The 57,671-nt window shown below is 44.9% G+C and carries 56 protein-coding genes and 1 riboswitch (1 of these 57 running past the window's edge); of the genes, 21 read left to right on the plus strand and 35 right to left on the minus strand.

The window, feature by feature from the left end; genetic code table 11:
* Positions 1-412: 412 nt before the first annotated feature.
* A complete protein-coding gene (locus M3191_RS12435) occupies positions 413-1,285 on the minus strand; it encodes a nucleotidyltransferase-like protein (RefSeq protein ID WP_251700707.1) in 873 nt (290 codons plus the stop codon).
* Between the two features lie 169 nt (positions 1,286-1,454).
* Here M3191_RS12435 and M3191_RS12440 point away from each other — a divergent pair, with 169 nt between their 5' ends.
* Complete coding sequence (locus M3191_RS12440) at positions 1,455-1,826, plus strand: YgzB family protein (RefSeq protein ID WP_251696382.1); 372 nt, start codon at positions 1,455-1,457, stop codon at positions 1,824-1,826.
* A gap of 41 nt (positions 1,827-1,867) precedes the next feature.
* On the opposite strand, the gene perR is transcribed toward M3191_RS12440, so the two are convergent.
* From perR to bcp, 3 genes are all read right to left on the minus strand, one after another.
* Complete coding sequence (perR, locus tag M3191_RS12445) at positions 1,868-2,311, minus strand: peroxide-responsive transcriptional repressor PerR (RefSeq protein WP_251629479.1); 444 nt, start codon at positions 2,309-2,311, stop codon at positions 1,868-1,870.
* Between the two features lie 113 nt (positions 2,312-2,424).
* Complete coding sequence (locus M3191_RS12450) at positions 2,425-3,369, minus strand: D-2-hydroxyacid dehydrogenase (RefSeq protein ID WP_251700708.1); 945 nt, start codon at positions 3,367-3,369, stop codon at positions 2,425-2,427.
* A gap of 12 nt (positions 3,370-3,381) precedes the next feature.
* Complete coding sequence (gene bcp, locus M3191_RS12455; protein ID WP_251629483.1) at positions 3,382-3,861, minus strand: thioredoxin-dependent thiol peroxidase; 480 nt, start codon at positions 3,859-3,861, stop codon at positions 3,382-3,384.
* A 126-nt stretch (positions 3,862-3,987) separates the two neighbouring features.
* Between bcp and M3191_RS12460 the strand changes: the two genes are divergently transcribed.
* On the plus strand, positions 3,988-5,292 hold the full coding sequence (locus tag M3191_RS12460) for a glutamate-1-semialdehyde 2,1-aminomutase (protein ID WP_285853351.1): 1,305 nt from the start codon (positions 3,988-3,990) through the stop codon (positions 5,290-5,292).
* A 45-nt stretch (positions 5,293-5,337) separates the two neighbouring features.
* Positions 5,338-6,420, plus strand: coding sequence for an FUSC family protein (locus M3191_RS12465; protein ID WP_251700709.1), 1,083 nt, complete (start codon positions 5,338-5,340; stop codon positions 6,418-6,420).
* A gap of 37 nt (positions 6,421-6,457) precedes the next feature.
* On the opposite strand, the gene nikC is transcribed toward M3191_RS12465, so the two are convergent.
* The 9 genes from nikC to mutY form a co-directional block, all read right to left on the minus strand.
* Positions 6,458-7,354, minus strand: a complete 897-nt coding sequence (nikC, locus tag M3191_RS12470) for a nickel transporter permease (protein ID WP_251700710.1) — start codon at positions 7,352-7,354, stop codon at positions 6,458-6,460.
* A 17-nt stretch (positions 7,355-7,371) separates the two neighbouring features.
* Entirely contained in the window at positions 7,372-8,376 is a 1,005-nt protein-coding gene (locus M3191_RS12475; protein WP_251700818.1) for an ABC transporter permease, read from the minus strand.
* Positions 8,377-8,502: 126 nt separating this feature from the next.
* Complete coding sequence (locus tag M3191_RS12480) at positions 8,503-10,086, minus strand: ABC transporter substrate-binding protein (protein WP_251700711.1); 1,584 nt, start codon at positions 10,084-10,086, stop codon at positions 8,503-8,505.
* Positions 10,083-11,096, minus strand: coding sequence for an ABC transporter ATP-binding protein (locus M3191_RS12485; RefSeq protein ID WP_251700712.1), 1,014 nt, complete (start codon positions 11,094-11,096; stop codon positions 10,083-10,085). The genes M3191_RS12480 and M3191_RS12485 overlap by 4 nt, the downstream gene beginning before the upstream one ends.
* The gene (locus M3191_RS12490) at positions 11,068-12,090 is read right to left on the minus strand and encodes an ABC transporter ATP-binding protein (protein ID WP_251700713.1); all 1,023 of its coding nucleotides are present in this window, start codon (positions 12,088-12,090) and stop codon (positions 11,068-11,070) included. The genes M3191_RS12485 and M3191_RS12490 overlap by 29 nt, the downstream gene beginning before the upstream one ends.
* Before the next feature lie 148 nt (positions 12,091-12,238).
* On the minus strand, positions 12,239-13,984 hold the full coding sequence (locus M3191_RS12495) for an ABC transporter ATP-binding protein (protein ID WP_251700714.1): 1,746 nt from the start codon (positions 13,982-13,984) through the stop codon (positions 12,239-12,241).
* Between the two features lie 53 nt (positions 13,985-14,037).
* The gene (ntdP, locus tag M3191_RS12500) at positions 14,038-14,586 is read right to left on the minus strand and encodes a nucleoside tri-diphosphate phosphatase (RefSeq protein WP_251700715.1); all 549 of its coding nucleotides are present in this window, start codon (positions 14,584-14,586) and stop codon (positions 14,038-14,040) included.
* A 141-nt stretch (positions 14,587-14,727) separates the two neighbouring features.
* Positions 14,728-14,937, minus strand: a complete 210-nt coding sequence (locus tag M3191_RS12505; protein ID WP_251700716.1) for a gamma-type small acid-soluble spore protein — start codon at positions 14,935-14,937, stop codon at positions 14,728-14,730.
* A gap of 61 nt (positions 14,938-14,998) precedes the next feature.
* Positions 14,999-16,060: an A/G-specific adenine glycosylase gene (gene mutY / locus M3191_RS12510; protein WP_251700717.1), complete on the minus strand. Its 1,062-nt coding sequence runs from the start codon at positions 16,058-16,060 to the stop codon at positions 14,999-15,001.
* Positions 16,061-16,183: 123 nt separating this feature from the next.
* Here mutY and M3191_RS12515 point away from each other — a divergent pair, with 123 nt between their 5' ends.
* Positions 16,184-17,167, plus strand: coding sequence for a metal-dependent hydrolase (locus M3191_RS12515; RefSeq protein ID WP_251700718.1), 984 nt, complete (start codon positions 16,184-16,186; stop codon positions 17,165-17,167).
* Positions 17,168-17,333: 166 nt separating this feature from the next.
* On the opposite strand, the gene M3191_RS12520 is transcribed toward M3191_RS12515, so the two are convergent.
* Both M3191_RS12520 and recX read right to left on the minus strand, forming a co-directional pair.
* Positions 17,334-17,663, minus strand: a complete 330-nt coding sequence (locus M3191_RS12520; protein ID WP_251696408.1) for a YfhH family protein — start codon at positions 17,661-17,663, stop codon at positions 17,334-17,336.
* A complete protein-coding gene (recX, locus tag M3191_RS12525; protein ID WP_251700719.1) occupies positions 17,653-18,465 on the minus strand; it encodes a recombination regulator RecX in 813 nt (270 codons plus the stop codon). The genes M3191_RS12520 and recX overlap by 11 nt, the downstream gene beginning before the upstream one ends.
* Positions 18,466-18,563: 98 nt before the next feature.
* Here recX and M3191_RS12530 point away from each other — a divergent pair, with 98 nt between their 5' ends.
* Both M3191_RS12530 and M3191_RS12535 read left to right on the plus strand, forming a co-directional pair.
* Positions 18,564-19,460, plus strand: coding sequence for a TIGR01777 family oxidoreductase (locus tag M3191_RS12530; protein ID WP_251700720.1), 897 nt, complete (start codon positions 18,564-18,566; stop codon positions 19,458-19,460).
* A 56-nt stretch (positions 19,461-19,516) separates the two neighbouring features.
* Positions 19,517-20,320, plus strand: a complete 804-nt coding sequence (locus M3191_RS12535; RefSeq protein WP_251700721.1) for a polysaccharide deacetylase family protein — start codon at positions 19,517-19,519, stop codon at positions 20,318-20,320.
* Between the two features lie 99 nt (positions 20,321-20,419).
* Here the strand turns inward: M3191_RS12535 and M3191_RS12540 are convergent, their stop codons facing one another.
* Together M3191_RS12540 and M3191_RS12545 are read right to left on the minus strand one after the other, a co-directional pair.
* A complete protein-coding gene (locus tag M3191_RS12540) occupies positions 20,420-21,397 on the minus strand; it encodes a M23 family metallopeptidase (RefSeq protein WP_251700722.1) in 978 nt (325 codons plus the stop codon).
* 113 nt (positions 21,398-21,510) lie between these two features.
* Positions 21,511-22,686 carry an MFS transporter gene (locus M3191_RS12545; protein WP_251700723.1) on the minus strand — a complete coding sequence of 392 codons (1,176 nt, stop codon included), beginning with the start codon at positions 22,684-22,686 and terminating at the stop codon, positions 21,511-21,513.
* A gap of 74 nt (positions 22,687-22,760) precedes the next feature.
* Here M3191_RS12545 and M3191_RS12550 point away from each other — a divergent pair, with 74 nt between their 5' ends.
* The 4 genes from M3191_RS12550 (at position 22,761) to M3191_RS12565 (ending at position 27,340) form a co-directional block, all read left to right on the plus strand.
* Positions 22,761-23,144, plus strand: a complete 384-nt coding sequence (locus M3191_RS12550) for an OsmC family protein (protein WP_251700724.1) — start codon at positions 22,761-22,763, stop codon at positions 23,142-23,144.
* 333 nt (positions 23,145-23,477) lie between these two features.
* Positions 23,478-23,654, plus strand: coding sequence for an SE1561 family protein (locus M3191_RS12555; RefSeq protein ID WP_251700725.1), 177 nt, complete (start codon positions 23,478-23,480; stop codon positions 23,652-23,654).
* A 20-nt stretch (positions 23,655-23,674) separates the two neighbouring features.
* Positions 23,675-25,213 carry a fumarate hydratase gene (locus M3191_RS12560; protein ID WP_285853352.1) on the plus strand — a complete coding sequence of 513 codons (1,539 nt, stop codon included), beginning with the start codon at positions 23,675-23,677 and terminating at the stop codon, positions 25,211-25,213.
* 222 nt (positions 25,214-25,435) lie between these two features.
* Positions 25,436-27,340 carry a heavy metal translocating P-type ATPase gene (locus tag M3191_RS12565; protein ID WP_251700726.1) on the plus strand — a complete coding sequence of 635 codons (1,905 nt, stop codon included), beginning with the start codon at positions 25,436-25,438 and terminating at the stop codon, positions 27,338-27,340.
* Between the two features lie 21 nt (positions 27,341-27,361).
* Here M3191_RS12565 and M3191_RS12570 read toward each other — a convergent pair whose 3' ends face one another.
* Both M3191_RS12570 and M3191_RS12575 read right to left on the minus strand, forming a co-directional pair.
* Positions 27,362-28,348 (minus strand): YihY/virulence factor BrkB family protein, encoded by a 987-nt coding sequence (locus M3191_RS12570; RefSeq protein WP_353056528.1) that lies wholly within the window; start codon positions 28,346-28,348, stop codon positions 27,362-27,364.
* Positions 28,349-28,371: 23 nt separating this feature from the next.
* Complete coding sequence (locus tag M3191_RS12575) at positions 28,372-28,749, minus strand: YtxH domain-containing protein (RefSeq protein ID WP_251700727.1); 378 nt, start codon at positions 28,747-28,749, stop codon at positions 28,372-28,374.
* A gap of 259 nt (positions 28,750-29,008) precedes the next feature.
* Here M3191_RS12575 and M3191_RS12580 point away from each other — a divergent pair, with 259 nt between their 5' ends.
* Both M3191_RS12580 and M3191_RS12585 read left to right on the plus strand, forming a co-directional pair.
* Positions 29,009-30,391, plus strand: coding sequence for an alanine/glycine:cation symporter family protein (locus M3191_RS12580; protein ID WP_251700728.1), 1,383 nt, complete (start codon positions 29,009-29,011; stop codon positions 30,389-30,391).
* Positions 30,392-30,439: 48 nt separating this feature from the next.
* Positions 30,440-30,661, plus strand: coding sequence for a DUF1128 domain-containing protein (locus M3191_RS12585; protein WP_251700729.1), 222 nt, complete (start codon positions 30,440-30,442; stop codon positions 30,659-30,661).
* A gap of 91 nt (positions 30,662-30,752) precedes the next feature.
* Here M3191_RS12585 and motB read toward each other — a convergent pair whose 3' ends face one another.
* Positions 30,753-31,514, minus strand: coding sequence for a flagellar motor protein MotB (gene motB, locus M3191_RS12590; protein WP_251700730.1), 762 nt, complete (start codon positions 31,512-31,514; stop codon positions 30,753-30,755).
* Positions 31,498-32,313: a flagellar motor stator protein MotA gene (motA, locus tag M3191_RS12595; RefSeq protein WP_251700731.1), complete on the minus strand. Its 816-nt coding sequence runs from the start codon at positions 32,311-32,313 to the stop codon at positions 31,498-31,500. Before motA ends, motB begins: the two co-directional genes overlap by 17 nt.
* A 221-nt stretch (positions 32,314-32,534) precedes the next feature.
* Between motA and M3191_RS12600 the strand changes: the two genes are divergently transcribed.
* From M3191_RS12600 to M3191_RS12610, 3 genes are all read left to right on the plus strand, one after another.
* Entirely contained in the window at positions 32,535-33,767 is a 1,233-nt protein-coding gene (locus M3191_RS12600; protein ID WP_251700732.1) for an aminopeptidase, read from the plus strand.
* Between the two features lie 104 nt (positions 33,768-33,871).
* Positions 33,872-34,009, plus strand: a complete 138-nt coding sequence (locus M3191_RS12605; RefSeq protein ID WP_251696437.1) for a hypothetical protein — start codon at positions 33,872-33,874, stop codon at positions 34,007-34,009.
* A gap of 129 nt (positions 34,010-34,138) precedes the next feature.
* Positions 34,139-34,714, plus strand: a complete 576-nt coding sequence (locus M3191_RS12610; RefSeq protein WP_251700733.1) for a beta-class carbonic anhydrase — start codon at positions 34,139-34,141, stop codon at positions 34,712-34,714.
* Positions 34,715-34,820: 106 nt separating this feature from the next.
* On the opposite strand, the gene M3191_RS12615 is transcribed toward M3191_RS12610, so the two are convergent.
* Together M3191_RS12615 and M3191_RS12620 are read right to left on the minus strand one after the other, a co-directional pair.
* Complete coding sequence (locus tag M3191_RS12615; RefSeq protein ID WP_251700734.1) at positions 34,821-35,366, minus strand: GNAT family N-acetyltransferase; 546 nt, start codon at positions 35,364-35,366, stop codon at positions 34,821-34,823.
* A 7-nt stretch (positions 35,367-35,373) separates the two neighbouring features.
* A complete protein-coding gene (locus tag M3191_RS12620) occupies positions 35,374-37,179 on the minus strand; it encodes a M3 family oligoendopeptidase (protein WP_251700735.1) in 1,806 nt (601 codons plus the stop codon).
* Positions 37,180-37,339: 160 nt separating this feature from the next.
* Here M3191_RS12620 and M3191_RS12625 point away from each other — a divergent pair, with 160 nt between their 5' ends.
* Positions 37,340-38,068 (plus strand): tryptophan-rich sensory protein, encoded by a 729-nt coding sequence (locus M3191_RS12625; RefSeq protein WP_251700736.1) that lies wholly within the window; start codon positions 37,340-37,342, stop codon positions 38,066-38,068.
* A gap of 39 nt (positions 38,069-38,107) precedes the next feature.
* Here the strand turns inward: M3191_RS12625 and thiT are convergent, their stop codons facing one another.
* A complete protein-coding gene (thiT, locus tag M3191_RS12630; protein WP_251700737.1) occupies positions 38,108-38,665 on the minus strand; it encodes an energy-coupled thiamine transporter ThiT in 558 nt (185 codons plus the stop codon).
* 188 nt (positions 38,666-38,853) lie between these two features.
* Positions 38,854-38,953: riboswitch (TPP riboswitch) on the minus strand.
* A 92-nt stretch (positions 38,954-39,045) separates the two neighbouring features.
* Here thiT and M3191_RS12635 point away from each other — a divergent pair.
* Positions 39,046-39,387 carry a DUF4870 domain-containing protein gene (locus M3191_RS12635; protein WP_251700738.1) on the plus strand — a complete coding sequence of 114 codons (342 nt, stop codon included), beginning with the start codon at positions 39,046-39,048 and terminating at the stop codon, positions 39,385-39,387.
* A 359-nt stretch (positions 39,388-39,746) separates the two neighbouring features.
* Here M3191_RS12635 and M3191_RS12640 read toward each other — a convergent pair whose 3' ends face one another.
* Entirely contained in the window at positions 39,747-40,073 is a 327-nt protein-coding gene (locus M3191_RS12640; RefSeq protein ID WP_251700739.1) for an ASCH domain-containing protein, read from the minus strand.
* Positions 40,074-40,836: 763 nt separating this feature from the next.
* Between M3191_RS12640 and map the strand changes: the two genes are divergently transcribed.
* A complete protein-coding gene (gene map, locus M3191_RS12645; RefSeq protein ID WP_251700740.1) occupies positions 40,837-41,583 on the plus strand; it encodes a type I methionyl aminopeptidase in 747 nt (248 codons plus the stop codon).
* A 222-nt stretch (positions 41,584-41,805) separates the two neighbouring features.
* Here map and M3191_RS12650 read toward each other — a convergent pair whose 3' ends face one another.
* The 6 genes from M3191_RS12650 to M3191_RS12675 form a co-directional block, all read right to left on the minus strand.
* On the minus strand, positions 41,806-42,966 hold the full coding sequence (locus tag M3191_RS12650) for a DEAD/DEAH box helicase (RefSeq protein ID WP_251700741.1): 1,161 nt from the start codon (positions 42,964-42,966) through the stop codon (positions 41,806-41,808).
* A gap of 61 nt (positions 42,967-43,027) precedes the next feature.
* Positions 43,028-44,470, minus strand: a complete 1,443-nt coding sequence (locus M3191_RS12655) for an amidase family protein (protein ID WP_353056529.1) — start codon at positions 44,468-44,470, stop codon at positions 43,028-43,030.
* A 27-nt stretch (positions 44,471-44,497) separates the two neighbouring features.
* Positions 44,498-44,650, minus strand: a complete 153-nt coding sequence (locus M3191_RS12660) for a Fur-regulated basic protein FbpA (RefSeq protein WP_251700742.1) — start codon at positions 44,648-44,650, stop codon at positions 44,498-44,500.
* Positions 44,651-44,762: 112 nt separating this feature from the next.
* On the minus strand, positions 44,763-45,980 hold the full coding sequence (locus M3191_RS12665; protein WP_251700743.1) for a carboxylate--amine ligase: 1,218 nt from the start codon (positions 45,978-45,980) through the stop codon (positions 44,763-44,765).
* An 80-nt stretch (positions 45,981-46,060) separates the two neighbouring features.
* A complete protein-coding gene (locus M3191_RS12670; RefSeq protein ID WP_251700744.1) occupies positions 46,061-46,756 on the minus strand; it encodes an RluA family pseudouridine synthase in 696 nt (231 codons plus the stop codon).
* A gap of 369 nt (positions 46,757-47,125) precedes the next feature.
* Positions 47,126-47,959: a glycerophosphodiester phosphodiesterase gene (locus M3191_RS12675; protein ID WP_251700745.1), complete on the minus strand. Its 834-nt coding sequence runs from the start codon at positions 47,957-47,959 to the stop codon at positions 47,126-47,128.
* Between the two features lie 279 nt (positions 47,960-48,238).
* Between M3191_RS12675 and M3191_RS12680 the strand changes: the two genes are divergently transcribed.
* Positions 48,239-48,994, plus strand: a complete 756-nt coding sequence (locus M3191_RS12680; protein WP_251700746.1) for an arylamine N-acetyltransferase family protein — start codon at positions 48,239-48,241, stop codon at positions 48,992-48,994.
* Between the two features lie 62 nt (positions 48,995-49,056).
* Here M3191_RS12680 and M3191_RS12685 read toward each other — a convergent pair whose 3' ends face one another.
* Together M3191_RS12685 and M3191_RS12690 are read right to left on the minus strand one after the other, a co-directional pair.
* Positions 49,057-49,908, minus strand: a complete 852-nt coding sequence (locus M3191_RS12685) for an STAS domain-containing protein (RefSeq protein ID WP_251700747.1) — start codon at positions 49,906-49,908, stop codon at positions 49,057-49,059.
* Between the two features lie 99 nt (positions 49,909-50,007).
* Entirely contained in the window at positions 50,008-50,778 is a 771-nt protein-coding gene (locus tag M3191_RS12690; RefSeq protein WP_251700822.1) for a 3D domain-containing protein, read from the minus strand.
* A gap of 425 nt (positions 50,779-51,203) precedes the next feature.
* On the opposite strand from M3191_RS12690, the gene M3191_RS12695 reads away from it, so the two are divergent.
* Positions 51,204-51,410, plus strand: coding sequence for a hypothetical protein (locus tag M3191_RS12695; protein WP_251700748.1), 207 nt, complete (start codon positions 51,204-51,206; stop codon positions 51,408-51,410).
* A gap of 515 nt (positions 51,411-51,925) precedes the next feature.
* Complete coding sequence (locus M3191_RS12700) at positions 51,926-56,395, plus strand: S8 family peptidase (protein WP_251700749.1); 4,470 nt, start codon at positions 51,926-51,928, stop codon at positions 56,393-56,395.
* A gap of 102 nt (positions 56,396-56,497) precedes the next feature.
* On the opposite strand, the gene M3191_RS12705 is transcribed toward M3191_RS12700, so the two are convergent.
* Both M3191_RS12705 and rsgA read right to left on the minus strand, forming a co-directional pair.
* The gene (locus M3191_RS12705; protein WP_251700750.1) at positions 56,498-57,283 is read right to left on the minus strand and encodes a TerC family protein; all 786 of its coding nucleotides are present in this window, start codon (positions 57,281-57,283) and stop codon (positions 56,498-56,500) included.
* A gap of 131 nt (positions 57,284-57,414) precedes the next feature.
* Positions 57,415-57,671 carry the final stretch of a ribosome small subunit-dependent GTPase A gene (gene rsgA / locus M3191_RS12710; protein WP_251700823.1) on the minus strand. 823 nt of this gene lie beyond the right edge of the window, so the window shows 257 of its 1,080 coding nt (coding positions 824-1,080); its start codon lies beyond the right edge, outside the window; the stop codon is at positions 57,415-57,417.

Here is a 57,671-nt window from a genome sequence, read left to right on the forward strand (position 1 = left end):
GTTTCTTGCTGGCATCAATTAAGATGTCAATTTGAATCCGAAGATTCGTTTGTTCTTTTCACCGACGAGGTCGGCTCCAGAACTTTATTTGTTGACGTTTTGCTGTTCAGTTTTCAAGGTTCATTGTTAGTGCCTCTCTCAGAAGCAACTTCTCTAATATACCATCGCTAACTCTCTGAGTCAAGCACTTTTTAAAATTAGTTTGAAACGTTTTTGTTCGAAGCTAAGTAACTAACTCCCTTAGCGACGTTTACTATATTAGCATGGGCTACTTTCATATGTCAACACCAAAAGCAAAAAAACTATATAAAACACTAAATTGGTGAAATGGACTTGTTTTATTGACTTGGAAGTTCCGTTGATTGAAGCGAACGCCGTTACGAAGAACGGCGTTTGCGAGCAGTTTTATCTATCAGTATTCATTACCAACTCGGTAGTCTCTATGGAAGACATATTCATTTTTCGATTCACTTTCCACAATTTGAATGAAACCTTTCTCAATTAAAAACTCAACGAGAACTTCCAGGTTAATTGAATACATGCGTAACTCCTCATCTTCATGAAGCTCCTGGATTGTCCATGTCTCTTTCGTCGACATGACGTCCATGATATGCCTCGCCCCGTCCAACGTGCGGTTATGAATGAAGAATTCACTTGCCAGGAATAAAAGCTCCAGCCTTTTCTCTATCGGTTCTTCGCTCATGATCAGCTCTTCATATAGTTTATAGATTGCAGGGTCGATCTTTTTGACTTGCGACCATACAGTCACTTCGGGGGATGATCCCTTTTCAATAACGGTGAGCCTTGCAAGATGATGAAGGGATTGAATCGCATGATGATACGCATCCATATAGTTTTGCTGCTCGAAAAACATTTTTCCTTCCATATACACTCTCACTAATCTGGACAGCTCAAGTCCCATCTTTATCTTTCGACCATAGAATGGGTATTCCTTCAACTCGTTTTTCAAGCTCTCAACAAATTCGTTGCGATCAAAGAAGATCTTCCCATAGAACAACCAGTCGACAACTTTCCTTCGTGTCCCGAGCAAAAGCCATTTCCTTAACTGTTTTTCGCTGATAACGTGCATTGCCGCTTTTCCGGTTCCATCCGTGTAATGTTTTGTATATATTGGCGTTTCCTCATTAGATGTTATGATGAGCATGATTTCGTCAAACGTGTCTGTTATCGGATCGCCTGCACCTCTTTTTTCAACAAGTATGACTCCTAACGTTTCAGGCGAGCTTGCACGTTCTTGATAAATCGGTCTAAGAACCTGTTCCATTATGACACCTCCACTTTATATTTCTTTCGACGCGTCTTTTGATAAACCCTTCATTCAAAATTCGTAAAATATGATGCAAATGAAATTTGTGCTATATTGATTGAGGAACATTCAAATCGTTTCTATAGATGTTCCTCATTCATTACAGTCATTCTAAGGAGGATTATGGATGAAACCTTATAAAAATAAAATAAATCGGATCCGGTCATTTGCATTATCCCTGATTTTCATCGGGGTCGTCATTATGTATCTCGGGATATTCTTCAGGAAGAATGAAATCATCATGTTGATATTCATGGTACTAGGACTCCTAGCGATTCTTGGCAGCACGGTCGTTTATGCTTGGATCGGGACCTTGTCGACGAGGGCTGTACAGATCGTCTGTCCGAATTGCGGCAAAGCGACTAAAATGCTTGGACGTGTTGATATGTGCGGACATTGCAGAGAGCCGCTCACGTTGGATCCTTCATTAGAAGGAAAGGAATTCGATGTGGCGTATAACCGTCCGGAAAGTAAAAAGGAAGCTTCAGAAAAAAAATAACAAAAAACCGGTTCCGTCTTTCAACCTCGGAACCGGTTTTCTTATTTTGCTTTATTGGCGCCTGCTGCACATTCAGGACATGTTCCATATACTTCAAGTCGGTGGGAATTCACTTCGAATCCCGTTACATGGGAAGCGAGATGCTCAACTTCCTCTAGTCCGGGATGGTGGAAGTCGACGATTTTTCCACAATGATCACAAATGATATGATAATGATCATGTGTAACAAAATCGAACCGGCTCGATGAATCTCCATAAGTGAGTTCCTTTACAAGCCCTGCATTCCGGAAAACACGCAGATTATTATATACGGTCGCAACACTCATATTTGGAAAATCGGCTTCTAACGCTTTATATATTTCATCAGCAGTAGGATGTGTCTCGGAAGAAATGAGAAACTCTAATATAGCATGCCTTTGCGGTGTAATACGCACACCACTTTCCTTCAATGTGACAAGCGCGTCTTTCAAAAACACTTCAGACATCGCCAACACTCCAATCCATAAAGATTACTTCTTTATAATCATTATAATTAGTTTACTGAGAATAGGCATGTTTGTCAACTAAAGTGCTGTTCCATTGGAAAAAAGATATCTGGTCAATACCCTTTTTCAGTATCGATCAAATTGATCAAGTTCCTATCCCCTTTTTGCCACTTCTCCAGATTTTCCGTAAAAAACTCAAGCGCCCTCTCAATATATTTCCCGGAATGGCTGGAAACATGCGGAGAAATGGTTACATTCGATAAAGACCATAGCTCGCTTTCTATTGGCAACGGTTCCTTTTCAAATACATCTAGGACCGCGTGCCCGATTTCTCCGTTTTTCAAAGCATCAACGAGAATCGATTCCTTTACGAGGTCGCCTCTGCCAAAATTCATGAATATTGCTGACTCCTTCATCGCTTGGAAATGGCTTTCCTCGAGCAATTCCTTCGTTTTAGGTGTACTAGGCAATACGGATACGACAATATCAGCTTCTGGAAGTTTGTTTACAATACCTTCGAATTGGATGGTCTCGTCCATGAACTGAGCTGGATCCCCTGAGTGATTGCAACCGATGGTCCGGACTCCGAACGCTTGAAGCAAACGTCCGATTTCAGATCCAATTGCCCCAGGACCTAAAATGAGCGCAGTCGAGCCGCGCAATTCCGATTGGCGTACTTTTGTATTCCACTCTTTCCGCTTCTGCTGCTCCGCTAATGCAGGCAGTGCCCGCCCGAGCGACAGAATATGCGCGAGTGCCGTTTCCGCCATCGGTGTTTTATGGATTCCACGTACATTGCTGACGACGATCCCTTTTTCTGCAATTGCTGCAAGCGGCATCTTTTCCACCCCTGCGGAAGCGACCATCAGCCACTTAAGGGATGTCGCCCTATCCAACACCTCTGTACTGATATCTTCGCCATACGTGACGATGATTTCGTATTCACCAAGAGAAACTTCACCGATCTTTCTATGGAAGCTAAATTCAATTCCAGGAAAATCCGACTTCAATCTCTCCATCTGTTCGTCCTTGATCTTGAACGTGAATAAAACATTCATCCCATTTCCCCCTTACGCCTTCTTCGTCAATTGCTCCAATGTCGCAAGCGCTTCTTCGATATGCCCCTTCACTTTAACTTTCCGCCATTCCTTCACGACAGTCCCAGTTGGGTCGATCAGAAATGTGGATCGCTCGATGCCCATATATTCCTTGCCGAACATTTTCTTTAATTTCCACACGCCGTACGCTTCAGCTGCTTCATGGTTTGCATCCACCAACAATGAAAACGGCAGTCCTTGCTTTTCAATGAACCGTTGATGTGATGCTTCGTTATCAGGACTGACCCCAAGAATGACAGCATTCAGATCACTGAAGCTTTGATGCGCATCCCTAAAGTCACATGCCTGCGTTGTGCAGCCGGGAGTGGCGTCTTTCGGATAAAAGTAGAGGATTACATACTTCTCCCCTTCAAAATCACTTAACGAAACGATTTCACCGTTTTCGTTCGGCAATGAAAATTGCGGCGCCTGCATACCTTCCAACTTTTCCATATCGATCCCTCCAACATTTTCTTTATACAATCGTACCGGACAACCGGCATAGTTTCAATTTCTTTGGCGTAACGGCCGAAGTTTGTATAAAATGGAGTATGTACCGATTTGAACGGAGGAATTGAAATGAACAGAACTAATTCAGAACAGATCTATCAAGAAGCATGTGAACATATCGTCGGAGGCGTCAACAGCCCTTCACGCGGTTATAAAGCGGTCGGCGGTGGAGCGCCCACTGTGATGGAGCGTGCGGAAGGCGCTTATTTCTGGGATGTTGACGGGAATAAATATATCGATTACTTAGGTGCATATGGCCCAATCATCACAGGCCATGCTCATCCACATATTACAGAAGCGATTACAAAGGCGGCAACTACCGGGGTTTTATACGGGACTCCTACGAGGCATGAAGTCAAATTCGCTAAGATGCTGAAAGAAGCGATCCCTTCCATGGACAAGGTCAGATTCGTCAATTCAGGAACTGAAGCTGTCATGACGACAATCCGTGTAGCCCGCGCCTTCACCGGAAGAACGAAAGTGATGAAATTCGCAGGCTGCTACCATGGCCATTCGGATCTCGTACTTGTTGCCGCAGGATCCGGTCCGGCAACGTTAGGAACACCCGATTCAGCGGGAGTCCCGGCTTCTATCGCGCAAGAAGTGATCACAATCCCATTCAATGATCCGGATGCATATAAGGAAGCAATGGAAAAATGGGGAGACCAGCTGGCATGTGTGCTAGTCGAACCGATTGTCGGGAATTTCGGCATCGTTGAACCGAATGAAGGATTCCTTCCACTCGTCCACGAACTTGCAAAAGAGAAAGGCGCACTCATCGTTTATGATGAAGTGATCACTGCCTTCCGATTCCATTATGGCAGCGCTCAAACTCTGCTTGGAACGACTCCCGATTTAATTGCTTTCGGTAAAATCATTGGCGGCGGTTTGCCGATCGGTGCATATGGCGGCAAAAAAGAGATCATGGAAACTGTGGCACCCCTCGGCCCTGCCTACCAAGCCGGGACGATGGCTGGAAATCCCGCTTCCATGCTATCCGGCATCGCTTGCCTAGAAGTATTGCAGCAACCCGGCGTATACGAAGAGATGGACAGGCTGGGAGGAATGCTTGAAGAAGGCATCCTTCAATTGGCGGAAAAGCACGGCATCACACTAACAATCAATCGTCTTGGCGGAGCGCTGACTTTATTCTTCACTGATGTTATAGTAGAGAACTATGAGCAGGCTGAACAGACAGATGGAGAAATTTTCGCTAAGTTCTTTAAACTGATGCTCGAAAACGGTGTCAACCTCGCCCCTTCTAAATATGAAGCTTGGTTCCTGACAATTGCTCATAAAGAGGAGGACATCACTCATACACTAGAGGCGGTGGACCGTTCATTCAAAGAACTTTCCCTCCAAATGAACAAGTAAGAAACCGCACACAACATAAATACCTTTAGTAGAAAGGATAATCATATGAAACTTGGCGCCCGCATCTTTAAAACGGGTATAGCAATCGTTGCCGCATTGTTTCTGGCGGAGATGCTCAGCTTGCCGAATCCTGTCTTTGCAGGAATTGCGGCCATCTTTGCGATTCAACCATCCATTTACCGATCTTATTTAACTATAATTGAGCAGATCCAAGGTAATCTGATCGGCGCCATTACAGCCATCACCTTCGTACTGGTGTTTGGACATCAAATTGTAACTGTCGGATTTGCGGCGGTCATCATCATCTTGATCATGTTGAAGTTGGGGCTTGAGAAATCCATTTCCTTAGCTTTAGTGACGATGATTGCCATCATGGAGATCAAAGGTGATGCATTCCTATCCTTCGCTCTGCTCCGATTCGTCACCATGGTAATCGGGGTCTTATCCGCTTTTGTCGTCAATTTGCTGTTCATGCCGCCGAAGTATGAAACGAAGCTATTCCAGGCGATCCACCAAGCGCAGGACGAAATCATCCGGTGGATACGGCTTGCGGGCAGACAGGCATCCGAACATATTGCAACAAAAAAGTCGCTGGTGAAAATAAAGGAACGTCTCGCAAACGTCGATCAACTCTATTCGCTTTACAAAGAGGAACGGAGCTATTTCAAGAAAAACTCCCGCTCTAAGGCGCGAAAGCTTGTCATCTACAGACAGATGATTGCAACATCAAAAAGCAGTCATGAAGTGTTGGCACGGCTTCATAACTACGAAAATGAACTGATCAACCTGCCGGAACATTTCCGGATGATGATTCAGGAACGTCTCGACGCATTGCTCACGTATCATGAACAGATCCATCTGAAATTTGTAGGCAAGTTGAAGGCGGACCGGATGATGGATACGTTGAATGAGGAATTCATCCAACGTCAGGAAGTGATGGATATTTTCGCGAAGGAAATTGCCATCACAAAGGAAGAGGAAGAATTCACCGCATACCACCTCCTCCATGTCCTATCTTCTCTATTGAATTACGAAGAACAGTTGGAGTATCTGGACCGGCTGATCGTTTCCAATCAACGTAGGCACGGACACGAAGTCAGCAATGAAATGGAAAATGAAATCTATTAAAGAAACCATCCTTGGCACTTTGGCCAAGGATGGTTTTTCAGTTTTTCATTTTCGGGTCGAGCGCATCCCTTAAGCCGTCGCCCATCAAGTTGAAACCTAACACCGTCAGCATGATGGAAAGTCCAGGGAAGATCATCGTCCATGGAGCTGACTGCAAATACGACTTCGAATCGGCGAGCATTTTCCCCCATTCGGGCTGCGGCGCCTGCGCTCCGAGTCCTAGAAAGCCGAGTGCCGCAGCTTCCAGGATGGCAGTTGCAACAGCCAGTGTCCCTTGCACGATGACGGGTGCCATCGAATTCGGCAGGATATGTGAGAATAAAATACGGGCATCCTTCATTCCGATCGCCTTTGCCGCCATAATATATTCATCTTCCTTGATGCTCAGCACTTTTGATCGTATCAAACGCCCGAAATTCGGAACATTGATGATCGCAATGGCAATCAATGCATTTTCAAGCCCTGGCCCCAACACGGAAACGATGGCGATAGCGAGCAGGATTGAAGGGAATGCAAGCATAATATCAAAAATCCTTGATATGATCGTATCCGTCCACCGGCCGTAATATCCGGCAACGATACCTAGAAAACTACCAACGACGACCGATGCGATGACCGATAGGAATCCGACGGAAAGCGATATCCGCGCTCCATGGATAATGCGTGACAGGATATCCCTGCCGAAATCATCCGTTCCGAGCCAATATTCCGCTGAAGGCGGTTGAAGCCGATCCGCAGGCATTTGCTGATTGATCCCTTCTTTTGCAATGAAAGGACCGAAAATGGCAAGAAGCACGAAAAAGAGGATGATGACCATTCCGGCAACCGCCACCTTGCTTTTTCTGAAGTTTCGCCAAGCCTCACGCCACGGGCCGGTCGTCCTCTCAATTTCAGCTTCCACAATTCCATCCATCTTAGGTGTAAATTCAGACATTCCGCATTCCCCCTTCCTCAGTCATATTTAATCCTTGAATCGATCAGACTATAAAGTAAGTCGACAATCAGGTTGATCATGACGAAGATGAAGGCGACAATGAGAATTGCGGATTGGATGACGGGATAATCCCGGAAGTTGATGGCGTCGTAAATATACCGCCCGATGCCCGGCCACGCAAAGATCGTTTCAGTCAAAATGGCGCCCCCGAGCAGCATTCCCATTTGCAGACCGATAACCGTCAATACGGGAATGACTGCATTCTTGAACGCATGCTTGTAAACGACCCAAAACATTTTCTGTCCCTTCGCCCGGGCGGTCCGGATGTAATCGGAACGCATCACTTCAAGCATGCTTGAGCGCGTCATTCGCGCGATGATCGCCATCGGAATCGTCGCCAATGCAATACCTGGCAATATGAGATGGCGAAGCACTTGAAATAATTGATCGAACCGGCCTTGGATAATCGTGTCGATGATGTACAGATGGGTGATCGCATGAACGGGATCCCTTACTTGTTCCCTCCCTGCCGTAGGGAGCCAGCTGAATTCGATGGCAAATGCCCATTGTCCTAAAAGTCCCAACCAAAAGATCGGCATGGAAACACCAACGAGCGCCAAAATCATCGCTATGTAGTCAAACCATGAATTTTGGAACCACGCCGAGACGATGCCTGCGTTTACTCCTACGATAATTGCGATTATCATTGCAAAAAAAGCGAGCTCCATCGTTGCGGCCAGATGCGGCCAGATTTCTTCGGCCACTGGAAGCCGGGTGCGCATCGACTCCCCAAGATCCCCCTGTAAAATCCCACCTAAATACTTGAAGAATTGAATAAACCACGGTTGGTCAAGCCCAAGTCTCGCGTTCATCGCTGCGATTGCCTCTGGCGACGCCTGCTGCCCTAAAATGACTTGGGCCGGGTTGCCGGGGATTGCCCTGACCATCATGAAAACGATAAAAACCATACCTAGAAGAACTGGAATTAGTTGTAATAACCTTCTGCCGACGTAGCTGAGCATTTCATTCACCTCACCAAAATCATTCAAATTCCTACAGATTTTTTTCTATCCCGATGCATCAATAGGAAAAAGGGGAAATCAAACGACTCCCCCTTACTGGTCAACGCAACATTCAAAGCGGATTTATTATTTGAATTCTACGTTTGATAATAGATCTGATCCTGTAGGATGCGGAACGAATCCAGTTAAATCCTTAGTTGCTGCGAGAAGTGGTGTAGAGTGCGCGAGTGGTACCCACGGCGCCTCTTCATGGATGATCTCCTGTGCTTTCTTATATAGCTCGATTCGTTTATCCTCATCCACTTCCGTTTGTGCATCGATGAAAAGATTATGCATTTCATCGTTTTTGAAGTACGTATAGTTGTTGCTGCCGATATTGTCTTCATCTAATAGAACATATAGGAAGTTGTCGGCATCACCGTTATCTCCTGTCCAACCAAGCATGAAAGCGTCCGCTTCCCCTTTGCTCGCCTTATCGAGATACGTTGGCCATTCAAAAGATACGATTTTCGCCTTGACGCCAATTTCCGCTAAATTGCTTTGAATGACTTCAGCGACTTTTGCTCCATCCGGCATGTATGGACGCGGAACAGGCATTGCCCATAGTTCCATTTCGAAGCCGTCCGGATAGCCTGCTTTCGCTAAAAGTTCTTTCGCTTTTTCCGGGTTGTATTCATACTCTTCAATGTCATCGTTATAGCCTGAAATGGAAGGTGGCATCGGGTTTTTTGCGCTATTCGCCCTTCCTTCGAAGAATGATTCAATGATTGTCTTCTTATCGATTGCATAGTTCATCGCCTGACGCACTTCTTTCTTGTCGAAAGGAGGGCGAGTCACCGTCAACCCAAGATATCCGACGTTCATCGACGGACGTTCAATCAATTGCAAATCGGCATTTCCTTCGATTTTTTCACCGTCAGCAGGATTGATGCCGTCCGCAAGATCGATTTCCCCGGCAATAAGCGCATTCAAACGTGCGGAGTTGTCCGGGTAGGATCGGAAAATGACTTTATCCAATTTCGGCAATCCTTTTTGCCAATACTCATCGAATTTTTCAATTGTGATCGAATCATTCGCTTTCCACTCGACAAACTTGAATGGACCTGTTCCGACAGGATTCCTTTCAAATTGGTCATCGCCTTTTTCGAATGCTGTCGGGCTTGCAATTGCGAACATGCTCATTGCAATGTTTTTCAAGAACGGAGCCTGTGGACGTTTCAGCTTGATGATGACCGTGTGATCCCCGTCAGCTGTGACCGACTCGATCACGTGCTCTTCATCGTCTTTAAATCCGCCGAACATGGATTTGTAATACGGGAATTTATCTGCGTCGCCGTTTGCCCAGCGCTCAAAGTTCTTCACGACAGCTTCGGAATTGAAATCCGTGCCATCGTGGAATTTGACGCCTTCCTGCAATTTGAATGTATACGTCAAACCATCATCCGTATTCCATTCTTTCGCAAGGCCCGGCTGGATTGTCGTATCTTGCTCACCGAAATTCAACAGTGTCTCATAGAGATTGACTGTTACTTTGAATGTTTCGCCTTCCGTGACCCTCGACGGATCAAGCGAAGTGGAGTCGCCGCCGCGGCCGAAGACTAATGTATCCTTCGTGCTTCCACTGCTCCCATTGCCGCCACAGGCAGCGAGCACAGTAGACAGAACTAGCAATAATAATAACGCAGCTGACCACATTCTCTTTTTATTCATAGAGACCCCTCCAATTGTTTTATATCATCGTCGACCTGGCTTACGTAAAGATGGCAGGCGACAGAATGACCGGTAGTGTGTTCCGTAAGTTGCGGTGTAACTTTAGTGCAAATGTCCATCTTGAATGGACAACGTGTATGGAATGTGCACCCGGTTGGCGGGTCTGCCGGATTGGGGATGTCTCCTTCTATGATGATCTGTTCTTTCTGATAATCCGGGTCGGGAACGGGCACAGCAGATAATAACGCTTGTGTATATGGATGCAGCGGCTTTTCGTAAAGCTGTTCACTATCCGCAACCTCCACCATCTTCCCTAAATACATGACAGCGACACGATCGCTAATATGCCGGACGACGCCGAGATCATGCGCGATGAAAATATACGTGAGGTTGAACTCTTTTTGAAGATCTTGCATCAGGTTCAATACTTGCGCCTGGATAGATACATCCAACGCCGAAACGGGCTCATCCGCGATGATCAGCTTCGGATTTGTCATCAAGGCGCGTGCAATTCCGATCCGCTGCCGTTGCCCCCCGCTGAATTGATGCGGGTAACGCTTCGCATGATAGGCATTCAATCCGACGATTTCCAGAAACTCGCGGACCTTCTTCTTCCTTTCCTTCGCGTCCGAAACGCCATGGACGATAAGTGGTTCCTCCAAAATCTTGCCAATCGTATGGCGTGGATTTAATGAAGCATAAGGATCCTGAAAAACCATCTGAATATCGCGGCGTGTTTTTCTCATCTCTTCCTGACTCAATGACGCAAGGTCTTTCCTGTCAAACTCGATTTGTCCGTCTGTAGGTTCCAGCAAGCGCATGAGCACACGCCCCGTCGTCGATTTCCCGCAACCGCTTTCACCGACGATACCAAGCGTTTCTCCTTCATTAACAAAAAACGAGACGTCGTCGACAGCCTTCACATAACCGACCGTTTTTCCGAACATTCCTTTTTTCACGGGAAAGTACTTTTTCAAGTTTTTAACTTTCAATAAAGGCGTTGTGGACATCCGACTTCACCCTTCCTTCGTCGTATAGGAAACATCTCGTCTGATGGACATCCGCTGTTTCATAAAGCTCCGGGTTTTCCTGAAAGCATCGGTCAAATGCAAAATCGCATCGCGCCGCAAACCTGCAGCCGCTCGTTATGGAACCGGGCTTCGGAACATTCCCTGGAATGGAATGAAGACGTTCCTTTTTAACGCGCATATCCGGTACTGACTGGATCAGACCTTTCGTATACGGATGCTGGGGATCTTCAAATATGAGCTTGGTAGGTGCCTCTTCAATGATTTGCCCTGCATACATGACGATGACCCGCTCGCAAGTTTCCGCAACAACTCCAAGATCATGGGTAATTAATAATATGGCGGTCCCTAATCGGACATTCAGATCTTTCATCAACTTCAATATTTGCGCTTGGATCGTCACATCGAGAGCTGTCGTCGGTTCATCCGCAATCAATATTTTCGGATTGCAGACAAGCGCCATTGCAATCATCACCCTTTGCCGCATACCGCCCGATAATTGGTGCGGGTAGTCTTTCAGCAAGGCATCGGCACGAGGCAAGCCGACCAATTTCAACATCTCAACGGCCCTTTCCTGTGCCTGCTTTTTAGACCAGCCTTTTTCGTGGATCAAGATTGCTTCGACCATTTGGTTGCCAATCGTGAATAAAGGATTCAAAGACGTCATCGGCTCCTGAAAAATCATCGCAATGTCATTGCCGCGGATCTGCCTCATCTCTTTTTCCGATAAGCCGATTAAATTGCGTCCGTTGTACACAATTTCTCCGCCTGTAATCTTCCCGGGCGGACTAGGCACGAGCCCCATTATGGATAGGGAGGTTACACTTTTTCCGCATCCTGATTCCCCTACGATTCCTAAAATCTCGCCATCCCGGAGATGAAAATCGATATGATCAACCGCCGGGACTTTTCCGGAGTCTGTGAAAAAGGTAGTCTGCAAGTCTTTTACATCAAGAATTTTGTTCCTATCATTCATCAGATCACCTTTTCGCTTTATGCGTTTTCTGAAACATTCAATTATACCCATTATACTTTCTATTAGGAAAAAGGCAATATGGAATTTTCATAGAGTCAAGTTGATCCCACGACAAAAAAAAGCTGCCGGATGTCCGGCAGCTACACGATTATAACGATTGAACTTGAAACAGATTGTAGTAGATCCCTTGTTTCGCCATGAGTTCTTCATGGCTCCCGATTTCCTTCAACTCTCCGTGATCAATGACAAATATCTTGTCGGCATGGGTTATGGTCGATAGCCGATGTGCGACAATCAAGGTTGTCCTGTCACTGGCAAGCCGTTCGAGGGACTCCTGGATGAGCGCTTCACTTTCAAGATCTAAAGCGGAGGTGGCTTCATCCAAAATGAGCAATGGCGGATTTTTCAAAAACACACGTGCAATCGCTATCCGCTGTTTTTGACCGCCGGATAATTTCACGCCTCGTTCACCGACGGTCGTGTCGTACCCTTCCGCCAATGATTCGATGAAGTCATGCGCATTTGCGGCTTTGGCTGCGGCAATCACTTCCTCGTCCGATGCGTCAGGGTTCCCCATCAGGATATTGCTCTTCACCGAATCGCTGAAGAGGATGCTGTCTTGAAGGACGAGCCCTATTTGGTCACGCAATGATTTCAATTGGATATCACGCAAATCATGGCCGTCGATACGGATCGATCCCTCTGTCACATCGTAAAACCGCGGTATCAGACTGACGATTGTCGACTTCCCTCCGCCGCTCATGCCGACGAGCGCGACCGTCTCACCCGGCTTGACCGTAAAGTTGACGTCACGCAGCACCGGCTCTTCATCTTCTCCATACGAAAAATTGACATGGTCGAATTGGATTTCCCCTTCGATTTGCGGCAATGCTTTTGCACCGCTCTTATCTTTAATATCATAGGGTTCTTCCATCAATTCAAAAACCCGGTCCATCGAAGCGAATGATTGCGTCAGTGATGTTGAAGCATTGACTAATCTTCTTAACGGATTGTACAGACGATCTATATACGCAATGAAGGCAACCATTACGCCGACGGATAGAGAACCGTTGATCACCTGATAGCCCGCATAGGAAATGACAAGCAATGGAGCGACATCCGTAATCGTATTCACGACCGCAAACGCTTTTGCATTCCATTTCGTATGATCGATTGCCTTATCGAGGAAATTGCCGTTCGTCCGGTCAAAACGCTCCTGTTCTTTATCCTCAAGCGCAAAGCTTTTAATAACGCTTATCCCCGTCACACGTTCGTGTAAATAACTTTGCACATCGGCAAGCGCTTGCGACCGTTTTCTCGTCAAATCCCGAAGCTTACCGAAGAAGTGCTTCACACTGTATGCATAAAAAGGGAATGCAAGCAATGTTACGATTGTCAACGGTACATCCATTGCAAGCATGATACATGTCGCAATGATGATCGTCGCTAAGTCGAGCCACACATTCATCAAGCCGATCGTGACGAAGTTCTTCGTCTGCTCGACATCATTGATGACGCGTGAAATGACCTCGCCCGCCCGCGTATTCGAGTAGTAACGCAGCCCGAGCCTTTGCAAATGTCCATATAGGTTTTCCCGGATATCGTATAAGATTTTATTGCTGACGTATTGCGCGAAGTATTGGCGATAGTATTCAACAGGCGGCCGGATGATGAAAAACAGTAATACGGTTCCTCCCATCCATAAGAAAAGCTGCTTCGTCTTTTCTGCATCGCTCAACGTATCCGCCATGATGATATCGTCGATGACGATTTTAATAAGGTAAGGAATGAATAAAGGAATTGCAAATTTCACGATGCCGATTAAAATTGTCAAGACGATCTGCCAATTGTACGGCTTAACAAATTTCATATATCTTTTTATACTGTCTCCCATTTTCATCCTCCTAAAACAATAAAAAGCCTAACTGCATGAACGCAGACAGGCTCTCATTGGTCATTTTTCTTTACCTGTTTATAGAACTGATACCTGGAAGTCCATACTTCTATGAAATCCGGTGCAAATGGCCCTTTGCGCTGTTTGATCCACATGAGAAGTTTATCCAGATTACGCTTCAGTATTTGGTCAATCACACCTGGATATTTCATCTTCTCTTTATGGTCATCATATTCATCTTCATCCAGGATCAAATAACTCATATCCGGGAACACTTTCACATCAAGGTCATAATCGATGTATTTCAGTGCTTGGTGGTCATATACGAAGGGTGAACTCATATTCACATAATAATAGACCCCATCTTCGCGAAGCATGCAAATGATATTGAACCAATGTTCGGCATGGAAATAACAGATCGAAGGCTCCCTCGTCAGCCATGTCCTGCCGTCCGCTTCCGTGACAAGCGTCCGTTCATTCGCCCCGATCACAATATTCCGCGTCCCCTTCAAAACGGTTGTCTCTTGCCACACACGGTGGATATTGCCATCATGCTTATAACTATGTACCTGTATCGTTTCGCCTTCTTTCGGTATTGTCATCAGTAAAACCACCTTTAACTGTCGGAAACCCTAATATTCGTACATTATACCAATTGGACGATCAAAATTGAAACGTTTACCCTTCGATACACATATATAAAAAACCGGCAGCTTTAGCTGCCGGCCGGTGATGTCCATCCATTATTTTGACTGTTTACCGAAACTTCCTGCTCCGCCGGAAACGTTTGTTTTGTTCATTTCCGATTGTTGGTTTTGTTGGCGTACTTCGTTTACATCTGTTTCAGATCCAAACTCTTCAGACATGATTTCTTGTTTGACTTTGTTTGGTTTTGTGAACGAAGCTTGCGTTGTTTGTTGTTGGTTAAAGTTGTTTCGATTTTTGTTTGTCATGGATTTTCACCTCCGTAACCACTATGATGTTCAAAGCCCGTTTTTTTATTCCGGGATTTTTTTAGGTAATCATTGGATTTTTCACTTCATCCCAAATTTTCATCACGGGAACCGCCTTTGGCAATGCTTCCACTTCTTCCTCCGAAAAGAACTCGAAACCTTCGGGAGCCCGACCCTCCGTCACCGCCAAAAAACTTTTCACTTCCCAAGTAAGATGGGAGAAGACATGTCTGAAATCAGTCAATGGTGTAATCGAGCGAACATCTAGTCCAAGTTCGGCTTTCACAATTTCTTCGATAGCTCCAGATGTATTTTCCACCATCGGAAACTCCCACATATTCGCTAAGAGCCCTTTCGATGGCCGTTGCCTCATCAGCCATTTCCCATCGATACTCCGGATAGCGATTGAAAGAACAGGGACTGTCTTCATCTTCACTTTTTTCGATTTTACGGGAAGTTCCTCCTGCTTTCCTTCGTGGAACGCTGTACAAAAATCACGGACCGGGCACAGAAGGCATTTCGGTCTTGGTGTACATATCGTCGCCCCAAGCTCCATCAGACCTTGATTGAACGATGAAGGATCTTCCTTGTCAATTAACGCCATGACGACTTCCTCGAATATCTTTCGTGTTTTAGGAATCGCTATATCCTCTTCGATTAATAAGATTCGTGATAATACTCTCATGACATTCCCATCTACAGCATGCTCTGGAACGCCGAATGCGATGCTGAGCACGGCGCCGGCAGTATATGGTCCGACACCTTTCAACTTGGAAATGTCTTTCCGATTTTCGGGAATCCGGCTTCCATATTCCTCTACAACTTCTTGCACGCCAGATTGCAAATTCCGGGCGCGGGAATAATATCCGAGTCCTTCCCACATCTTCAAAACATCTTCTTCCTTCGCAGCAGCCAAGTCGGCCAGCGTCGGAAACTTTCCGATAAATCGTTCATAATAAGGGATGACCGTTTCTACACGTGTCTGTTGGAGCATCACTTCAGATACCCATATATGATAGGGATTCGACGTCCTTCTCCATGGCAGATCCCTTTTTTCTTCCAAATACCATGTGATGAGTGCCTTCCTGAATTCACTTTCAAGTTTCCGTTCAAAGAGTTGCATGATTACCTCCGTTTTGCATATGCTTTTCGTTACTGAAAAATAGGGTATATACTAATAAAAGAATAATGATTGCGTGTGTTACGCTTCAATGCCAATTCAGTGGCGATGTAAAGGAGTGATTTTTTGGATACGGGAACACATATTGTCATGGGTGCCGCCATTTGCGGTTTGACATTGGCAGATCCAGTCGTTGCCTCGGATTCCGCCACAATGACGGCTGTATTTATTGGCGTCGTATCGGGCTCCCTTATACCCGATGTCGATACTGTCCTTAAATTGAGGAATAATGCGGTTTATATACGGAACCATCGCGGAATTACTCATTCCGTGCCCGCAGTCCTGCTTTGGCCTCTCATCATATCGGTTTTGCTGTCGTTCATTTTCCCTGAGGCGGCATTCTTTCATCTTTGGGCGTGGACTTTCTTAGCGGTTTTTCTACATGTCTTTGTAGATATCTTCAACGCCTACGGCACACAGGCGTTACGGCCATTCTCCAATCAATGGGTCGCCATCGGGGTCATCAACACATTTGATCCGATAATTTTCGCATTGCATATTATCGCAATCATTGCATGGATGTTCGGTGCTGAACCTGTTCTGACCTTCTCGCTAATGTATATAGTCGTTTTCTTCTATTATCTATTGCGTTTCGCCGTCAAAGCGGCGGTGAAACAAGCTGTCCGCAATACAATTCCGGATGCTGATGATATTTTCATCGCGCCGACGATGCATTTTTTCCAATGGAGAGTTGCCGCATCCAATAAGAATTGTCACTACGTTGGACGGGCATACGGGCGTTCCGTCAACATATACGACAGATTCGAACGCGAGCCGATGCCGAAAACACCTTATATCGATGCGGCGATGGAGGATAAGAATATACAGGCATTCGTATCTTTCTCACCTATCTACAGATGGTCCGTTTCACATGTCGGGCATTTGTATGAAGTCCGTCTCATCGATTTGCGTTATCGGAGCAAGAGCTATTATCCGTTCGTCGCTGTTGCGCATATTAATGAAGATATGGAAGTGATCAATTCGTATACAGGCTGGATCTTCTCGGAGGACAAGCTCCGTAAAAAATTGAATTTCATTCCGAATTCCTAAACAAAAGCATAGGGCTCCTGCTTAGAAGCGACAAGGAGTGGCGCTCTTTGCCACGCAGTATATTTGACTTATGACCCCGAGCTTCTGGCGCCCGGACGTAGAAAAGAACATGCAAAAGCTTGCCATTCCCGCTAAACGCGTTACCGGCAAGCTTTTTGCATATCTTTTATTTACCTGTTTTAACGGATTGCAGCATTGCGATCGGCAACGCTTCTTCTGCACGTTCGCCGCCTAAACGGTATCCCCAAGCGAAACGGCCTTTCAAATAGTCAACATGGAAAAAGACGCCCTCGTCGCCTTCGATCCTGTAGATTTCACCAGGAACGATTGTTGACGGATCGATCATATAGGATTTCGCCATGAGCGCCTTGCGCTGATAGACGGCGAACTCATTGATCATACCCAATTGCTCCGCCTTGCGCGCTTTTTCCATCAGACTGCCGATTTCCGACCGCAGCTCGTGTTCATTCATTTCACTATATTTTTTAGTCTCCATCTTCTTCGTTCTCCTTTTTTTCGATGAAACTGTCTATTCGTTCGAATGGTATTCCCTTTTGGTACATCGCCTGTTTTATCCGTCTTCTTAATTCATATCCGGAAAACTTCGACTGATAACGGCGCCACGCCTTCTCACCGACAGAGCTGATGATCGAATCCCACTCGTCTTCATCCCTGCCGAAATCTATTTCTTCCAAAACACTTCTAATCAATTCAAAGGAGTACCCTTTTCGGGCAAGCGCATTTTGGATTCTTTGCTTCAATTGTGCTGGAGCGATTGAACTGTTCGTCCTAGCCGCCTTTTCAGCTAATTTCTTTGCGACTGCAAATTGTTCTTCTTCTGAGTAGCTATCAAGCACTTGTTGCTGCAACTCCTTCCCGACCCCTTTTTTTTGCAGTTCTTGTTGGATCGCTTTTGGACCTTTATTCGATGCATTTTTTTGTGTTCGCATTAATGCTTCGGAAAATGCTTCGTCGTCTAGGAATCCGAGCCTTCTTAATTTCACGATTGCTTCGAGGATGACCGCTTCCCCGTAATCCAAGTCTTTCAGTTTCTTTTTCACTTCAAACTCGCTTCGCATCCGGAAGGATAGGTAGTGGAGTGCGCGGTTGAATGCTTTTTCGATTTGGTCTTCGTATGTGATTTCGTCCATCGACCATTCGTCAAGTTGCATACCTTTTGTGAGTCCGAATTTGACTAGGACGGATTCATGGACGCTGAAGGCGTATGTTTCGTCAAGGAATATATTATAACGTTCGCTATCACGTTTTTGTTGTGTTATTTTCGTAATAACAGGCAAATCTGTTCGACCTCCCTCGCTATCTATCAGTATACATGTTCTGGTGGAGGAGGTCATCTTAACAGGATTTCCGCTTCAGGCGGTAAGGGGGAATATAGATGAAAGTTGTTATTGCTGGTGGTTCGGGTTTTATTGGACGGCATATTACAGACTTGCTTTTGAAAAATGGTCATGAAATCATTGTTCTTTCAAGGGAGAAGACAGACGATGGCGAGAAAGTGAAGTATGTGCTCTGGCTGCAAGATGGTGCTAGTCCGGAGAATGAGATCGGCTCAGTGGATGTATTTATTAATCTTGCGGGCGTTTCCATTAACGATGGGCGTTGGTCGGAGGCTCACCAGAAACGGATTTATGATAGCAGGATGGAAGCGACGAATGAATTGACCCGGATCATTAGCGAGCTGGATGAAAAACCGTCTCTCTTTATCAATGCGAGTGCAATCGGAATCTATCCTGCTTCCGAAACAGCCATATATACGGAGGAATCTGCTGAAGTTGCTACGGACTTTCTCGGTAAGACAGTGAGCGATTGGGAGAAAAAGGCGGCTTCGTTAAATGATCTTGGGATAAGGACTGTATTTACTCGATTCGGACTCGTCCTTTGGAAAGATGAAGGTGCTCTGCCGCTTATGGTCCTGCCATATAAAATGTACGTTGGCGGTAAAGTAGGAACCGGACAGCAATGGGTTTCTTGGGTGCATGTGCGAGATGTTGCAAGAGCGGTTCTGCACATTATGTATAACAGCCAATTGGAAGGCGCTGTCAATGTCACCGCTCCGTTCCCTCTCCGGATGGATGATTTCGGGAAGATGATCGGAGCCACTTTACATCGGCCGCATTGGTTCCCCGCTCCTTCTCCGATCATGAAGCTGGCTCTCGGGAATAAGAGTTCTCTCGTATTGGAAGGTCAATATGTGACGCCTGAGAAGCTTTTGGCGGACGGCTTTGAATTCAATTTTCCTGTGTTGTCCTTGGCACTGGACAATCTGTTGTAGAAGCGTATAGTTCCTTTATTTCCGCACATCCTACTCAAAAAGGAGATGTGCAATCTATGGTTGAAGAACATGGACCTGGAATACTTATGGCTGCCTTCATAATCGTTGTCGGTATTTTATTCAATCCGTTCGCAGCAAAAGCGGAAGAATTCCATTGGGGTTTCAAAAAGGCGACGAATGGCGTCCCTCCGAATGCAGGACCCGCTTTGGAATCAATGCTTGATAAGCATGGCGCTATATATAAAGGCAATCCTGACGAAAAAATCGCCTATTTGACCTTCGATAATGGCTATGAAAATGGCTATACGGAAAAGATTTTGGATGCATTGAAAAATGAGGACGTCCCAGCGACATTTTTTCTGACGGGACATTATTTGAAAAGCGCCGCCCCCCTCGTTCAACGAATGGTGAAGGATGGGCATATCATCGGAAATCATTCTTATGGGCATCCGAATATGGCGAATCTGTCCGAAGCTAGAATGGAAGAGGAATGGAAAAAATTCGATGAGTTGCTTTATCAAACGACAGGGGTAAAGCGGACGGTGTATGCAAGGCCGCCTGAAGGGATTTTCAATGATGCTGTATTAAGCAAAGGGAATGAGCTGGGCTACCGTCACATGTTCTGGTCGGTCGCTTTCATCGATTGGCATGCCAATAAACCGCGCGGCCGCGACTATGCCTATAATGAGCTGATGAATCAGCTTCATCCTGGAGCAGTCATTCTTATGCATACCGTATCGCCCGATAACGCGCAAGCACTGCCGGATTTCATTCGCGACGCAAAGAAAGCGGGATATGAATTCCGTTCATTGGACGATCTTGTCATGGAATATGAAAATGTGAATTCGATTTTGCGGTGATCTGAAAGCATCCCTTTCGATGAATAGGAAACGCAGTATAACTCACAATAGAGACCGCCAATTCGAATATGGAATAGGCGGTCTTTTTATGGATTTTGCTTATTCTACAAAATCCCCTTGGATAAATTTATCCTCCCTGTCAAATCTAATATTGATGCTTTTTGAATTCGTCGGATCCGGAGAATCAGCCACATGAAAATGGATATGCGGTTCACTGGAATTCCCTGAGTTACCAACTAGTCCAAGCAGGTCACCCTTCCTGACCTTATCCCCCTCCTCTACTACTACCGATTGGTACTTAAAGTGAACGAGATAACTGAATTCCTCATTACCATGATCAAGGATTACATAATTCCCGAAAGGTTGCTCCCGATTCATTTTACCAACTGGGTTATTATCTTCTACACCATTTTCTACTTTCACAACTATTCCATCAGCCGGAGCCAAATATTCCTTGCCGAATGCAAAATAGCTTTCATTTAAGGTAGGATCCCCTTCATAGGTGCTGTCGTCATTCCTTATCAAAAAGTCGTAAGCATAGCGCTGGTTTTCAAATTCATAATGGTAGTTAACCAGACTGTTCATACCTCCCCACAACACAAACCACTGATCCTGAAAAGGAAAATCAAATACTGCTTCCGTATATATGTTGTCAGTTTCCGGATACGCATCGAGTGGCTTCATCTGCAATATGTGGAAATTATTATCCTCCCCAACGATTGCCATCATTCCTTTAGAACCGCTTTCATCTATCCAACTATATTGCTTGGCACCATTACCATAAGGATTTTCAGATTGTAATATATATTTTGTAACGCCTTTATTAAATTTTTTACCTGACTTACGGAATTGCTTCAAGGTAACTTGCTCCTGAAACGTTTTGCTCGTCTGACTGTACAACTTCTCATAGTCCCCGTTTAAAAAAGTATCGGGTAATTCCTTTGGCTTCAACAGTTTGCCGCCTCGCTCAATATTCTTTTCCTTCCTTTCTTCTCCCCCCTCCTCTCCAGGATTACAAGCGGTTATAAATACCGTTGAAATAGCAACCAGGATTATTAAAAGCTTCAAATACCTCAAGATACCCCTCCTCATTCAATTTTGACCTTTATAAAGTACTACAGCTAATTGAATGAAAAAGTTTCAAAAGATTTAGCCCGGAAAGGAATTGCCACAGTTTATCTCAGCTGTCTTTAAATAAAAATGTTTTTTCTTCTCGTACCGTAAAGCGATATTATAAACAACACCCCGAACAGGACGGAGATGATGAGCAAATAGCTGACATTTTCGATGAATTCAAGAAAGAGCCCGCCTGCAAACGGACCAGTCAGACTCCCTATGCTGAAAAAGATGCCGCAAAGCAAATTACCGGTCGGCAATAAATTCTTCGGAGTCAGGTCGGACATGTAGGAAATGCCGAGCGAAAAGATGGACCCGACAAATAGGCCGGCGATGAAGACAGTCACCATGACGAAAGGGACTGAATTCCCCATCATGCTTGCAGCCCAGAACGCGACTGCCCCGCCCCCATATGTCATCGGGAGGATCGTGCTTCTTCCGAACTTGTCCGAAAGCATACCGAGCGGCAACTGTGAAACAATGCCTCCCACTGAAAAAATTGCAAGGATCATGGAAACGGATGTGAACTCCATTCCACTACGCAACGCATATACCGGGTACATCGCATTTAATGAAGATTCCAGGAACCCATATCCGAATGGGCCTAAAAAAGCGACCCATGCAATGGCAATTGTGCTTTTTGACCGTTTCACGAAACTTCCAGCTTCCACATTCCCTCTCAATACTTCCGGAAAATCATTTTTCAATTTGAAAACAAGCAACCATGCAGACATGCATAATAAGCCTGAGACGATGAATGGCAGTCCTTCATGGATATTGACGAGCGGCGCAAAAAGCGGACCTACGGCAAACCCCAAGCTGAATGACAAGCCGTATATTGCGATATTCCTTCCTAATCTATGCTGCTCCGATGTACTTGTGATCCACGTCTGTGTTGAAAAATGAAGGGCATGATCTCCAATCCCGATGAACAATCGTAAGATGAACCAAAAAACGACATGTTTCCATAACGGGAATAGGAGCAATGATGTAAATACGAGAATACCGCCCAATATGATGATGGGTTTGTAGCCATATTTACGTAACGGCGCTTCCATGAATGGAGACACGAGAAGCGTACCTATGTATAAACCTGTTGCATTGAGTCCATTCAAAGCACTTGAAATCCCATCACGCTCGAAAATGGCCGAGATGAGCGGCAATAACATACCTTGTGAAAATCCCGAGATTGAAACGATGATAACAAGTATCCAAAACCGCCGCTGTTGGGCGGATAATGTAGTAAGCATAAGCAATACGCTCCTTAATTATGAGAAATTACTATACAATAGTAGCATAAGTGGAATAAGGAGGATTGGTTTGAATGAAATTCGAAATGACTGAGAACGGTTTTGAAACGGAAACATCTTTCGGCAAACTGCAAATTTCCGCCAATGACGAATATGGATTCCGTCCCTACCAGCTTTTAGTTTCATCCATTGCAGTATGCAGCGGAGGCGTTCTACGTAAAATCCTTGAAAGAAAAAGAATGCCAGCAAAAAATATCAGTATTGAGGTAAAAGAAGTTGTCCGGAATGAGGAGTTCGCAAACCGTGTGGAGAAGATTCATCTTCATTTCCTCATTGAAAGGGAAACGATTAAAGACGAACAGATGGAGAAGATCATGCAATTGACAGCGAAGAACTGTTCAATGCTCCAATCGATCATCGATTCAATCGAAGTTGTCGAGACATATGAATTCTTGTAATAAATGAATAAGGCCCAGTCCATATCTGATATCAGAATACGGCTGGGCCTTTACGTATGAAATGAACCTTCACTTTCATTTTGCATATAATTCGTAGGCGTTTATCGGCTAGGGCCGTCAAACGTTCACGGATCCCCTCCTTTTCGTAAGGATTCGATTCGTCTCTACACTACGGCCTCCTTTTCCAATTGATTACTTGTAGTATAGCATGTTAATTTTCTATTGTAAAGATTTTGTTTAGCAGAATTATCATTTTATATCCACAGCCTTCTGCTTCATTGAAAAAAACCTGTAATTCGTATACGATTACAATGACGAAAAGAGGTGTACTTCTTGGACAACAAGCAAAGCAGCAGTCATGTAAACGAGTTGAAAAATCGTCTCCATCAATTTTTGGAGAAGCTTGAATCGATTGAACCCGAAACAACAGACCTCGATGATATCGATCAGCTTATCGGTTTGGTCGATGAACTGGAAAACCAGATGAATAAACTAAAAAAAGATCAATGATGCTCTAGGGGGAAATGGGAATGTACATAGAACAGCTTGAGAAAAGTATGTATGACCTTATTTGCGAAACGTCCACAAATCTGCCGAAGGATGTCCGTCGTGCAGTAAAAGCGGCCAGAGAACAAGAAGACGCAGGCACTCGGGCTGCAATGAGCCTCGATACAATAGCGAAGAATATCAATATGGCAGATGATAAACTCTCTCCAATTTGCCAAGACACAGGATTGCCGACATTCAAAATCAAAACCCCAATTGGAGTCAATCAATTGGAGATTACGGCAGCCATCAAAAAAGCGCTCGTTCAAGCAACGACAGATGGCAAGCTCAGACCGAATGCCGTTGATTCTTTAACTGGTGAGAACAGTGGCGATAATCTCGGCGACGGCCTTCCAGTCATTAAATTCGAGCAATGGGAAAATGATCATATTGAAGTGAAATTGATTCTTAAAGGCGGCGGCTGTGAGAATAAAAATATCCAATATAGCCTGCCGACGGAATTGGTTGGTTTAGGCCGTGCGGGCCGAGATCTTGACGGGATCCGCAAATGCATCCTCCACTCCGTTTATCAAGCGCAAGGTCAAGGCTGTTCCGCAGGCTTCATCGGCGTCGGCATCGGTGGCGACCGGACATCGGGTTATGAGCTTGCGAAAGATCAGCTATTCCGTGCGGTGGATGATGTGAATCCTAACGCAGAGCTCGCCAAATTGGAAGCTTATATACTGGAGTCTGCAAATAAACTCGGCATCGGCACAATGGGCTTCGGCGGCGAGGCGACATTACTAGGATGTAAAATCGGTGTCATGCACCGCATCCCGGCTAGCTTCTATGTTTCCGTTGCATACAATTGCTGGGCTTACCGCCGGATGGCTGTAGATCTCGACCCGGCAACAGGCTCCGTTACAAATTGGCATTATAATGAAGGTGAAAAGCTTTCATTCGAACAAGAGGAAGGACAAACCGAAGTGAAGCAGTCGTCCCGTGTTGTCGAACTGACTGCCCCAATTAGCGAAGAGCAGATCCGTGACCTGAAAGTCGGTGACGTCGTTAAAATCAGCGGCCGCATGTATACGGGACGTGATGCAATCCATAAGCATCTATCGGAGAATGACGCACCAGTAGACCTAGATGGCCAGGTCATCTACCATTGCGGTCCGGTCGTGTTGAAAAATGAGGATGGCGGATACGAAATCGTAGCGGCGGGACCGACGACATCGATTCGCGAAGAGCCATACCAAGGCGACATCATGAAGAAATTCGGAATCCGCGCCGTAATTGGAAAAGGCGGAATGGGACCAAAAACACTTGCCGCTCTGGAGGAACATGGCGGTGTGTATTTGAACGCAATCGGCGGAGCTGCACAATATTATGCAGACTGCATTAAAGCGGTCGAAGGCGTTGATCTTCTCCAATTCGGCATTCCAGAAGCGATGTGGCATTTGCGTGTTGAGGACTTTACAGCCGTCGTCACGATGGATTCACACGGAAACAGCCTGCACGCAGACGTAGATCAATCATCGCTTGAAAAACTATCCCAATTCAAAGAAAAGGTTTTCAGCTAATTCGCTTTCAAGCGGCACATCGATACTGGTGTGCCGTTTTTTTGTGTGGAGTTATAAGTTTCACATTTCCTCTGAACATGCTATACTACTAATTATAATTATTACAATGTCATAATGATTATCAATTCATTTAAAGAAACTGATATTGCTCTGCCAATACTAAACTTTTAACTTAAAGCAAATTAATGAAGATGAAACTCATTCTCAATGGGAGGTTAGTAAATGACAACACAAGCGAATGACTCAATGCGAAGCCCGGCTCATTGGACCGCTCATTTGGAGCTCGTTGCAGCAATTATTTCAGGAGTTTTGATTTTGGCTGCTTGGCTGATTGGAAAAGACGGATCACCCACGCTTTCCATATCCTTATATATTATTGCCTTCCTGATTGGCGGCTTCGCAAAAGCGAAAGAAGGTATTGAGGAAACGATTGCAGATAAGCAATTGAATGTAGAGATGCTGATGGTATTCGCAGCAATCGGCTCCGCCGTTATCGGTTATTGGGCTGAAGGAGCCATCCTGATTTTTATCTTTGCAATTAGCGGAGCCTTAGAGACGTATACGTTAAATAAAAGCCATAAGGAAATCTCGGCTTTAATGGAACTGCAGCCTGAAGTAGCGTTGCTCATCCAGGATGACGGATCAACAGTAAGTGTGGCTACCGCTTCCCTTTCTGTCGGCTCACGTATCCTTGTAAAACCGGGAGAGCGGATTCCGGTCGATGGCGTTATCATCCACGGTACGACTTCCGTCGATATGTCCGCCATCAATGGCGAATCGGTACCTGTCACAAAAGCAAAGGATGACGAATTATTCGCAGGCACTGTCAATATAAGCGGAGCCATTCAAGTCGAAATGACGAAGCCAAGTTCGGAAACGTTGTTCCAAAAAATCATCACGCTTGTCCAAAACGCACAAAGTGAAAAGTCGCCATCCCAGCAATTCATCGAAAAATTTGAAGGCACATACGTGAAAGTCGTCATTTTCACGGTTATCGTAATGATGTTTTTACCGCATTATCTATTCGACTGGGATTGGACGACGACATTTTACCGCGCCATTGTCCTGTTGGTCGTCGCCTCCCCTTGCGCGCTCGTTGCATCAATCATGCCTGCAACGTTGGCTGCCGTTTCAAACGGTGCAAAGAGAGGTGTCCTGTTTAAAGGAGGCATCCATTTGGAGCATCTTGGGTCATTAAAAGCAATCGCCTTCGACAAAACCGGTACATTGACTGCCGGGAAGCCGGTCGTGACCGATTTCATCATTCGTGAAAACGCGGATTCCGACAATGCTCTCGCCCTTCTTTCAAGCATAGAGGCACAATCGAATCACCCACTCGCAGTCGCGATCGTAAAATATGCCGAGGAGCGAGGAATTACCTGGAGGGAAAGCCCACAGATCGAGGACGTTCCTGGATATGGAATACGTGCATTCAGTAATTCCGGTGAAATTCTCGTCGGCAATCCGAAATTTGTCGGGACAAATTTGATTGATGAATTTCATGACGGAATCGTCCATAACCTTTCAAATGAAGGCAAGACAGTCGTTTCCATGAAAGATGCGGAAGGGATCCTCGCTGTCATCGCACTGAAAGATACGCTGCGACCTGAAGCATTCGGTGCGATCAAGGATTTGAAACAACTAGGAATCCAGTCGATCATGTTGACAGGTGACAACGAAAAGACTGCGAGAACGATTGCCAATGAAGCAGGATTGGACCGATACGTGGCGGAATGCCTGCCCGAAACGAAAGTGGAGGAACTGAAGAGGCTTCTGAAGGAACACGGAGAAGTCGGAATGGTAGGAGACGGCATCAATGACGCTCCCGCATTAGCGACAGCCACGTCAGGCATAGCGATGGGTGAAGGCACCGACGTTGCATTGGAAACGGCAGATGTTGTCCTCATGCAAAACGATCTGGCACGCATTTCCTACGCGGTGAAGGTTTCTAAAAAGTTGAACCGGATCGTGAAACAGAATGTTTTCTTTTCCGTCGCAGTCATCGCTATTTTGATCGTCTCCAATTTCATGCAAGTCGTAGATCTGCCGTTAGGCGTCATCGGCCATGAAGGAAGCACGATTCTCGTCATTTTGAATGGATTGCGGATGTTGAATAGAGTTGAATAATGACGAAAAAAGCAATGCATGTCAGCCGACTGCATTGCTTTTTTCTTTCGCTATTTTTGCCTGCTTCCGTTCCGTCATGACCGCGTTCAATTGTCCACCAAGCATTAAGATGATTGCGGAAAAATAGAGCCACATCATGAGGACGATAATTCCTCCGATACTTCCATACGTCTTTGAGTAATTTGCGAAGTTCCCAACGTAAAAGGAAAATGCCAGAGAAGTCAATATCCAACCCGCTGTTGCAAAAAACGCGCCAGGCATCGCACTTTTCAATCGGATTTTCAAATTCGGAACGACCCAGTAAAGTGCAGAAAATACAAGGAAGATCAGAATTGGAGGTATGACCCATCGCAAGCTACCCCAAAATCTCAGGAAGCCTTCCTCATTTCCAAAATAGGAGAATGCCAGAGTTCCGATCTGTTGACCGAATACCGATAACAATAGGGCTACAATCAATACGGCGATTAAAGCGACCGTGAATACGACGGACATTGCTCTTGCAACAAAGAACGATCTTGTTTCTTCAACATGATAAGACCGGTTCATTGCCTTAGTGAGAGCATTCATTCCTTTGGATGCCGACCATATCGTTGCCAAGGCCCCGATTGATAAGAGTCCCCCATTCCGGTTTTTCAGTATCTCCTCGAGCGTATTATGGATTAGTGTATAAACACTATCAGGCGCATAGTCCTTTATGAACAGGTACACCTGTGATTCATCGATGCTCAAGAATGGCAATAGTGTGATCAAGAAGATTAATAGAGGAAAAAGGGACAACAGGAAAAAGAAGGCCAACTGAGAACCTAATCCGGTGATATCCACCAGCTTGATTCTCACGAGGAGCTCCTTCCAAAATCCCTTCGACGTCGTAACATCGAATTTTTCCAAATCTCCATCCTTCACGTCATCCAGGAATTTCATGACACTGGAATTCGCCATGAATCCGCTCTTGTCCTCTTCGGATGGGTATGTTACTTTTTTCGGAGGTAACCGGTCTGTATGCTTCACATGCGACTCACTCCTTCCGGGGCTTATATCTTTTTTGCTTCCATACCTTCTTTCGACTCGTTCACAATCTCTTTGTATTCCTCTTTGGAATCAACAAAGGCGTCTTTCGTGCCGACAACCAGATCTTTCACTTGCGGGGTCAGCGTTTTTAGCTCTTCGACTTGATTTTTAATATATGCAGCATCACCTGAAAATTGTTCGTATATTGATAAGTACTTTTCTTTCTGTTGTTGCAGCTTATCTTTCAGTACATCCGGATTCTTTGAATAATATCCTACTTGCTCGATCATCGCACTTGATTTTCTCTTCACTTGGTAACGGGTGCTTCTATCGAACAAGCTTACAGCTCCGCCTACTAAGGCGCCCAACAAGATAAATCTTCCAAATTTGCTGTTTCCCACGTAATACCCTCCAATATCATTCTAATTTGCATATATCATTATACCCTTGGGACGAAAAAACAAACAATCTCTCCGAATCCACAAAAAAGTCTTGACTAATGGGAAGCAGTTAAGGCATATTAACCATAACACTACCAATATTCTTAATAGTCTAATGCATTAGGTAGTGATTACGGGAGGGAGTCGATAGACGAGGTGAATGTTTTCGTTTGAATAGTAATTCAGAGTCAAAAAGACAAACAAAACAGGGGGTAGTATGATGGAAGCAATCACAGGCTTTCTGGATAAGGCGAGTGGATTTATTTGGGGACCGCCGCTGCTTGTCCTACTTGTGGGAACGGGTATCTTTTTAACTGTAAGACTCGGATTTATCCAAGTTCGTTTATTGCCATATTCACTGAAACAAGTATTTTCCCGCAAACATGATAAAAAAGCTGAGGGTGATATTTCCCAGTTCCAGGCGTTGATGACTGCGATGGCCGCCACAGTCGGTGTAGGTAACATCGTCGGTGTCGCGACAGCGGTATACATGGGCGGTCCGGGAGCCGTCTTCTGGATGTGGCTCGCAGGTTTCTTCGGAATGGCTACAAAATACGGGGAAGCCATCCTTGCGGTCAAATACCGGGTAAAGGATTCCAAAGGTGAAATGGCCGGCGGACCGATGTACTATTTGGAACACGGTCTGAAGAAAAAATGGCTCGGTGTCGCATTCGCAATCTTTGGAGCGCTAGCTGCTTTCGGTATTGGGAATGGTACACAATCGAAAGCAGTTGCGGATGTCATGAATAGCACTTTCAATGTTCCGCATTTGGTTACTGGGATTGCCCTATTAATCTTCGGGGGCCTCGTCATCCTTGGAGGAATCAAATCAATCGGACGAGTTACTGCATTCTTCGTCCCGATAATGGCACTTTTCTACTTCATCGCTGGTGCGATTATTATGGTCATGAATATTAATCTAGTTCCTGAAGCATTTGCTACGATTTTCAAGTATGCATTTACAGGAGAGGCTGCTGCAGGCGGCGCAATTGGGGCTGCTATCCGTTTCGGGGTTGCCCGCGGACTCTTCTCGAATGAAGCTGGGCTCGGTTCAGCACCGATTGCGGCTGCTGCTGCAAGAACGGATATGCCTGGACGCCAAGCACTCATTTCCATGACACAAGTTTTCTTTGATACACTAGTCATCTGTTCAATTACTGGGGTCACAATCGTCATGTCGGGTCAATGGCAAGACAAATCGATTGACGCCGGTGCCTTGACTGCCCAGGCATTCGGAACATTCCTTGGGGATGCTGGTCCGATCATCGTCGCAATCGGCATCGTCTTCTTTGCAACGTCCACTATACTTGGATGGGGCTACTATGGAGAAAAATGCTTCCAATACCTTTTCCCTACAAACGGAGCAGTATTGGGCTACCGTATTGCCTTTGTAGCGTTCATCATTGTCGGATCTCTTGTATCCCTTGACATCGTTTGGCTTCTTGCAGACGTATTGAACGGTTTAATGGCGATTCCTAACTTGATCGGTCTTCTTGGATTGTCTGGCATCATCATCATGGAGACAAAACGATTCAAAGCGAAGATCATTGAAGAGAAAGAAGCTGAAAAAATGGGGAAACCAGCATCGGTTGACAGCAAGTAAGATTAATGTAATGATTAAATCCGATGCTAATGAAGGGCGGACTACATTATGGATCTATCTCAACCAACAGCTGAAAACGTAACGTATATGATTGAAAAGATCAAAGAGAAACTTCGTATGGTCAATGTGGATGCAATGAAAGCTGAAAACTTCAGCACTTCCCAGTATGAGGACTTGGTTTACATGTACGAGATGGTCATGAAAAGGGACACGATCACTCCGAATGAAATGCAAGCCATTGCAGCCGAACTTGGCTCATTACGCAAATGATGAAAAGCCGGTATGACAGGGGAAACCTGGCATACCGGCTTTTTCATTTAAAAAACAGGCGAAAGATATCTTTCACCCGTATATGCATTAATTATTCAACTGATGTCCCATCTTTTAAAACTAGAGGTTGGATAAGAACTTCAACCCGTCTGTTCTTGCTTCTTCCTTCGACAGTGTCATTTGAAGCGACGGGTTTATTTTCACCATACCCCTTCACGCTGAATAGCTGCGGATCCAATTTGTCATTGTTGACAATCGTCTTCAGGAAATTGATCGCCCGCATCATGCTAAGCTCCCAGTTCGAAGGGAATTCCGCGCTGTTGATTGGAATATCATCTGTGTGCCCTGTAATGACAATTTGACGGGGCTTATCAAATACCAGCAGATTGGCGATATCTTTTGATAAAGTTGCATATTGTGGCTTTATCGTCGCTTTTCCTGACTCGAACAGGATGCTGTCCCTGATCGTGATCAGCAGCCCTTCTTCCGTCAATTTCGTTTGGAATTGGTTTTCAAGCTCTTGAACCGCAATATACTCATCAAGTTTATCTTGGATTTCCTCGAGAGATTGCTGGTCCTCCAAGTAGGAAGAGTTTTCATTCTTCTCCCCTATACTGTCTTTCGGGATCGAAACCGGGGTCGGAGCACTACTATCCATTACACCCGTTCCCCCGTCAAAAATCTGGTTGAACACGGATGATAGCTGACTGAATTTGGCTTCATCCAATGAACTCGAAGCGAACAGGACGATAAACAATGCTAATAGCAACGTGAGAAGGTCCGCATAAGGCAAAAGCCAAGATTCATCCATATGCCCTTCGTCCTTGTTCTTCCTCTTACGTCTCCTCGACAACCTGTTCCGCCCCCTTGTCACTCGTATTTTTAGCTGCGAGCTTCCGACGTTCTTCCATTGACAAGTAAGACGCCAGTTTCTGTTCAATCACCCGTGGAGCTTCACCCTCGAGGACTGACAGAATGCCCTCGATCATCATCATCTTCTGGCGCACTTCCTCTTTCGATTTCCGTTGCAATTTATTGGCGAAAGGATGCCAAAGTACATAACCTGTGAAAATCCCGAGCAACGTCGCGATGAATGCCGCGGAAATGGCATGTCCGAGTGCATCGATGTCATTCATGTTCTTCAATGCGGCTATTAATCCGACAACAGCTCCCAACACACCAAGTGTCGGCGCATAAGTACCTGCTTGTGAAAAAATGAGTGCACCTGCCGAATGCCGATCCTCCATGGCTTCCACCTCTTCAGTAAGTACATCACGGATGTAATCGGCATTTTGTCCATCGATTGCCAATCCAAGCCCATTTTTCAGAAATGGGTCAATAATTTCATCTGACTTGGCTTCCAAAGATAATAAGCCTTCACGCCTTGCGACATCCGCCCAACCCGAAAACATCTTGATTAAATCCGAATCCGCCGTCAACTGCTGTTCTTTAAAAATAATGCCGAACAGCTTAGGAACCCGTTTGATCTCCTTCATCGGGAATGCGATGACTACTGCTGCCGCAGTCCCTACAATAATTATGAGGATTGCGGCTATATTTAACAGACTATCCGGTGTAACGCCTTTCATCGCCATACCGACAAAAAGCGCCACTACTCCGAGGATAAGTCCAACAATCGTTGATAAATCCATATCAGTACCTCCATGTCCTATCAGTCTACTTCTTCTTATTTCGACATATTCCCTTCTTTCTTTAGTAATCTTGAATAATAAATATGGCCTCAAATTGAATTGTCACCTATAGTACACATATTCCGGCAGTATAGATTACTATGGATTTTCGAATTTTTCCCTTTGCCTGTTTTCTGACACTAGAGTACTATGAATACATACGGACCAAGGAGGTTGTTTAGTTGTCGACATTTGAAAAGAAGTTGGAGAATTATGCAAAACTGATTGTGGAAGTCGGGGCGAATATCCAAAAGGACCAGACGCTCTTCATCAGCGCTTCCATTGAAACTGCCCCACTTGTCAGAATGGTGGTTGACAAGGCTTATACAGCCGGCGCAAGACACGTCATCGTCGATTGGGCCGATGAGGAACTGATTAAAATTCGCTATAACAAGGCGCCTGCCGAATCATTCTCGGATTTCCCGGAATGGAAAGTGATGGAGCGCGAAAAACTGGCGGAAGGCGGTGCAGCTTTCGTAAGCATCGTGTCTCAAAGTCCTGACTTGCTAAAAGGAGTGGACCCTTCCCGCATAGCAGACGTCCAAAAAGCAAGCGGAAAAGCGCTCAGCAATTACCGGAAAATGATGATGGCCGATCGCTTCAGCTGGTCAGTCGTCGCGGCTCCTTCAAAGGCATGGGCTGCAAAAGTCTTTCCGGAGCTGGATGAATCCGAACAAGTCCCCGCACTCTGGGAAGCCATCTTCAAAGCGGTTCGGGCAGATCAGGAAGATCCAGTAGGCGCTTGGAAGGAACTTGATCGTACTCTGATAGAAAAAGCCGATTATCTGACTGAAAAAGCATATGCCAAACTTCATTACAAGGCACCTGGCACTGAATTAACGATTGAATTGCCAAAAGGGCATCTCTGGATTGGCGGCGGTAGTGTGAATGTCGATGGTAATGCATTCATGGCCAATATGCCAACTGAGGAAGTATTTACAGTCCCACATAAGACAGGCGTGAACGGATACGTCAAAAACACGAAGCCGCTCAGCTACGGCGGCAATATCATCGATGATTTTACAATCACTTTCAAGGACGGACGGATTACAGAAGTGAGCGCGGTTCAAGGTGAGGAAGTCCTCCAACATCTGATCGATACAGATGAAGGGGCCAAGCATCTCGGAGAAGTCGCACTTGTTCCGCATGCGTCGCCAATTTCCGAGTCCGGACTTCTCTTCTACAATACATTGTTCGATGAAAATGCATCGAATCATCTTGCAATCGGCAGTGCCTATTCCTTCTGTCTGGAAGGCGGTAAAACGATGTCGACGGAAGAGTTGGAAGAACATGGATTGAACCAAAGCATCACACATGTCGACTTCATGATCGGCTCGGAGGAAATGGATATTGATGGAGAGTTGGCGGACGGAACAATCGAACCTATCTTCCGCAGTGGAAACTGGGCATTCTGACTTCGGACACAATTTAGTAATAGAATTGAATCTGCTCTTTAATTATTCCAGGAATGTAGTATAATGAATGTACACTAACATTTATTGTAGGGAGGGGTCTCATCATGGGCTTGATGTTTACTACAGTTATCGGTTACACAATTGTACTTGGTATAGCAGCATTTTTCACAATGCATTTTCTCGGGAAGGCTCTCAATTCTGCCGATGCAGAAATAATTGATCCAAAACCGGAAGTAAAATAAATAAATCAAAGAGTTGCCACTTGGCAGCTCTTTTCTTTTTCTGTACACTACTTACTATAGTTTGAATGTATCTTAAAAAGAGATGTTTCAGCTCTTTAAATCCCAATTGAAAAATGGAGGGGCCTCATCATGACACTATTGTCTGAAATCATTGCGTACAATAAAGAATTTGTAAACGAAAAGAAATATGAAGAGTACGCCACTACAAAATTCCCCGATAAGAAAATTGTCATCTTGACTTGTATGGACACAAGGCTGACAGAACTTCTCCCAAAAGCGATGAACCTACGGAACGGCGATGCGAAGATCATCAAAAGCGCCGGCGCTATCGTCACTCATCCTTTTGGCGGGATCATGAGGAGCATCATAATCGCCTTATATGAATTGCAGGCCGATGAAGTTTATATTATCGGGCATCACGACTGTGGAATGAGCTCAATCGACACCAAACAGATCATCGGCAAGATGGTTGATCGTGGAGTAGACAAAAATCTGTTTAAAACGTTACAATACTCAGGCATCAATATGAAAGAATGGCTGCGCGGCTTCAATGATGTCACTGAAAGCGTAAAAAGAAGTGTGGACCAAGTGCGGAATCACCCACTTATGGACCGCAAAGTGGCTGTGCACGGCCTCGTCGCCCACCCCGACACAGGTCTATTGGATATCATCGTCGACGGATACGATGCAATCGACGAAAACTGACACGTGGAATTACTTATTACCCGGGAAATAGACAAAAACCGATTCTTCAAGGGAAGAATCGGCTTTTTAATTGTGCTCTTAGTTTCCGCCAGGCGGCCTTACCCTTTCAATAGTCGTCCGCCAAGCAGGCATACATATAATGATCTTCCCAACAACCGTTAATGTACAAAAGTTTTCTCAGCAATCCTTCACGGATAAAACCGGCATTCTCCAGCACTCTGACGGAACCGGCATTACGGGGAGAGACAAATGCCTCCACCCGATGCAGTGAAACTGTTTCGAATGCGAATTCTGTAACGATTCTCACCGCTTCTGTCGCAAGACCTCTCCCCGTTTCCCGTTCGTCGATTGAATAACCAACGAAGCCACTTGAAAACGGCAGCCTTTTAATACTGTATAACGATATATGACCGATCAACCTGCTTGTTTCGGCGTCAAATATTCCAAAGTTATATTCGCGCCGATCTCTCATTTGATAAATGGATTCCCTTATCTTATCCCGCTGGACAGAAACCGTATAGTAGCTCGATTCATGACGAGGCTCAAAGACCGTCCAATAGTCCCGATTCGCTTTGAGCAGCTGGGTGAATATAGCAGCATCGTCTTCTGTCAATATACGTAAATAACAAGTTCGCCCTTCAAGCAGAATCAATGCGTCTTCACCTTTCTTCGGCAGCTATTTTTAAAAATTCTTCTACGTCTTTCACACATAACGCCACACCTTTTGCCCAGAATTCCTCTTTTGTTATATCTTCCCCGAGATGCTTCATCGCAAGATCCTCGACAGACATGATGGCCGTGTCGCGCAGTAGAGCTATATATTTCTGTTCAAACGATTCCCCTTCTTCAATGGCTTCGGCATAAATGCTCAATGAGAACAGGTATCCGAATGTATACGGGAAGTTATAGAATGGTGTCCCTGTAATATAAAAGTGCAGCTTCGAAGCCCAGAAGTGCGGATGAACTGTATCAAGAGCTCCTCCATATGCTTCTTTTTGCGCTTCTGCCATCAACTCATTCAATCTCGCAGCAGGAACTACTCCATTTTTCCTTTCCTCGTAAAAACGCGTCTCGAACAGGAAGCGTGCATGGATATTCATGAAGAATGCCACACTGCGCTGAACTTTATCCTCAAGCAATGCAAGTTTCTCCTCTTCCGTTTCCGCCGACTTGACGGAAGCGTCCGCGACAATCATTTCAGCGAAAGTGGAAGCCGTTTCTGCAACGCCCATTGCGTATTGCCGATTCATATAATGGACTGGTCGCAATGCGTACGAATGGAACGCATGACCCAGTTCATGCGCCAACGTTGCCACATTGGACATGGAGCCGCTATACGTCATGAAGATGCGGGATTGTTCTGAAACCGGCATGCCCGTACAGAATCCTCCCGGACGTTTATCCGCACGGTCTTCAGCTTCGATCCAGCTATCTTCAAATGCTTTCCTCGAAAATGACTCCAGTTCCGGACCGAATTTGCCGAAGTGCTCCAAGATGAATTCAGCGCCTTCCTGGAACGGCATTTCCTTCGTGGATGAAGTGACGGGTGCATCTAAATCATACCAATTCATATTTTCATTTCCTAATAGTTCGGCTTTCCGCTTCAGATATTCTACAAATGGGGCTTTATTGGCACTGATAGCCCCCCACATTGCGTCGAGCGTCTCTTGGCTCATCCGATTCCGCATGAGAGGCTCTTTCAGAACGGACTCCCAGCCGCGCTTCTTATAGACAGCCAAGCGGAATCCAGCAAGGTGGTTCAATGTTGAGGCAAAGAAATCCTCTTTCGCGCCCCACGCCTCTTCGAGTTTTTCGAACGCTTCCTTGCGTACTGCGACATTTGCATGGGAACTTAAATTATTCGCCTGGCCAACGGAAAGTTTCTTCTCTTCTCCGTCAACTGTCATTTCAATTGTAATGTCCCCTACAAGCTGATCGTATAATTGACCCCATCCTTGGTAGCCATCGACACTTAACGCAGTGATAAGGCTTTCTTCCTCCTCGGACAGTTTCATTTGAACTTCTTCGCGCCATTCTTGTAGAATAAAATTGAATTGGACAAGTTGCTCTGTCGCCAACAAGTCTTTCCAAACATTATCCTCGGTCTTAGCAACAGCTTGTTTGATCTTCAAAATGGCAGTCTGGAATCGCGCTCCCAGCGAGGCAACTTCAGCCTGTAGAAGAAGCGCTTTTTTATCTTTCGTATTCGCGGCGATGAAACATCCGATGACTGCTCCCGCTTCCCTTAGATTTTTCGAAGTGTTTTTGATTTCATCAATTACATGAAGAATTTGATCCGCATTTTCCACAGTTGTAGGTGTTCGTGTGGCAGCTGCAAGGTTTTCCAGTTCACTAATCTGATTTTTCACTTCATCTAGGTGAGTACGAAGCTCCTCCGAACCGCTGCCGCCCTTGAAAAATACTTCTAAATCCCAAACTTGTGAATATGTTTTTGTCGTAGTCAATGAAAGTCCCCCTAATCATTCGGAAAATTGTAATTAAAACATATTTTTATTATACCATGAATCTTCGAGATTCGAAATAATGGATTTGTGACGGAAACTTCATACTTTCCTTCGCACAGTTCCCTATTCCTATGTATACTGTTCAGAGGGAGGATGTACTATGTCAAGAATACTTCTAATGACCCTGTCACTATGCACAGTCATACTATTAAATATAACCGCAAGCTTCTACTCATTGAATGGAAACACAACAGGCGAAATCACAAGTCGGCTTCCGTTGTTATTCTTACCGGCAAACTATGTATTGATCATCTGTTGGTTGCTCTATATCATGATCTTTTTCTGGATTTTCAATTTCAAAAAGACTTTCCACAAGATGAGCTCCGCACATCGAAACCGCGTCACTTTCCTTTTCGTAGTAAGTTGCCTTTTGCATATTGCTTGGATTTCCCTTTGGCACTTCGGATTTTTCACTGGAACGGTCATTACGAAAATAGTTTTGCTTATTGTGCTGCTCACTCTATATGTTACTTTCCCAAAAATGGATAATCGAATGCTAGGCAGAGTGCCATTCAGTCTGCTAACTGGATGGATCTTCATTACAACTGTCTCGAATATCAGTTATTTTCTAATGATCCATGGTTGGACTGGGTTCGGGTTAAGTGATCCTTTATGGGCCGTTATCTTTTTAACGATTTCCACGGCGTTTGCTTTACATTTTATGTACCACTACAAGGATTATGTGATGAATCTTGTATTTGTTTGGGCGTTTATCGGGATTGCCGTCAAGAATGGTACGGAGGAGCTGTTCATATCCGCAGCAGCCATCTTTTTATCCGCCGTCATCATCGCATGCATCTTCCTGTTTTCAAGCAGACGTACGCATTAAAAAATAGCAGGAGCATGATGACACATGCCCCTGCTATTTTTATGTTCTTTGAATAAGTCTAGGCGCGGATGTGAAAAGAACAACCGCTACGATTGCACACAATATGATGGATGGAATCATATAGGATCCATTGTATACCAAGGAGTACAACCAAGCCGGCTGGTCTCCGGCATATTCAGCGAAAAACACCATACCGCCAATAAAGTGGGCCAAGTACCGAAGAAGGCCGCCCAACACCGTCCCGACAATTATTGATGCAGCCATCGAGCCTTTGCGTCCAGCCGCTTTGCTATTAATAAGCCATCTGAGTGTGGACGCCGCCAATCCAACAACCGTGTATGCGACAAAATAATCTAAAGCGCCTTGCACGGGGTGGATGATATAGCCCCCTATCACAGCTTGCAGGAGACCCGATATCAATCCGGTCAATAAACCGCCAGAAACTCCCCATCGATATGCCATCAAGATGATCGGCAACATTGATAAGGTGACGGACCCGCCTTGAGGCATTTTAAATAGCGTCAAGTTATCCAATACAAACGATAAAGCTCCTAGAATGGCAACCTCCAACATTAATTGAAGTCTTTTGCGATCCAATTGTAATTCCCCCTTTTTTTAGTCGAAGGGATACGGAATGAAAAAATCGGTTTGTCTGCCTTGACAAGGCATCACTACTAGCCTGCACGTTTGAATTATGCCGAACATGGCTACGGTTAGTAAACAGCTTCAAAAATTTTTTGCAACAAAAAAACGACCTCCCGGATAGAACCGAGACATCGATCATTGTCAGTTTCCATCCACATCCCTACGCAAGCATGAACTTACAGGTTCGAAGGGTCAGGACGAATGTCCAATCTCAGCCGTTAGGCACCCCTTGTGGTCATGTAATTCAATTGTCGTATCCATTGTATATGTTACAGTACTTATAAGCAAGATGAATTGTAAACTACTTATTAGAAATTGAGGGAGGTAAGCCCATGACCAATAATAAACTATTATCAGCTCTCTGTTATTTCAGCATCTTCTTTTCACCGCTTCTGCTGCCTGCAATCGTCTTTTTTGTCACTGATGACCATGATGTGAAAGGGCATGCGAAACGTTCGCTAATCTCGCACCTTATACCAGTTGTGCTTCTCATTGCCGGCTTCGTCCTGTTTACGTTTTCGATGATTTCCTACGAATCGAGAATGCACACAATGTTGACGGGGCAATTCGACTTTTGGGGACTGGCCCCTTTCCTGTTCATGCTCATCTATGGACTGCTGTTTTTAATCGTCGTCATCTGGAATGTCTACCACGGCGTTAAAGTATTGAAATGATAGGGATGAAAGGAATATGAGCTAAATCAATGTGGATGGATTGTCAATGCTCTAGCCTGCTACAAATACCATTGCTTTCCGTTCCGATCGGACGCTTTCCGCGGGCACGGCTTCAGCCTCCTCACTACGCTTCACTTCGTTGCGGGGTCTTCAGCTCGCGCTGTTCCCGCTGGAGTCGCCGATCTCCACTCCAATCAATTGGAGTATCCTTAAATTTTCAGCTGCAAGGCAACAGTAAAGACATGAAAAGGTAATTCTTATTGCAGGCTCTGTTAAGAATCATTATTGATTAATATTGAAAAAGGACATATTTAGGGTCAATTTTTATTCGAACGCGACCGTGCGTTAAATATTTCAGGTTAATACTTTATAGTAATAGCCAATGTTCCCCATTGTTTTTCCTGTTCTGGAGTATATATTTCATAGGTTCCTTCTACCATATCTCTCATTGACCAACCTTCACAATCAAAATCTCGAAACGGAATATCTTCATACATTTGTTCAAATGTATCGTATTTTCTTAAATCCGTAACTTGTACCTTCAATGTTTCATTTCCTTCAGGCACCTTTATAAATTCGATACTATCACCAACTTTAATTCCCCTTCGCCTCTCATCGTTTAAACGGACCTCTACCGTCTTTTTCCCTTCTCTAATTGCATTAAAATACTCTCCGTACAATCCCATTTTATGCACTCTTTTATTCACCCCTATTTTGCACTTCAATTAATAACCTAATCCATTAACCGCATTTTGTATTTCGCTGTCTATTTCACTATTGAGATCCATTTCATACACATAAAAAAGAACCTATAGTTGAACAAGAAAAAAGAGCCACGGAAGAAGCCCACCAGTCTTCTTGTAAAGCAGCGGTTGTTAATGCAATAACTTTTTAATCAGGAGCTAATGAAATAGGCTAGTATTGGAAGTAAGATTATTATAAATACACTTTGGATAAATGTAACAGTGATATCTTTCTTCCAACTATTATTTAAACGGAAAGCCATTCTTTGAAATAAAAGTAAAACTATCCACAAACATAATAAAGCAACAATAATCGAACTAAAATTACTGTAAAAGTCATTGTACAATTAAACCACCCCCTATCCCCATATTTGAATTAAGGTACCCTTTCCGTGCAACAACTTACTTATATCAACATATTCAACGCAATCAAAAAAAATCTTCTACGTAAACTAACCTGATACGTTATTTTAAGTATTCAACAAAAAAGGACATAAATCCTTTAATGGATTTACGGCCTCGTTAGCTAAGTAAACATTACCTATCTGGTCCAGCATTACTTTCAGCCACTTTAAAGTTATCCTCAGCCGGAACTGATTTAATAAAAACTGAAAACCAACTAGGATAGGCATACGTTTATTTACGAGCGAATAATTATGTTATAATCAGATGGTAAATTACGTTTCAAAGAAGGGACCTGTAAATCATGATTGTAAAGAACAACGAAGAGATCGAAGCTTTGAAAAAGATCGGTCGCATCGTCGCAGAGGTGCGGGAAGCGATGAAAGCGGCGACTGTTCCTGGTGTTACGACAAAAGAGATTGATGAACTCGGAGGACGACTTCTTGCTGAGCGCGGAGCTGTATCCGCACCGATTGACCAATATGAGTTCCCGGGCTATACATGCATCAGTGTCAATCATGAAGTTGCCCACGGCATTCCGGGTTCACGTGTGATTCAAGACGGCGACCTTGTTAATATCGATGTGTCCGCGTCATTTGGCGGATACTTTGCCGATACCGGCATTTCATTCGTCGTCGGTGCATCCGATGAAAAGAAGCAACTGCTTTGCGACGTGGCAAAACAAGCTTTTGACCGTGCTATGACAAAAGTGAGAGCAGGTTCTAGTTTGAACCAGATCGGGAAGGCAGTCGAGCGGGAAGCGAAGGATAACGGCCTGAAAGTCATAAAGAACTTGACTGGGCACGGAATCGGAACATCTTTGCACGAAGAACCTCAGCATATTCTTAATTATTATGACGCATGGGATAAAACATTGATGAAAGAAGGCATGGTGCTGGCGGTCGAGCCGTTCATCTCCGAAAAAGCCGAGCATATCATTGAACTTGGAGACGGATGGACCTTCGTCACTCCGGATAAATCCCTCGTCGCTCAAATTGAACATACAATTATTGTCACAAAAGACGAACCCATTATTCTTACCCAGTTATAAGAAAAGGGGCTGTCCAGAAAGTCGATGGATTGACTTTCTGGCAGCCCCTTTTGCATGGGGTTGAACTATATGCTCACTTGATGAGGTTTATGATCACTTACCTGGATTTATGATCACTCGCCAAGTTTTATGATCACTTATCCGGGCTAATAATCACTCCCACAGACGAAATAGGGCTGTCCAGAAAGTCAGTAAAAACAAACTTTCTGGACAGCCCTTGCCTTATTTCTTCTTCGGTTTATTTACTTCTTTCTGACTGCCTACCGTCTTCGAATTCCCTTCGGTCAACTTCCCTTTATACCAGACCTTTTGGACAGGCTTGAATCCTTTTGAAAGCTTCCTGTACGTCCGTTCTTCAGGATATGAAAGCAATGTAAGCACTTCCCCGTCCTCTCCTGCACGTCCTGTCCGTCCTGAACGATGCAGGTATTGTTCCACCGTATGAGGGACATCGACGTGGATGACATGGGTCAGTCCTTGTATATCCAATCCTCTGGCAGCTAGATCGGTTGCTATTAAAATCCGGATTTCACCTTTCCGGAAGTTTTCCAATGTGTCCTGCCTTTCGAATTTCGTCATTGAAGAGTAGAGGACCGCAACCGGTGCTTCATTATATTGCAGCTTCATTTCCTTCATTCGAAGCTGATCTACATTATTCATAAAAGCAAGCGCCCTTATTGAGGGCAAGTGTGCTAGACCCCGAAGAAGGTTTGTTTTATCCCGGGCTTCCGTCTTCACAAATGAATGGACCACTTTGCCTGACAACGGCATATCTTCGACAGAGACATGCAAACGGATTGGATCATTCATCAATTTTTTCGCGACGAGTTCAATTTCGTCCGTGATTGTGGCGGAAACGACAGCAACTTGACGTTCCGGATTCGCTGCTTCAATCAAATCCTTCACGATGACACGGTGATCCCGTGCTAATAGCTGATCGCCTTCATCCAGCACGATGTAACGGATGTCATGCATTTTCAAACGCTTCGCTTTTACAAGCTCGACGAGACGTCCCGGAGTTCCGACAACGATCGTCGGCTTCTTTTTCAAACGTTCGATCTGCCGTTGCATGTTCGCCCCGCCGATCAGTTGGGTAACGGTAATATCCGTACCTTCCACCCATTCGCGGATGACATTGACGATCTGCATCGACAACTCCTGGGAAGGTGCCATGATCAACGCTTGTGTCTGCATCTTCTTCCCGTCCACCTGTTGGAGGATAGGCAAGACATACGCAAGCGTCTTCCCGGTTCCGGTCGGTGATTCCGCGACGACATCCCGGCCATTCAATAATTCCGGGATCATTTGCGATTGGATCGGTGTTTCCCTTTCAAACTTCCACTTATTCTTAATAGTATCGTCCATTTTTTCCAAGAAGGACATTCTCATCCCTGCTTTCCCTATTCCTTATCTTATAATGGACCGAATTCGAGTTTCTTTCAAGTCAGGGCTTTCTCCTTGCACGCGCAGACTGTTCAAATGCGTATGCATAGCCAATCAGATCCGGTTCGGAAAACGCCTTGCCGCATAGCGTAATGCAAAAAGGTTCGCCTTCTTTAGTGAAGGACGATGGGACCGTAACAGCCGGATACCCTGCCGCTGCACTGAAACTGCAACCATGATCCTGCGGGAACACGAGAACATCGATATTATGCTCGTCGAAAGCCCTATCAAGAGCCAGTTCCCCCGCCAAATGACGGTTTCGCAACAATGCTTCAATATACTCCGGCTCGGTCAAAGTTCCACTCGTCCGGTCCACTTTTTCAAGCATCACTTGACCGAACTTCAACGTCTCTTCCGGATGTTCCTTATTGAATTGGATAATATCGGATAACGTACGAATCGGATTTGTCGGTGACGTTTTACCAAGATACCCATTCAATGCAGCTTTGAATTCATACAGGAGGACATCGTACCCCAGATCGTCTTCCATAGTCCCTAGGTCGATATCATCGACTAGTTCTGCTCCTAATGATTCGAGTCGTCGGAGAGCTTCTTCGAACTTCTCTTTCCTCTCCGCCGAAATCTCACGGACGAAAATCGATCGGGCAATTCCAATTCTTTTCCCCTTAAGTGCTTCGGTATCGCACAAGGAAAGCCAATCGATTCCATTGAAACGTTCAGCTTCCTTCGTCACTGGATCGGCTTCATCGTACCCTACAAGTAAACCGAATGTGATAGCCGCGTCTTCCACAGTCCGCGCCATTGGTCCTGGTGTATCCTGGGTGAATGAAAGCGGAATGACGCCGCTTCTGCTGATAGATCCAACAGTTGGTTTGATGCCGACGAGCGCGTTTTGCGCTGATGGATTGATGATAGATCCACTTGTTTCCGTTCCGATGGAGACTGCTGCCATATTGGCTGCCACAGCAGCTGCTGCGCCGGAGCTCGATCCTCCCACATCAAAAAGGCCATACGGATTATTCACTTGCCCACCGCGAGAACTCCATCCATTCCTCATTTTATCCGACATGAAGTTCGCCCATTCTGTCATATTCGTCTTGCCTAAAATGACAGCGCCCGCTTCCCGGAGTTTCTTCACTAAAAATGCGTCTTCTTCAGCATAATGGTCTTTCATTGCCAATGATCCGCAGCTAGTATGCATGCCGTCTCCAGTGTCCATATTGTCCTTCAACAGCACAGGGATGCCGTGCAACAGTGAACGTACTACGCCTCTGCGCCGTTCCTCATCAAGCGACCTGGCAATTTGGAGAGCTTGAGGATTCAGTTCCAATATGGCATTTATATTTAAGTCTTTCTTTGAAATTATATCCATATACATGACGGTCAATTCTTCTGATGTAGTATGACCGGACTCCATTCTTCCCTGCATTTGCTGGATAGTCGCTTCTTCCAGCCATCCATGCCGCATTTCATCCAATTTCACTTTCAAGTAAATCCCCCCAACGTCAGTTTACTCTGCCTTCATTGTATACTGTTTCATTAACTCATATAAAGATAGTTGATATAATTGTTTTCCATTAATTTTAAAGACGCCTTCCTTGACAAGGCTTTCAATTATTTTATCCCTTTTGTTCTCGATCACGGGATTCTCTGGCTTTCTCATGGTGTTAATTCCTCCTAAATTGTTAGCTATCATCTATTCCTCTTTCACGGGAACTGTAAACTATGAAGAAGTAACCAAAAAACCCCGATGCGCTAAACGCAACGGGGAGATTTCATGACCATCTATTGTTTTTATATTTCCGATAGTAATTGATTTGCCTCATAAAAAGATACAATTTCCTTTTGAAGCTTTTGTCTCTCTTGTAAAACAACGGATTGGCATATTTGCCTGCTCTTATCAGCTGATCGATTTCTTTACGTACTTTGGCATTGTCAACAAATTTCCTCAGGACGATTTTCGGAACGACGGTGAATAGGAACTTTTCGTCCAAGAGCGTCAACGGCTTTTCGACTCCATAAATAAGGTCATCGACAAAATTCTTCGCCAGGTTATGTCCGCATGAAGTGATGTAATAACTTGAGCGTCCTTGTCGGATATTCACTTCGAACACTTTGAACTTTTTATCGCGATGATCGTATTTCAAATCGAAGTTCGCGTAGCCGACGTAGTTGAGCGCCTCCAAGAACCCTTTCAGTTTCAGCATCATCTCTTCATTATACCGGGTGATTACCGCTGTATAATTGCCGATCGCAGTCAAGGTATGCTCCTGCAAAACGACTTGTCCGAACGTGATCAGCTCGGATTTGCCTTTGCTGTTAATGTAGAAAACGGAATCCCACATATATGTATCGTCGCCCGGGATGAAGTCCTGGATGATCAAGTCGTCACGATAACCACTGTTCTTAATTGTCTTGATGACTTGTTGGATTTCTTCATAAGAATCGACTTTATACACTTTCTGCATGCCTTCAAAAGGATGCTTGTAATATTGCACGCCGTTGCTTGGTTTGATGATAACAGGGAACATGACTTCTTCATCGAAACTGTCGTCTGTTTCACATGAATGGAAATATGTAGCTGGTGTATCAATCCCATGCTCTGCGCAAAGCTGGTAGAAATTTTTCTTAACAAGCAGATTATTCATCAATTCTTCGTCAATATAATTGAATACGAAATCCCGCTTGAGCGCTTCACGGCTTTCGATAATCATGCGGACATATAAATCATTCGTTCCGATGAGCAACATCTTTTTCCCTTGCGTCTTATATTTTGCTGCAACTTGTTTTAAGAAGCGAACGAACTCGTCCTTTTCCCCCAAGTTCGGATTTAACTCGATTGCACCTGGAATCGTACTTAAACTTGTGAAAGATAAAGGCTCCTTCCCGACGAGAATCGGATTGATTCCGTAGGCCTCGTGAAAAGATATTGCCATATTGTATGCATTGATATCAGTCCCTACAATGATCGGGATAAACGGATGGTTTGTCATAGTTTCCTCCAACATGTTTTCTCTATCTAAGTGTAGGGGTACTGATTTTCGATGTCAATCAACCGGGGCCAAACTTCCATTTATTTCACCAATGATCCGGCGCCGACCCGTTCCCAAATATGCCAAGGATGCTCGGCTGGCGGATTGGAAGTGAAGGTAAGTATCTCTTTCGTCGTCGGATGCGGGAAGGAAAGAGTATGTGCCCATAAAGCAATCTGCTGCCCAGGCCGGTTCACATGCTGACCGTATTTCTGATCCCCGTACAGTGGCGCGCCTGATGTTGCCATCTGTACCCGGATCTGATGCGACCTGCCTGTATGGAGCCGGATTGCGAGCAGACTCATCCCATCCTTCCTGTCAATTGTTTCATAATGGAGAATGGCTTTCTTTGCGTCCGGGTGGGATGCGTCAACAGCATGGACCTTGTTTTTTTTCGTGTCCTTCCATAGGTAATGCTCCAATTGGCCCGCATCACCTAAGCTGCCCCTGACAACAGCCAAGTACGCCCTCTCCATTTCCCTTTTCCGCAGTACGTCGGAAAGTCGGGACGCGGCCTTTGACGTTTTTGCGAATACAAGGACGCCGCCTACCGGACGGTCCAACCGATGCACAAGACCTAAATAGACATTCCCCGGCTTCTGATGCCGCTTCTTCAAATCCGCTTTCAATAATGTTAAAAGATCATCATCTCCGCTGTCATCACCCTGTACAGGCAAATTAACTGGCTTCTCAACAACGAGCAAATGATTATCTTCATATAAAATGCTTATGATCAATCTTCACAGTTCCTCTCAATAGTAGTGATGGACAAATTTCAGTATAGACCGATTTACTCTATATTCCAGATCGTCTCCATTCCGTCTATTATACTATATTCCTCCCATCATTTCCGCTAAAAGTGGGAATTGAATGGTGGGAATAAAAAACAACAAAAGCGTAGGGCGCTCGCTAACTGCTCGTAACGCTACGCTTTTACTCGCAAAAGCTGTTCTTCGTGACAGCTCTAGCTGCGACAGGCATAAGGCGGATCTGCGAAACGGCGTCTTTTGCCGTGTAGCTGAGCCGACTTATGACCCGAGCAGCTAGCGCCCGGAGTCTAGACGAAAAAAAAGCCGAAAATCGCTTTTCGGCTTTTTCTCATCCATCTATTCCTGTACCAAGTAGATCGGTTCTTCTGTCGGCCATTTTGAAAAGTCCGAGATGATGCCGTCAACGCCGAATCTTTGTGCTTTCGACACTAACCTTTTGTCTTTTTTTGACCAGACGAGAACTTTAGTATCTCTTTCATGAATATTATCCACCATCTTTTTGCTTAAGAAGGACACGTTGAAATTGATATACGATGCAAATGATGTCAATTCATCTAATCTCTTCGCAGATAATAACGATTCGGAAGGATGAACCAAGATTGCCACGTCAACCTCCGGCAATAAAGTATGTATTTTCTTCATGGAATCGACATCGAATGATTGGATGATGATTGAACTGATATCATTATAATCCGTCAATAGCGAAACGACCTTTTCTTCTATCCCCGGATAGGACTGCGGATTTTTCAGTTCGATTAATAATCCGACCTGGTCATAGAATTCTTCCATCAATTCGTTGAGCGTCAAAATCGGTTCGCCTTGGAACTCAACACCAAATGCCCCTCCTGCATCCAATGCTTTCAACTCATCCAATGTCATATCCTTGATGTATCCGCTTCCATTTGTTGTACGGTCGATTTTATCATCATGCATGATAATGAGCTCACCATCCTTAGAAAGATGGACATCACATTCCAAGTAATCAGCACGGAGTTCGACTGCCTTATGGAAAGCGGAGCGGGTATTTTCAGGAGCAAAACCGGAGGCGCCCCTATGAGCAATACTAAGCAAGTTAGGATTATGAACCCTTTTCGTCTGGTCGTTAAAGCCGACTAGGAGAAATAGGCATGCACTAATGATCGCGATGCAAACAATATTATGTCTTCTCACATGAATCCCCCGCATTCTCTCATCGGATTATTACTGTCTACTTATCTAATATCCGAATTATCTTTCTATTATATTATCATAAGTTATTAGTCTTGAATACCCTTATATTCGTAATAAGCTGAAAGTATTACACTTTTTTCGCAAATATCTGTTTTATCATTCTATGCGCTTGCATAGTAAAGCAATGGTAGTAATGATTGGTTGAGAAAGATTTCACTGATCCTGAAAGGCCAATTCTAAAAATGGTATACTATTCTTACTTGTTAGGAGGCCGATAGAATGGAGTTCGAAAAATACCTCGAGCGTTTTAATGCATCACATGACAACATACCTTCCCTGCAGCAGTTGTCTGAACTGCAACGTCTGCATATGACCAAAATTCCATTTGAAAATCTCGATGTCATCCGCAGTGTACCGATCTATTTAAATTTGAACACGATTTACGATAAAATCGTACTTCGGAATCGTGGTGGCTATTGCTATGAATTGAACGGTCTATTTCATTGGCTTTTGAGACAGCTAGGATACGACGCTTCCCTCGTCTCCGCCACTGTATACCGGCCGAATGGACAGTGGGCGAAGCCTGAAACGCATGCCGCCATTATCGTCCAATTGGATGAACCCTATCTGGTCGACGTCGGATTCGGGGATTCCACTATCCTTCCAATTCCATTGAACGGGAGCCCGCAAACAGACGTCAGTGGAACTTATGCGGTACAGCAATCCAGTAAGGATGTTTTTGATTTGATTAGAACTCGGAACGGGGACTCCCGACCACTGTACCGATTTACCACAATTGAAAAGCAGCTTTCCGACTTCCATGAAGGATGTGTGTTCAATCAAGTCTCACCCGAATCGACCTTCACCCATGTTGACATCGTCACAAAAGCGACTCCTACAGGCAGAACAACGTTAAGAGACTTTGAGTTGACAGTATCCGATAATGGCGTGATAAGCTCCAAGACAATCACTGAAGATGCAAAAGAAGCAATTCTGATGGATCTATTCGGAATTAACGTTCGAAAGTGCAAATAAAAAATGGAGTGTCCAGATTGACGGTGAAAACCGAAGTTTTGGACACTCCATTTTTACGTTTATTATATTTCAAAATCCTTAAAATTCTTTTTAAGCGCCAACTGCAGCGAACCAAACGTACGGATTTTCGAAAAATCCAATCCCAATTGGACGGAAGTTTGAGCAATTTCCGGGCGGATACCCGTCATTGTCGACTCGATCCCTAGCAAATCAAGCACCTGCATCAACTGATAAATATGATTCGCCACCATCGTATCGATTATGGAAACACCCGACAAATCAATAAAGAGATGACTGACGTCAAGTTCCACACATCGAGTCGGTACATAATCACTAATCGATTGGACCCTAGTCGTATCGACATCCCCGATGAGCGGCAGTACCCCGATCATCGAATTAAGCTTGATGATCGGCGCATTCAACTCTTCAATCAAGCTTTGTTGAGCGAATAGCCGTGAATTTATCAGCTCATCATACTTCGTCGTGAACTCCACTATGATTTCGTCGAACGCCTTATGTATAAGGATGCCCCACTTTAGAATGTCACCACGGAGGACACGATCCCCTTCCCGATCGACAAACTTTACGATAAACTCCCAAAATGTAATCCTTAACTTACTTAATGCATTAAGGACTTCATAGATCGGCGTCCTGCTGCTAACCCGACTTTCCGCAACAAGCTTTGCCCAGCTTTTTTTATTATTTTCAAATGCCTCCTGGTCTTCCAATAGACTGCTTGCTATTGTCAAATTCGTCAGCCTGTTTTGCTCCCGCAGCATCTGCTCTGACCAATCACCGGCATCCTTCGAATAAATCGAGCCATCCTTTTCTTCACGTTCCAACAACCACGCATCTGTAATGGCATCTCTGTTTTCAAGCAAGTAATCGTAAAGCTCCTGGTTCATATCTTTCATTTCCATCCCTCCAACCGACGATCAATTAGTTAACTAATAGTGTAACAAAAAAAATACGTACTGGGAATATATAGTGAACAATTCCCAATACGTATCTAGTTAATTAATGATTTTTATCTTCACCTTTTTAACGCCCCACTGCATCGCACTATCATAAGAAGGGATGAAAACATCAATCTTATGCCCTTTGATTGCGCTGCCAACATCTCCGGCAATCGCCTCCCCATAGCCTTCCACCCAAACTTTCGTTCCTAGTGGAATAATCGACGGATCTACCGCTATGACTTTCTTATCTGGATTGGCTCGTAAATCAATTCCATACGCTGTCGTTCCTGAACAACCGGGACAGTAGGCAGTATATGCAGTTGCAGTTACAATCATTTCAGTTCCTGAACTTGCCGGTGGGCTCGAAATGGATTCGTTGAATGCCGGTTTTCTTTGTGCGTTTTCCGGAATGGATTCCTGAGTGACCGATGCAACCTTGACAGTTTCTAGTGCAGCGGCTTCATTTCCTGGATTTTCTATATTAATTGTCAATACATCACCCGGGTGGATTACTTCTCCGGTTAAATCATTTGCACTCATTAATTCTTCCAATGTTAAATCGTAATTTAAGGCGATTCGATATAGATTATCGCCTTCTACGACCGTGTATGTTATAGGTTCTTCCTTCAATAACTCTAGCGGCGGGTAAAATAATGGAAACGCATCTCTCAGGATTTCGGCAAAAGGAATATCAATAAGATTCGGTCTCACTTCTTGGGAAAGATTTGTGATTTCCTCTCCGTTTTCTGTCTGGCTAAATATAGCCGCTTCGGTCACGACACTGAATGAGAGTGTCATAATTGCGGTCAACATAATCATTTTCATCTTACTCAAGTAATATTGCTCCTCTCTACTTAACAATTTCCCCAGTTCTATCCAAATACTTTCAAAATCAAACATATTTCTTTCAAAAGTTTTGAATATGACAAACAAGAAGTTGATTAACATAGTGAAACTGTCATAGGAAATAGCGGATTTTGTTTACTTATTTGCAGAAGAGGGCAAATTAAAGAAAACGGTTAGTAAGGAGCGAATTTCATGAAATTAGGAAGAGTAATTAAGACAGCTATTAAATGGGCTCCGGTTGTATATCCGATTGTCCGCAAACTTATATCAAATAAAGAAAAAACGACTGCCCCATTACGGAGGCGCTGAATCGAGCATAGTTGTCCACTGTGAATGATCGGGTACGAATAGATTCACCGTCATTGCCAATCCTATAAGGAAACAGATATAGGGAGGCAATAGCTATGGCTGATGAGAAGCTGCCCGCAGACAGTGAAAAGCGAGAAACGATCGACTTTCGCTATTTAGCGCATCCTGAAGGGATTCCCTCTTCGGATCGCGTAAGTTTGTTCGATATGCATGAAGACATGCAGACAGTGGATACGATCAACTTGGATGATATGAAAGAAGATTTGCGAAAAGAGAGGATTCATAAAAATCCTCGACGTTGAATGAAAGAAGCCGGCAAATTGCCGGCTTCTTTTTTTCGGTCTACTACTTGGGAAAATTTTTCGGATCGATGTTCCTAATTAGTAGCCTCAATTTCAATATTAGATTATGCCCATATTTCATTGTTTTATAAATAAGTAATAGTTCATTTCATTTCAATTTTAGGCCTTCTATATTATTTTCTTTTTCCCTCCGCTTCCCCTCCCCATTAACCATCTTCTTCATCACACTCAAAAACTCTTTACCTAAAGCATTAATATTAACTATTTGACTTTTTATAACCAATAGTAAACCATGATGAAATCCCCAATTCTAATGGAATCAAGTTAGTTACTTATCATTATTTATTAATTAGTCGGATGATTAAGTATTTATTTTAAATTTAATAATTGTATAATATTACTAGACAGCCAGATACGGAGATTCCGACACCAAAGAACCTTAACGATTGAGAAAGGGGGCGAATGGTGTTTTTTTGATGGTTCGGAGAAGGGACGGTCGAAACTAAAAAGGAGGAATGGAATTGAGGAAGCGTAGACGAATGAGATACTTCAGCATTGCAGCAACGATTCTGATGGTGTTTTCATTAATGACACCTGCACTGGCGGCAAGCACGGGAATGAATAAACAGTTGCATCACTCGTTGCGAGATTCGAATGAGATAGCCAAAGAGAAAGTCAGCAATCGATTGCTCGATAGCTTTAAAGATGAGAGCATGGTCACTTTTCTAATTAAATTCAAGGATCAAGCTGACACGGAGCAAGTGGCGGCTACGGCAAAGAAACAGGCAAGCCAGGCAAACCTTTCCGGAAAGCAATCAGTAATGCTGACTAGATCGGCTGTCGTCTCCGAGTTACGATTGACTTCCCTAGAATCGCAGCAAAACGTCATGCAGTTTCTTGAACAGCAAGTGAAAGCCGGCAAAGCAAAAGACATCACATCCTACTATATCGTCAATGGAATGGCGGTAACCGCGACAAAGGAAATCGCACAAGCAGTTGGGACATTCGCGGAAGTTGAAAAGGTTCTGCCGAATGAAACGCGCCAACTACAAACTACAGTAGTTGAAAACTCTGAAGCCCCTAAATCGCAACTGGCGAATGTCGAGTGGAATGTTGAGCGCGTCAACGCACTTCAAGCTTGGGACATGGGGATTGATGGATCGGGTACCGTCGTTGCAAGCATCGATACAGGCGCGCAATGGGATCACCCAGCATTGAAACAGAAATACCGGGGGTACAACCCGGGAACCGGCGAAGTGAATCATGACTACAACTGGTTCGATGCTACGGCTGGAAGGACAACCCCTTATGATGATCATGGACATGGTACACATGTGACCGGCACCATGGTCGGAAGCGAACCGAACGGGAATAACCAGATTGGTGTCGCTCCTGGCGCCAAGTGGATTGCCGTGAAGGCTTTCACTGCTAGCGGGGGAACGGACCGCGATTTATTGGCAGCCGCACAATGGATTCTTGCTCCAACTGACGCAAACGGGAATGCGCGGGTGGACCTGGCTCCAGACGTCGTCAATAACTCTTGGGGCGGCGGCGCTGGCCTTGATGAATGGTACCGGGATGTCGTCAGGAACTGGCGCGCCGCGGAAATCTTCCCTGAATTTTCCGCAGGCAACACGACACTAACGAACCCCGGAGGTCCTGGATCGGTTGCCGCCCCTGCGAACTATCCGGAATCCTTTGCAACAGGCGCAACAGACATCAATAATAAAGTGGCAAGTTTCTCTCTTCGAGGACCTTCCCCTTACAATCAAATAAAACCTGATATTTCCGCACCGGGTGTCAACATCCGCTCTTCTGTTCCTGGAAGCGGCTATGAAGGCGGCTGGAATGGCACATCAATGGCCGGCCCTGCTGTGTCAGGCGTTGCTGCCTTACTCCGGCAAGTGAACGCCACAATTTCAGTCGAGGAAATGGAACAGGTGCTGTTGGCTACAGCGACTCCGTTGACGGATAATGTATACCCGACTACCCCGAACCATGGGTATGGGCACGGCCTAGTCGATGCCTATGCAGCTGTTTCATCCATCGCAAGCGGGCTCGGAAAGCTTGAAGGTCAGGTGACGAAGCAAGGCGATGATAATGAACCTCCTACATTCGAGCACTCAGCGCCATCGGAAACGTATGCGGGGATGGACTTGGATCTACGCATCAACGTGACGGATAATATAAGCATTTCTTCCGTGACACTACAATATGTAAATGCAGACGGACAGTGGAGTTCAATGAAAGCTGAGAGAAAATCCGGAGACTACCTATCGGGTGAATTCGGTGTTACAATTTCGGGCGACGTCATTTCCGGAAATGCATTCACTTACAAATGGGTCATTACTGATTTTGGCAACAATGAAGTATCGAGCGAAGAATTTACAGTCCTCGTCAAACCGGGAATCACAGTCGGCTATTTCGAGAACTTTGAACAGTCGCCAGTAGGATGGACTTCGTTCGGGAATAAAAACAGCTGGGAATGGGGTAAACCGACTTCCGGTCCTGGAAATGCGGCCTCAGGAGAGAAAGTATACGCCACGAATTTAGCCGGAATGTATGAGAGCAGCATGAATGCCACGCTTGTCATGCCGCCGGTTGATCTTCCGGAAGGCGCATCCTATTTGCAGTTTAAGCAATGGCATAATTTTGAGCAGTCCTCTTCCGGAAGAGCTTGGGATTATGGACATGTGTTCATTTCCACGGATATGGAGAATTGGACGCAATTGCTTATGATCCAAGGAGCTTCAAATGCTTGGATCGATGCAGAAGTGGACCTGTCCGCATATAGCGGCCAACGTGTCTATATCGGATTCAATGCGTTCTCCGATGGAAGCGTAGTTAGAGAGGGCTGGTATATTGACGATGTCGCTTTAAGCGCTCAATCACAAACTGGCACAATCTCGCTTACTCCTAAAAATAATTTGTTTGAAAACAATAGCCCTCAAGCTTTAAAACCTGGAAAAGGAAAAAATCCAGATCTTATTATCGAAAAAGGGAAAGAAGCACTTGAAACACCTGTCGATCCTAAGACAATCAAGCCCGTAATGCCGAAAGAAGAACCGGCACCTCCTGTTGAAGACGATAAAGCTGCGCCTGTCCTACTGCCATTAGGTGCACAAGTGAATATTCTTGAAACGGATCGATCGGTCTATACGAATCCTGCGGACGGATCGTATACGATGACGCACGGTGCGGGAACTTTCACGGCGAAAGCGGAAGCGTACGGATACCAATCTAAGGCTCAGACCGTAACAATCAATGCAGATGAAACGGCAATCGCAAACTTCACATTAGAAGAAATGCCCCAGGCCACAATAAGTGGAACAGTAACAGACCAATCAACTGGTGAGCCGATTGCAGGAGCGACATTGCTTCTAGTGGAAGATGCGAACATCTCCCCTGTCCAAACCGACGCTGCAGGACATTTCACAATCACCGCATATGAAGGCGATTATACGCTGAAAGTGGTGGCACGCGGATATCATGGTCAAGAGGCAACTATTACAATCGGCGGACAAACGTCATTTGATTTCGCGCTTGAACCATTCTTTACGTATCCTGGCGGTGAAATCGGATACGACGATGGAACTGCTGAAAATGCACGGGCGTTTTACGATGCAGGAAATGGTTGGGGCGTCAAAATGTCTCTTCCTGAAGACAATGACTCAGGTATTGTCACAGAAGGGGTTTTCCGCTTCTGGGATACTGAATGGCCTGTACCGGGCGGAACTGCATTTGCAGTCGAAGTCTGGGATGCAACTGGTGCTGACGGAGCTCCTGGTAAAAAGATCGCTGGACCGATCGACGCACAGGCGAAACGGAATGGCGAATGGACTGTCGTTGATCTGACAGAGCATAATATCGTCGTGAATGGCGACTTCTATATGGTGTATATCCAGTCGCAAGGAAATCCATATGCACCAGGACTTGCAACGGATGAGGACGGACCGAATGCCGGAAGAAGTTATCAGTTCGTCGGATCTTGGTCACCTGCGCCTGCAGCCGAAGGTAATTACATGATCCGAGCACGCGTCAGCTTCGAAGTATTTGAACCGATGATCACTTCACCTGAATCTGGCACCGTTACGAATGATGAAAACATTGTTATTAACGGTACCGCTACACCGACAACGACAATCGCTTTGCATAACAATGGCGAAGAAGTGGATTCAGTTGCCATCGGGGATGATGGGAAGTTTTCATTCCAAACTGTTCTCGCAGAGGGAGACAATGAATTTACTGCTGTGTCTCTATTAGAGGGACGCACAACAGGCACTTCTAGCCCCGTGACAGTGATATTGGATACAATGAAACCGGAATTAACTATCACGAACCCGAAAGATGGGGAAACAACGAACCGTGAAACCGTCACGGTGGAAGGTACGGTCACGGACGACCATCTTAAATCGGTGACTGTGAATGGCCAACAAGCCACTGTTTCCGAAAATGGCACTTACTCCAAACGGATCCTACTGGATGATGGTGTAAATACCATTACTGTAATCGCTACAGATGCTGCAGGCAACGAAACGATTCAAAGCGTTTCTGTCACCGCAAAATATACGGCACCTGAAATCTCGAATTTGACACCGAAAGAGGACGTTCATTTAGTAACCGGAAAGTCCGTTAAATTTGAATTCGACAGCGAGCCAGGTTTGAAAGCAACTTACGTCATCCACATGCCGCTTACGAATGTAGGGGGAAGTGATGTGACAAACGCGACTGAATTGCCGATGAGCGAGACATCTCCTGGCCATTACGTCGGCTACTGGACTGTTCCACTAGGCGTCACGGCAGATGGAGCACGCATCGAAGTGAAAGTTGTCGATGGGTTCGGAAATGAAAGAAGGAAGCTTGCAGACGGAAAATTGTTCATCAATGTCGGCCAAGTGAATGGAGTGGACAAGGCTGAAGGAACTGATGAGGTGACGGTTGAAGAAAGTGTTGAAGCAGAAGAAGCGGGTCAACAAGTCGAATAAGTAAAACGGGCTGCAGCCTCGACGGATTTGTTCCCGTTGATGGCTGCAGCCTAATTATTATATTCCAAAAAGGGAGACATCAAGTGATGTTCTCCCCCTCATTTAACTCATAGCATCCTTCCCTCTGTCGCTCCCGGATTTATTGCTAGGAGCAAACCAACCGATCAGTGCAATCGCTACTAATACTCCATAAAAAATCACGGTCCAAACAGTACTGTGAGGGAAATCGCGGTCTAAGACACCGATATCCTCATGGGCAAGGGTAATGATAGCTAATTTGACACCAACCCAAGCTACAATTGCATAGGCTGTCGTTTCTAATGCCGGGCGTTTGTCCAGAAGCTTCACAAACCACGTTGCTGCAAACTTGATAAGGACAAGGCCAGCAACACCGCCAATAACAACGACGATAAATTGCCCTCCATCCATGCCGCCAATATCGCCAAGTGGGGAATCTGGAAGTCCGAGGGCAAGTGCAACTGCAGCCAATATCGAATCGATGGCAAATGCGAGATCGGCTAATGCAATTTTCCCTACCGTTGGCCAAAAACCTTTCCCAGCCGATTCCTTCTCATCGTCCTTGTGAATGTTTTTATCTTCTTTCCCGAAACGGGCCTTAATGACATGCTTTAATCCTAAATAAAGAAGATAGGCGGCTCCTATTGCTTGTATCTGCCAGACATTCGCAATAAAAGAAATTGCAAAAAGTGCAGCAAATCTAAAAACGAAGGCCATAATGATTCCGTAATTGATAGCTCTCTTTTTCTCTTCCTCCGGTAAATGTTTCGCAATGACTGCAAGTACGAGCGCATTGTCAGCCGATAATAACGCTTCCAATCCTATTAGAATTAACAGCGTCCAGGCATACTCCAACCAGATTGACTCCATCTACGACTCCCCAATCTTTAAGTAAAGATTTCATCTGTAGAATGTCCCATTAAGCAAATAGTATTCTTTTAGCGCTTTAAACAAAAAAAACAGGGGCTAAGGTTTTTCACCTTCGCCCCTGCCACTGCAGTTCATTTCTTTTTAGATGGATGCTTCCGCATTCCCTTCGTTATCTTCTTCCATTTGTCCCTTTCGGCCGCTTGTGCTTGGCGGTCCATTTTCCGGTCGAGGAATGCGATTTCTTTCTGGAGTTTAACGTAGTTTCCATAACGTTCAGCCGACAACTCTCCAGTTTCGAGTGCATTACGGATTGCGCAGCCCGGCTCACTTTCATGTCCGCAATCGCCGAATTTGCATGCAGCTGAGAGTTCCTCAATATCCTTGAATC

This window comes from Sporosarcina luteola (genome assembly GCF_023715535.1).
GTDB classification, from domain to species: domain Bacteria; phylum Bacillota; class Bacilli; order Bacillales_A; family Planococcaceae; genus Sporosarcina; species Sporosarcina luteola_B.

What these genes read in the sequence shown, in the direction of transcription:
- M3191_RS12650 (WP_251700741.1), bottom strand. Translation starts at nt 42,966, where the DNA reads ATGTCCTTCTTGGAAAAAATGGACGATACTATTAAGAATAAGTGGAAG.
- M3191_RS12530 (WP_251700720.1), top strand. Translation starts at nt 18,564, where the DNA reads ATGAAAGTTGTTATTGCTGGTGGTTCGGGTTTTATTGGACGGCATATT.
- M3191_RS12545 (WP_251700723.1), bottom strand. Translation starts at nt 22,686, where the DNA reads ATGCTTACTACATTATCCGCCCAACAGCGGCGGTTTTGGATACTTGTT.
- M3191_RS12690 (WP_251700822.1), bottom strand. Translation starts at nt 50,778, where the DNA reads ATGAAAATGATTATGTTGACCGCAATTATGACACTCTCATTCAGTGTC.
- M3191_RS12565 (WP_251700726.1), top strand. Translation starts at nt 25,436, where the DNA reads ATGACAACACAAGCGAATGACTCAATGCGAAGCCCGGCTCATTGGACC.
- M3191_RS12695 (WP_251700748.1), top strand. Translation starts at nt 51,204, where the DNA reads ATGGCTGATGAGAAGCTGCCCGCAGACAGTGAAAAGCGAGAAACGATC.
- map (WP_251700740.1), top strand. Translation starts at nt 40,837, where the DNA reads ATGATTGTAAAGAACAACGAAGAGATCGAAGCTTTGAAAAAGATCGGT.
- M3191_RS12660 (WP_251700742.1), bottom strand. Translation starts at nt 44,650, where the DNA reads ATGAGAAAGCCAGAGAATCCCGTGATCGAGAACAAAAGGGATAAAATA.
- M3191_RS12480 (WP_251700711.1), bottom strand. Translation starts at nt 10,086, where the DNA reads ATGAATAAAAAGAGAATGTGGTCAGCTGCGTTATTATTATTGCTAGTT.
- M3191_RS12580 (WP_251700728.1), top strand. Translation starts at nt 29,009, where the DNA reads ATGGAAGCAATCACAGGCTTTCTGGATAAGGCGAGTGGATTTATTTGG.
- motA (WP_251700731.1), bottom strand. Translation starts at nt 32,313, where the DNA reads ATGGATTTATCAACGATTGTTGGACTTATCCTCGGAGTAGTGGCGCTT.
- M3191_RS12640 (WP_251700739.1), bottom strand. Translation starts at nt 40,073, where the DNA reads ATGGGATTGTACGGAGAGTATTTTAATGCAATTAGAGAAGGGAAAAAG.
- perR (WP_251629479.1), bottom strand. Translation starts at nt 2,311, where the DNA reads ATGTCTGAAGTGTTTTTGAAAGACGCGCTTGTCACATTGAAGGAAAGT.
- ntdP (WP_251700715.1), bottom strand. Translation starts at nt 14,586, where the DNA reads ATGACAATACCGAAAGAAGGCGAAACGATACAGGTACATAGTTATAAG.
- M3191_RS12625 (WP_251700736.1), top strand. Translation starts at nt 37,340, where the DNA reads ATGTCAAGAATACTTCTAATGACCCTGTCACTATGCACAGTCATACTA.
- M3191_RS12685 (WP_251700747.1), bottom strand. Translation starts at nt 49,908, where the DNA reads ATGAAAGATATGAACCAGGAGCTTTACGATTACTTGCTTGAAAACAGA.
- M3191_RS12705 (WP_251700750.1), bottom strand. Translation starts at nt 57,283, where the DNA reads ATGGAGTCAATCTGGTTGGAGTATGCCTGGACGCTGTTAATTCTAATA.
- M3191_RS12440 (WP_251696382.1), top strand. Translation starts at nt 1,455, where the DNA reads ATGAAACCTTATAAAAATAAAATAAATCGGATCCGGTCATTTGCATTA.
- nikC (WP_251700710.1), bottom strand. Translation starts at nt 7,354, where the DNA reads ATGTCTGAATTTACACCTAAGATGGATGGAATTGTGGAAGCTGAAATT.
- M3191_RS12460 (WP_285853351.1), top strand. Translation starts at nt 3,988, where the DNA reads ATGAACAGAACTAATTCAGAACAGATCTATCAAGAAGCATGTGAACAT.
- M3191_RS12435 (WP_251700707.1), bottom strand. Translation starts at nt 1,285, where the DNA reads ATGGAACAGGTTCTTAGACCGATTTATCAAGAACGTGCAAGCTCGCCT.
- M3191_RS12450 (WP_251700708.1), bottom strand. Translation starts at nt 3,369, where the DNA reads ATGAATGTTTTATTCACGTTCAAGATCAAGGACGAACAGATGGAGAGA.
- M3191_RS12605 (WP_251696437.1), top strand. Translation starts at nt 33,872, where the DNA reads ATGGGCTTGATGTTTACTACAGTTATCGGTTACACAATTGTACTTGGT.
- M3191_RS12700 (WP_251700749.1), top strand. Translation starts at nt 51,926, where the DNA reads ATGGAATTGAGGAAGCGTAGACGAATGAGATACTTCAGCATTGCAGCA.
- M3191_RS12610 (WP_251700733.1), top strand. Translation starts at nt 34,139, where the DNA reads ATGACACTATTGTCTGAAATCATTGCGTACAATAAAGAATTTGTAAAC.
- M3191_RS12560 (WP_285853352.1), top strand. Translation starts at nt 23,675, where the DNA reads ATGTACATAGAACAGCTTGAGAAAAGTATGTATGACCTTATTTGCGAA.
- mutY (WP_251700717.1), bottom strand. Translation starts at nt 16,060, where the DNA reads ATGCAACTCTTTGAACGGAAACTTGAAAGTGAATTCAGGAAGGCACTC.
- M3191_RS12520 (WP_251696408.1), bottom strand. Translation starts at nt 17,663, where the DNA reads ATGGAGACTAAAAAATATAGTGAAATGAATGAACACGAGCTGCGGTCG.
- M3191_RS12475 (WP_251700818.1), bottom strand. Translation starts at nt 8,376, where the DNA reads ATGCTCAGCTACGTCGGCAGAAGGTTATTACAACTAATTCCAGTTCTT.
- M3191_RS12635 (WP_251700738.1), top strand. Translation starts at nt 39,046, where the DNA reads ATGACCAATAATAAACTATTATCAGCTCTCTGTTATTTCAGCATCTTC.
- bcp (WP_251629483.1), bottom strand. Translation starts at nt 3,861, where the DNA reads ATGGAAAAGTTGGAAGGTATGCAGGCGCCGCAATTTTCATTGCCGAAC.
- M3191_RS12495 (WP_251700714.1), bottom strand. Translation starts at nt 13,984, where the DNA reads ATGGGAGACAGTATAAAAAGATATATGAAATTTGTTAAGCCGTACAAT.
- M3191_RS12585 (WP_251700729.1), top strand. Translation starts at nt 30,440, where the DNA reads ATGGATCTATCTCAACCAACAGCTGAAAACGTAACGTATATGATTGAA.
- M3191_RS12505 (WP_251700716.1), bottom strand. Translation starts at nt 14,937, where the DNA reads ATGACAAACAAAAATCGAAACAACTTTAACCAACAACAAACAACGCAA.
- M3191_RS12680 (WP_251700746.1), top strand. Translation starts at nt 48,239, where the DNA reads ATGGAGTTCGAAAAATACCTCGAGCGTTTTAATGCATCACATGACAAC.
- M3191_RS12665 (WP_251700743.1), bottom strand. Translation starts at nt 45,980, where the DNA reads ATGACAAACCATCCGTTTATCCCGATCATTGTAGGGACTGATATCAAT.
- M3191_RS12485 (WP_251700712.1), bottom strand. Translation starts at nt 11,096, where the DNA reads ATGTCCACAACGCCTTTATTGAAAGTTAAAAACTTGAAAAAGTACTTT.
- M3191_RS12535 (WP_251700721.1), top strand. Translation starts at nt 19,517, where the DNA reads ATGGTTGAAGAACATGGACCTGGAATACTTATGGCTGCCTTCATAATC.
- M3191_RS12465 (WP_251700709.1), top strand. Translation starts at nt 5,338, where the DNA reads ATGAAACTTGGCGCCCGCATCTTTAAAACGGGTATAGCAATCGTTGCC.
- M3191_RS12490 (WP_251700713.1), bottom strand. Translation starts at nt 12,090, where the DNA reads ATGAATGATAGGAACAAAATTCTTGATGTAAAAGACTTGCAGACTACC.
- M3191_RS12550 (WP_251700724.1), top strand. Translation starts at nt 22,761, where the DNA reads ATGAAATTCGAAATGACTGAGAACGGTTTTGAAACGGAAACATCTTTC.